At 36.8% G+C, this 40,500-nt stretch carries 33 protein-coding genes, 4 pseudogenes, 2 riboswitches and 1 other annotated feature; of the genes and pseudogenes, 3 read left to right on the top strand and 34 right to left on the bottom strand.

Annotated features, from left to right (window positions below; genetic code table 11):
* Positions 1-85: 85 nt before the first annotated feature.
* A complete protein-coding gene (locus WQ54_RS11625; RefSeq protein ID WP_231597511.1) occupies positions 86-1,456 on the bottom strand; it encodes an MFS transporter in 1,371 nt (456 codons plus the stop codon).
* Positions 1,457-1,461: 5 nt separating this feature from the next.
* Positions 1,462-3,861: a hypothetical protein gene (locus tag WQ54_RS11620; protein ID WP_046516593.1), complete on the bottom strand. Its 2,400-nt coding sequence runs from the start codon at positions 3,859-3,861 to the stop codon at positions 1,462-1,464.
* A gap of 248 nt (positions 3,862-4,109) precedes the next feature.
* Between WQ54_RS11620 and WQ54_RS11615 the strand changes: the two genes are divergently transcribed.
* Positions 4,110-4,988, top strand: coding sequence for an AraC family transcriptional regulator (locus WQ54_RS11615; protein ID WP_046516590.1), 879 nt, complete (start codon positions 4,110-4,112; stop codon positions 4,986-4,988).
* A gap of 346 nt (positions 4,989-5,334) precedes the next feature.
* Here the strand turns inward: WQ54_RS11615 and WQ54_RS11610 are convergent, their stop codons facing one another.
* The 6 genes from WQ54_RS11610 to WQ54_RS11585 all read right to left on the bottom strand — a co-directional run bounded on the left by WQ54_RS11610 (position 5,335) and on the right by WQ54_RS11585 (position 12,742).
* Positions 5,335-6,933, bottom strand: coding sequence for a xylulokinase (locus WQ54_RS11610; RefSeq protein ID WP_046516586.1), 1,599 nt, complete (start codon positions 6,931-6,933; stop codon positions 5,335-5,337).
* A gap of 666 nt (positions 6,934-7,599) precedes the next feature.
* On the bottom strand, positions 7,600-8,319 hold the full coding sequence (locus WQ54_RS11605) for a cytochrome c oxidase assembly protein (protein ID WP_231597513.1): 720 nt from the start codon (positions 8,317-8,319) through the stop codon (positions 7,600-7,602).
* Between the two features lie 88 nt (positions 8,320-8,407).
* Entirely contained in the window at positions 8,408-8,911 is a 504-nt protein-coding gene (locus WQ54_RS11600) for a DUF2243 domain-containing protein (RefSeq protein WP_046516582.1), read from the bottom strand.
* 309 nt (positions 8,912-9,220) lie between these two features.
* Positions 9,221-9,925: a hypothetical protein gene (locus tag WQ54_RS11595; protein WP_046516578.1), complete on the bottom strand. Its 705-nt coding sequence runs from the start codon at positions 9,923-9,925 to the stop codon at positions 9,221-9,223.
* Between the two features lie 342 nt (positions 9,926-10,267).
* On the bottom strand, positions 10,268-11,488 hold the full coding sequence (locus WQ54_RS11590; protein WP_046516575.1) for an amidohydrolase: 1,221 nt from the start codon (positions 11,486-11,488) through the stop codon (positions 10,268-10,270).
* A 27-nt stretch (positions 11,489-11,515) separates the two neighbouring features.
* Positions 11,516-12,742, bottom strand: coding sequence for an amidohydrolase family protein (locus WQ54_RS11585; RefSeq protein WP_231597510.1), 1,227 nt, complete (start codon positions 12,740-12,742; stop codon positions 11,516-11,518).
* A 244-nt stretch (positions 12,743-12,986) separates the two neighbouring features.
* On the opposite strand from WQ54_RS11585, the gene WQ54_RS11580 reads away from it, so the two are divergent.
* Positions 12,987-13,862: a LysR family transcriptional regulator gene (locus tag WQ54_RS11580; protein ID WP_046516569.1), complete on the top strand. Its 876-nt coding sequence runs from the start codon at positions 12,987-12,989 to the stop codon at positions 13,860-13,862.
* A gap of 323 nt (positions 13,863-14,185) precedes the next feature.
* Here the strand turns inward: WQ54_RS11580 and metG are convergent.
* The 23 genes and pseudogenes from metG to garD form a co-directional block, all read right to left on the bottom strand.
* Positions 14,186-15,750 (bottom strand): annotated as a pseudogene (gene metG / locus WQ54_RS11575) (methionine--tRNA ligase).
* 131 nt (positions 15,751-15,881) lie between these two features.
* Positions 15,882-16,156: a binding site (T-box leader), on the bottom strand.
* Positions 16,157-16,431: 275 nt separating this feature from the next.
* The gene (locus WQ54_RS11570) at positions 16,432-17,616 is read right to left on the bottom strand and encodes an endospore germination permease (RefSeq protein ID WP_156177893.1); all 1,185 of its coding nucleotides are present in this window, start codon (positions 17,614-17,616) and stop codon (positions 16,432-16,434) included.
* Positions 17,617-17,927: 311 nt separating this feature from the next.
* A complete protein-coding gene (locus WQ54_RS11565) occupies positions 17,928-18,704 on the bottom strand; it encodes a sulfite exporter TauE/SafE family protein (protein ID WP_046516563.1) in 777 nt (258 codons plus the stop codon).
* Between the two features lie 29 nt (positions 18,705-18,733).
* Positions 18,734-18,982, bottom strand: coding sequence for a sulfurtransferase TusA family protein (locus WQ54_RS11560; RefSeq protein WP_046516560.1), 249 nt, complete (start codon positions 18,980-18,982; stop codon positions 18,734-18,736).
* Between the two features lie 20 nt (positions 18,983-19,002).
* Positions 19,003-20,130, bottom strand: coding sequence for an MBL fold metallo-hydrolase (locus tag WQ54_RS11555; protein ID WP_046516557.1), 1,128 nt, complete (start codon positions 20,128-20,130; stop codon positions 19,003-19,005).
* A gap of 47 nt (positions 20,131-20,177) precedes the next feature.
* A pseudogene (locus WQ54_RS34675) lies at positions 20,178-20,406 on the bottom strand (DsrE/DsrF/DrsH-like family protein).
* A gap of 77 nt (positions 20,407-20,483) precedes the next feature.
* Entirely contained in the window at positions 20,484-21,065 is a 582-nt protein-coding gene (locus tag WQ54_RS11550; protein ID WP_046516554.1) for a sulfurtransferase TusA family protein, read from the bottom strand.
* A gap of 52 nt (positions 21,066-21,117) precedes the next feature.
* Positions 21,118-21,415, bottom strand: a pseudogene (locus WQ54_RS11545) (rhodanese-like domain-containing protein).
* Positions 21,416-21,434: 19 nt separating this feature from the next.
* The gene (locus WQ54_RS35440) at positions 21,435-21,527 is read right to left on the bottom strand and encodes a rhodanese-like domain-containing protein (RefSeq protein ID WP_331435104.1); all 93 of its coding nucleotides are present in this window, start codon (positions 21,525-21,527) and stop codon (positions 21,435-21,437) included.
* Positions 21,528-21,571: 44 nt separating this feature from the next.
* Positions 21,572-21,799 carry a rhodanese-like domain-containing protein gene (locus WQ54_RS35435; protein ID WP_331435103.1) on the bottom strand — a complete coding sequence of 76 codons (228 nt, stop codon included), beginning with the start codon at positions 21,797-21,799 and terminating at the stop codon, positions 21,572-21,574.
* Between the two features lie 35 nt (positions 21,800-21,834).
* Positions 21,835-22,314 (bottom strand): DsrE/DsrF/DrsH-like family protein, encoded by a 480-nt coding sequence (locus WQ54_RS11535; protein ID WP_046516551.1) that lies wholly within the window; start codon positions 22,312-22,314, stop codon positions 21,835-21,837.
* Between the two features lie 62 nt (positions 22,315-22,376).
* Positions 22,377-22,588 (bottom strand): annotated as a pseudogene (locus tag WQ54_RS34670) (sulfurtransferase TusA family protein).
* An 83-nt stretch (positions 22,589-22,671) separates the two neighbouring features.
* Positions 22,672-22,932, bottom strand: coding sequence for a metal-sensitive transcriptional regulator (locus WQ54_RS11530; protein ID WP_046516549.1), 261 nt, complete (start codon positions 22,930-22,932; stop codon positions 22,672-22,674).
* Positions 22,933-23,578: 646 nt separating this feature from the next.
* Entirely contained in the window at positions 23,579-24,823 is a 1,245-nt protein-coding gene (locus WQ54_RS11525; protein WP_046516544.1) for an alpha-L-fucosidase, read from the bottom strand.
* A 197-nt stretch (positions 24,824-25,020) separates the two neighbouring features.
* A complete protein-coding gene (locus tag WQ54_RS11520; protein ID WP_046516541.1) occupies positions 25,021-25,650 on the bottom strand; it encodes a class I SAM-dependent methyltransferase in 630 nt (209 codons plus the stop codon).
* 205 nt (positions 25,651-25,855) lie between these two features.
* Positions 25,856-28,069, bottom strand: coding sequence for a dihydroxy-acid dehydratase (locus WQ54_RS11515; RefSeq protein ID WP_046516538.1), 2,214 nt, complete (start codon positions 28,067-28,069; stop codon positions 25,856-25,858).
* Between the two features lie 116 nt (positions 28,070-28,185).
* On the bottom strand, positions 28,186-29,136 hold the full coding sequence (locus tag WQ54_RS11510) for a U32 family peptidase (RefSeq protein ID WP_046516535.1): 951 nt from the start codon (positions 29,134-29,136) through the stop codon (positions 28,186-28,188).
* Entirely contained in the window at positions 29,133-30,047 is a 915-nt protein-coding gene (locus tag WQ54_RS11505; RefSeq protein ID WP_231597509.1) for a dihydrodipicolinate synthase family protein, read from the bottom strand. Before WQ54_RS11505 ends, WQ54_RS11510 begins: the two co-directional genes overlap by 4 nt.
* Before the next feature lie 20 nt (positions 30,048-30,067).
* Positions 30,068-31,534: an alpha-ketoglutaric semialdehyde dehydrogenase GucD gene (gucD, locus tag WQ54_RS11500; protein ID WP_046516529.1), complete on the bottom strand. Its 1,467-nt coding sequence runs from the start codon at positions 31,532-31,534 to the stop codon at positions 30,068-30,070.
* Positions 31,535-31,605: 71 nt separating this feature from the next.
* Complete coding sequence (locus WQ54_RS11495; RefSeq protein ID WP_331435102.1) at positions 31,606-32,391, bottom strand: IclR family transcriptional regulator; 786 nt, start codon at positions 32,389-32,391, stop codon at positions 31,606-31,608.
* An 835-nt stretch (positions 32,392-33,226) separates the two neighbouring features.
* On the bottom strand, positions 33,227-33,370 hold the full coding sequence (locus WQ54_RS33550) for a hypothetical protein (RefSeq protein ID WP_156177889.1): 144 nt from the start codon (positions 33,368-33,370) through the stop codon (positions 33,227-33,229).
* 29 nt (positions 33,371-33,399) lie between these two features.
* Entirely contained in the window at positions 33,400-33,810 is a 411-nt protein-coding gene (locus WQ54_RS11485) for a hypothetical protein (RefSeq protein ID WP_046516522.1), read from the bottom strand.
* 180 nt (positions 33,811-33,990) lie between these two features.
* Positions 33,991-35,526: a galactarate dehydratase gene (garD, locus tag WQ54_RS11480; RefSeq protein ID WP_046516519.1), complete on the bottom strand. Its 1,536-nt coding sequence runs from the start codon at positions 35,524-35,526 to the stop codon at positions 33,991-33,993.
* 318 nt (positions 35,527-35,844) lie between these two features.
* On the opposite strand from garD, the gene WQ54_RS11475 reads away from it, so the two are divergent.
* Positions 35,845-37,758, top strand: a complete 1,914-nt coding sequence (locus WQ54_RS11475; protein WP_046516515.1) for a sigma-54-dependent Fis family transcriptional regulator — start codon at positions 35,845-35,847, stop codon at positions 37,756-37,758.
* 195 nt (positions 37,759-37,953) lie between these two features.
* Positions 37,954-38,032: riboswitch (ZMP/ZTP riboswitch) on the bottom strand.
* 90 nt (positions 38,033-38,122) lie between these two features.
* On the opposite strand, the gene WQ54_RS11470 is transcribed toward WQ54_RS11475, so the two are convergent.
* The 3 genes from WQ54_RS11470 to sigH all read right to left on the bottom strand — a co-directional run bounded on the left by WQ54_RS11470 (position 38,123) and on the right by sigH (position 40,183).
* A complete protein-coding gene (locus WQ54_RS11470) occupies positions 38,123-38,581 on the bottom strand; it encodes a peptide-methionine (S)-S-oxide reductase (RefSeq protein WP_046516511.1) in 459 nt (152 codons plus the stop codon).
* 8 nt (positions 38,582-38,589) lie between these two features.
* Positions 38,590-38,705, bottom strand: a riboswitch (SAM riboswitch).
* 175 nt (positions 38,706-38,880) lie between these two features.
* Entirely contained in the window at positions 38,881-39,330 is a 450-nt protein-coding gene (locus WQ54_RS11465; protein WP_046516508.1) for a S1 domain-containing RNA-binding protein, read from the bottom strand.
* Positions 39,331-39,535: 205 nt separating this feature from the next.
* The gene (gene sigH, locus WQ54_RS11460; RefSeq protein WP_046516507.1) at positions 39,536-40,183 is read right to left on the bottom strand and encodes an RNA polymerase sporulation sigma factor SigH; all 648 of its coding nucleotides are present in this window, start codon (positions 40,181-40,183) and stop codon (positions 39,536-39,538) included.
* Positions 40,184-40,500 lie beyond the last annotated feature (317 nt).

The raw sequence follows: 40,500 nt of genomic DNA, 5'->3' as shown, positions 1-40,500 counted from the left end.
ACCCTATAGATTACACCCATGCTGGGCGCACTTAAAAAGAACAGGGGAATAATCCCCTGTTCTTAAAACAACATAGAACCGTCACCTATAACAACTGATTGCGCACATATTCTTCTTTCTTTTCGTACTTGGTGTAGTTCAGCATAACAATTGCACCTACAATAAAGAAGATGGCCGGCAGCCAGGTGAAACAAAACTTAATCGCGGCTAATGATGCAGCAGATTGAGTTGCATTTGCTACGTATCCTGCCTTTTCCATAATAATAGAAGGAAAAAAACTACCCAATCCAGATCCTATTTTGATACAGAACGAGCTGCCAATGGCAGTTAAGAATCCGCTTGCACGAATACCTGTTTTCCATTCTCCATAATCAACTGTATCTGATAACATAGCAAATGGTAATGTAACAGCAATACCTGTTCCTAGTGATGCAACTATCCATCCAAAGATAATCATCGAAGCATTAGCTCCAGCAAAAGCAATGATCACTTGACCAATCGCTGCAATTGCGAATCCTATAATTTGGGTATGCGTTTTCAAAAATCTTTTAACGATAAATGGAAGGATTGTTATAGATATCATTTGGAAAACAACAAGTCCATTTAAGATGGATGCTAAGTTTTTATTATCAAGATTATATTCGGCATAATAGATCAAAGTTGAAGTTCTTGAAGTATTGCCTAACCAATAGAGAATAAAAGCAATAACCAGAGTGATCCATGGCCAATTTCCCTTCACTGCTCCAAAGCTTTGCTTGATAGGGATTGATTTTATACTTTTCGTATTGATTTCTTTCGTTCCAGAAAAAGCAAAGAGCAGTAAAGCAATGGCAATCACCGCATAGATACCTACGGTAACTTGAAACCCTAATTTATCGTTACCGTTTCCAAAAAACGAGACTAGAGGCAAAGTGAATGAAGCAGTTATTAAATAACCAATCATCCCGCCGTTACTTCTCCAAGAATTTAAACGAACACGTTCAGTAGAATTCGTAGTTAAGTTTGGCAAAATAGCAGTAATAGGTGTTGCAACACCTGTGTAAACCATCCCTGTAACAATGTAAGTGATTAAAGCATACGCTACTTTGGCACTTGGAGATAAATCTGGAGCTAGGAATGTTAAAAAGACCATTAGTCCAAAAGGAATCGATAACCAAAGCCAATACGGACGGTTTTTTCCCCATTTGGTCCGAGTGTGGTCTATGACTAACCCCCAAATAGGTGCATCCAACGCGTCAAAAATCCGGGCAATCAGCAGGATTAATCCTGCTGAAGCGATCGAAATTCCAAACACATCCGTATAAAAATACATAATGAAACTAGTAAGTGTACAATATAGTAAATTACCAGCTGTATCCGTACTAGCATAAGCTAATACTCGTTTAAAAGGCAATTTGGAGTTATCTTCTTCTTTTACATCGTATTTCAATTTTTTTATTACTTTTTCCTCCATCATCGTTCTCACTCCCTAGTAAGTAATTCTTTTTTTATTTTAAATTCCCCATCTACTAATAATACCTGTGGTATAGACTCTCCATTTTTAGAAAGAAAATGTAAATTTTTGTCATAAAAATGATATTCAGTCGGATATGGCGCATAACTAGTAATTAAAAGTCCTTCGTCTGTCTCTTCAATCGAGCCATTGACAATGCAAACTTTTCCTGATTCTTCGTATAGGAATGTTTTCTTCCCAAATCCATCTAAATAGGCAACTAGCTCTTCTCCCATATCCCAATCGGCCGTTTCTTCTTCTTTCGTGAATAAACGAGTAAAGATGCCTCCGTCTTTAAAGAAAGTCGACTGGCCAAATCTGTTTCGGGATAAGTCAGGTCGATTGATATGAGGACCAGCTATACTATAGGTTGAAGCCGCTTCCCCAGTTGCTAGTTTCGTATCAGTAGCTTTTGCATTTGTATCATAGCAGTAAAGAATGCCAATAGTTGCACGATAGGCAGCTTTTAAATATCTGCTATCACGTATTTCTTCATAAGCTTTCAGGCATGCCGCAGCTGTTACTCCTCCCCACAGGGAATGAATCATATAAGATAATGCTTCCCACCAGCGATCAGGGCTTTGAGCACGGAAATCGTTGGAAAAGCCAATATTCGCAAGTACCAGCTCCCCATATATTTTGGCTGCATCGACATGATGCGTGCTTGCTAAAGCTCCTGTTGCAGGGCCAAATCCAGCATTATCATAGAAATGCTCTGTTACAGCAGCTTTATAAGTTTGGCTATCATTAGAAACTTTGTTCGCTATCTTTAACCATAAAGAACTGATTTCCTCATATTTTTCTGTTAGTCCGCGAATTTTAAGCTCTTCCATTAATTCATCAATATATAAGAAGAATACACCTAACATCTCCGCTTCTTCTTTTCCTCGAGGGTTATCATGTAAATCAGGATTAACCCGTAAGGAAAATACTTCAGCAGCCCAAGATAAGTAAGTATCCGGATGATGGAGTTGTAAAATATCCTCATCAAACTGCGAAAGAAGGTAAAATACATGAGCTATATATTCAAAATCCATACAGCGGTAAAAATCACCATATAAATAAGTTGGTTTTGTAAAATCTCCATTTTGGAACCACTTTTGACGAATATAGTGAACGCAGCTTGCCTCTACTTTTTGAACTTCTTCGACTCTCGCTTGACCTAAGAGATTACTTTTTAACACTAAGCTTAATTTTCCTAACGACTCACCCTGATTAGAAATAGGAGAGTAACTATATGGAATTTCACTGTTTTCTCCATTAAACAAAACTTCACTAATATAATGGGAACGATTTACAATTATATTTTTGATTGGTTCCATTACATTTAGGATAACGCTGTCATAAAATTGTCCACCTAATTCAATTATGATCTTATGTTCCCCAGGTGTTGTGAATATTAGGTTTGCATAATATTTATTTTCATTCCTATTAATTTTTGCAAAGATATTTTCCCTTTTTCTATCACCAGCTGCGTCCAAATATTCGATATAGGCACCGGTCAATTGCCGATCTTTAGGTAGTTCGAAAGTGAAATCATAAGGCTGGTCTTCGATTGCAAGTGGTTCGAAATGAAAAATAGGATGGCCGTAATTTTTATTGGCAATTTGATAAAAATCATTTTGATTAGTAAATGGTTCAAATGAGTATTCCCATTCTTTAACTGTTAAACCAGGAAGTATTAACCCCTTTTTTTCATATAACCAGTCGGCATTTTCAAACTTCTCTGGATACCCTCCAGCTAAAATTAATTGATGAAATAACAGTCCATCTAAAGAAGGGGAAACGCTTTCGAAAAATAGATTATTATACGAACAATAAGTTCCTACTGATAACGTTTGTCCCTTTGTTTGATACAATCCTAAATGGGGTGCCTCATTACTTCTCCGGACACACGCCAATTTAGAATAGTGATCTGAGATTGATGGAAAAACAGCAGTTGAATGATTGGTTTGTAAATTAAGATCATTGATACGGTACATTACATAAGAAAAAGATGACCATATCGCAAAATCTGTAACCTTTACTTCGTTTGCTGTACAATTTATGAGTTTAATATTCCATACGAATCGATCCTCAGATTGTGTTAGATCATACTTCATGATGACTTTTATTTGTTCAAAAGCAAAAGTGACTGTAGCAGTCCCATCATCTTGTGAGATGGTCGGTAACATATCTTCACTATTTACTATTTTCCCATCTATTTTTAGAGAAAAATTTCCAAACAATTTATCGTTTTCTTCATATCCACTATCGATTAGATAGGTTGAATCCATGACCCAATTCATTTGATGAGTATCTTCTTTTAATATCAGATTTGTCAAATTTCCACTCGGTGAAATTTCAAATCTAAATTGTTTATTCTCCATAAAATTACCTCTTTTCAATTGTTTACTAAAAGAACACGGTTAATTAAAATGTGCATTGATTAGCACCTAAAGGGTATAATGAAGTAAACGTTAACAATTAGTTCTGCTAAAATATATCAAACTATTCAACGAATGAAAATAAAGGATTTTAGTCAATTTTTAAGATATTTCACACGGTTAAAATTTCCATAAATGCGGGAGAAGCAGTTAGAATGGACATTTTAAGATGAAAGTTAGAGGGAATACGTATGGAGATCGTTTCAATTGCTGTGCCACCTTTCCCAATCTTTATTGAAGGGAATAGAACAAAATATGAAATAGGAGAATCGCATCCGAATAGGAGTGAATTGGAGTATTTCGATCTTATTTTTGTAAAAAAAGGAAAGCTTTACTTAACAGAGGATGGGAAAGATTTTATTGTAAATAAAAACGAGATGCTGGTATTACTGCCTTTAAAGCACCATTTTTCTACACGACCAACAGATGAAGAAACTGAATTTTATTGGATACATTTCTATTCAAATAGTTTCTATTCAGAAGGAGATGAACCAAGGAAATTAATATCAAACATTCCGATCCCATCTTTACACTTTCACAATCACCGTTACACACTTCACTTGCAAAAAAAGTGTAAATTATTAGATTATGAGGAGATTTACAACAAAATAGATCAGCTGTTATTAGCTACTACAAATGAAAATAAAGAACTATCATTTTGGGACATACAAATCAGTTTTTTTTCTCTCCTAAATTTATTGGAGTACCAGGAAAATGCAAAGGATAGTGGTTATGTTATTTCAGAAAAAGTCGCTCAATTTATTAGAGAAAATTACCATAAACCAATTACGAACACGATGTTAGCAAAACATTTTAATATTCACGAAAATACTATTGCTAAGTACATGAAAAGATTCCATAATGTAACTGCATTAGAGTATTTAAATACCTATCGTTTAGAGCAAGCACGAATATTCTTGTTAAAAACAGATCATTCTATTCAATCAATCGCAGAACAGTGTGGCTTTAGTTATGGTCCCTATTTTTCGAGCGCTTTTAAAAAAATGTATGGCTTTTCACCACTCAACTATCGGAAAAAGCATACAAGGAACATAAAAGGAAAGGGTTGAGAACGTATGATCAGTTTTCAGCATAAGTTAGGTTGTGGCCCTGATCCTTGTTCCATTCCACTAGCTGTTAATTGGATTTAACGTTACTGCCCTCTACTAATTTTTCATGCTAGTAAGGAAGCCTAAGAGAATAGTGGTTAGCAAATTAGAATCATAGGCAGCAAAAAAGGAAAGAAAAAAAGCACTCGGTGCCATTTTACAACGAATGCTTCTCATGTAATCATTGCCTAGAGAGAAAGATGACTTCCTTTTGTTTTATTACAATATGATCGCCCGCTTATTGTAAAGTTTCCCTTTTATTGGACTTTCTGAGATCATTTCAACTCTTTTTATATTACTTGATTATTTATTGAAGATTGTCTATTGCTGCTCTTTCAATTGCAAGTCCCTTAATGTAACGTTGCATAAATAGCTCAAAACCTTTCACATCTTTAGGGTTAGGAAACATGGTCATAGCGTCTTTTTCAGCAAATACTTTCTGACTTAAAAATCCTTCCAGCGTTTCATCAGTCTCTTTATTCATCATAAAAGATGCAAGGAGAGCAATCCCCCATGCTCCACCTTCTCCTGCAGTTTCCATTACTGAAACAGGAACATTGAGAGCAGCTGCCATGATGCTCTGACCTACATCTTTGGTCTTAAACAGACCGCCATGACCCAGTATTTGATCTAGCTGGACACCTTCTTGTTTGAGAAGAAGATCCATACCAATTTTCAACGCGCCAAGTGCTGTGAATAAATGGACACGCATGAAATTAGAAAGGTTGAAATGGCTATTTGATGAACGAACAAATAATGGACGGCCTTCTTCAAAGTGTGTAATGTGTTCGCCGGAAAAATATCCGTAACTGAGTAAACCGCCGCAATCAGCATCTCCTTGAAGAGCTAATTTAAAAAGAGTTTCATATAACTTATCTAAGCTTGCATCCAAACCCATTGCTTTAGCAAATTCTTCAAACAATCCAATCCATGCATTTAAATCGGAAGAACAATTATTGGAATGAGCCATAGCAACAAGGCTGCCAGTAGGTGTTGTAACTATATCAATCTCGGAATAGACGTTGGACAATTCCTTTTCTAGTACGACCATTGCAAACACCGAGGTCCCAGCTGAAACATTTCCCGTACGCTTTGCTATGCTGTTGGTTGCCACCATACCGGTTCCTGCATCTCCTTCAGGCGGACAAAGTGGAATACCAGCCTTCAGTTCTCCAGTAACATCAAGAAGCTTAGCACCTTCTTCTGTCAATACACCGGCGTTTTCACCCGCTACCAATACCTTTGGGAGAATATCCTCGAGTTTTCTCGGCAGATGATGACCCGCAATCAATTCATTAAATTGATCGATCATTGTTTGATTATAGTTCTGAGTATTTAAATCGATTGGAAATACGCCGGATGCCTCGCCGACCCCCAGAACCTTCTTCCCTGTCAGTTTCCAATGGATATAACCAGCCAAAGTTGTCAGGAAGCTAATATCGCCAATATGTTCTTCCTGATTCAAGATAGCTTGATAAAGATGAGCAATACTCCATCTTTGAGGAATTTGATAGTTAAAAAGTTCTGTCAGTATTTTTGAAGCATGACTGGTAATATTGTTTCGCCAGGTGCGAAAAGGAACCAAAAGCTTTCCCTCTTCGTCAAACACCATATAGCCATGCATCATTGCACTAAAACCGATTGCTCCTACTGTTTTTAAGGTCACTCCATATTTCTGTTTTACATCGTTTGCCATCTTTTGATAGCTGTCTTGAACCCCCTTCCAGATGTCCTCTATACTGTAGGTCCAGATATTGTTCACATAACTATTTTCCCAATCATGGCTGCCAGATGCGATCGGTATATGATCTTCTCCAATGAGAACTGCTTTAATCCGGGTAGAACCAAGCTCGACACCAAGTACTGTTTTGCCATTTTCAATAGAATTTTTCACAGCAACACTCACGTATTTCTCCTCCAGTTTAATTTATATAATTTCATAAAGAGATTTAAGTAAAAGAGTAAAGTTGAAACCTTGGAAAAAACCAAGCTGAGCCAATTAAAAAATTTCCGGCTATCACAGTCAAAAGAAAAATCAGCGCTTCATTGAATTTCTTGAATTTTTACTTTTAGTAAACGTAACAATTCGTGCTGTCAGATTATTTAAAGCAAAATTTAAACGTTGTTATAATAATGGGTCTATTTTTGTCCGTAATACGCATGATCACCATGCTTTTGAAGATAATGTTTATCAAGCAAATATTGATAAATTGGCTTAATGCGGATCAAGAAAGATTATTAAAAAAGCTAGACTTATATGTTACAAACATTTTTCTCAATCAAATCTGTCTTAGTGCAACACCAAGAAATCGTTTTCATTTAGTTGACAGACTGTGATTCTGTTTAGAGAAATATTCGACTTTTAATCCAAACGTCCCTCTATTATTTTTTAATTCATCATCCATTATTTTATTTCAAGTTTACCAAAAATCACTTTCCTTCTGTGTAACAGCCTTACGTGAAGGAGCCCATTTCGCGTTCGATTCCTGATTATAACCGCAGAATGGGCAGGAGGAACTTCTAGGTTATAAGACAACCCTTGCTCTTAAATTGCAGATTCCCCTCTAATAGTTTATGTTTGCGAGCTCTCTAATTGATGTACATTTGCTCTTGGCCGGCTGTCCCGAAACCATTGCAAACAAAAAATGAATATGAGAATACTGTCAATTGCGTCCCCGCCATAATACATCAGCATACCTCCAATTTCAGCCTGTGCAGTGGGTACGCCTGCAGGTGGCTGAGCATAAATATACTTTGATAGAATACCATGTCCAGCTAAAGCAACAATTAATACGATTGCACGGTTCAAAAAAGGAACACGATGAGATATCGGGTCCATATAAATCATTGACACAGTAAATAAATAGCCAGCCAAGAATACATGGAAATGCACGATTAGATGCAAAAGGATACTCTCATGCATAAGGGAGTAAAGGTTGGTAGTGTATAATAACCAAAGACCTCCTATATTAAGTAAGGATGCAACAAGGGGATTGGTAAATATTCGCAATGGCCAACTCTTTAAAAACTTTGAAAACCTTCTCGCTAAGGGAACGCTTAGCGATCGCAGCACCAGCGTTATTGGCGCAGCCAGTGTCATGAGCAATGGCGCAAGCATTCCCAAAAACAAATGACCAATCATATGCGCTGTGAAGTCTACATGGGCACGACTTGCTAAGGGACCTGCCACTGCAATAATAGCGAAGAAAACTCCAAAAACCCAGCAAACAGTCCGGTATATCGGCCATGGCTTGTAATACCTGCTGGAAACCACTGCAGCAAGGATATACATAATCAAGGCCAACACAAACGGCAGTGCACCGAGCAGCTGCGGTATTATCTCAGCTGCATGAGTTCCATCGGTATGATGAATATGGTTATTACTGTTCATGTGAAACAGCCTTTCCCGATTGTTGTCTCCTCCTTGTACGAACAACAAGGCCGAGTCCGATAATTATCATTAAAACAGCTAAGATATTCCATACCAGATCGTAGATAAATACATTTTCTACATAGCGAATCTGGTGTATCCGCATTAATTTGTGCTGGATTGTACCATCATATAACTGGAACCCGCCTGCACCTAGCAAAACTCCTCCCCACCACCTCATGATGCCCAATGCGTTTCGCCGACGGAGATCAGCAAAAATAAACAAGCTCCCGATTGTCGCAAACCAACTAAAGGCATGAAACAGCCCGTCGGAAATAAGTCCAATATCTGTCGTTGATTTATCATAAAAATGGTGCCAGTGCAGTAGTTGATGAAAAACTGTCTCATCTATAAAGGCGGCTAGGCCAATTCCAAATAGAATTCCAGACCATAGATTGCGGGCCAAGTAGGCAGAACGGTTTGTGTGAGCTGAACTATTCATTTCAGTTGACATGGTTTATCCTCCAATTGTATCCATTCCATATCTATGAGTTCTCAATGTTTCATCTTCCATTTTATCCAAGTTTAATAAGCTATACTCAAGCTCTCATCTTCTAAAATATTTCTGTTTGATTTTATATACCCCCTTTTATTGTGAAATATCAAGCAATCAAATGGTTATTTTCTTCCATTGCCCTTTAAATAAAAAAGACGCAATCCTTGCTGAAGGAAAGCGTGCAATCGTTGAAGATTGTTATTAAATTAAAGCTGCCGTTCGTCAAATAAGCTATAGTAATATCATTTATCGTTTACTGCTTTTATACTATTTATTTTTGAAAAAATAGGAATGAACAATTAAAGCAACTATATAGTCTAGGCGCTGCTCTTGGATATCTATGATTTGTACGTTACTCAAGATATGGTTGCGTTTTAATGTTCCAAGTAACTCTTCATTCTGAGATAGTGAAATTGTAGATGTCATAGTCGATGCTGAGGATACACATTCTGTGTCGTTAAATCTAAACACAATTGCTTCTTTTAATTTTGAACTGTTTTTTAGATTGATTAGCGTATGTGCTCCACCTATTTGTTTTCCATTTTTATAAATTTTCCACTGATCCTGATTTGTTAACCATTTTTCACGATACCATCTTACATCATATGTATCTTGATCAATTTGAATTTCTAAACATAAATACCAGTTAAAACCGAGAATATCTCCAAAAGCATATTGCCATTTCTTTGGGAAATAGCGTTTTATATAACCTCTCTGGTTGTTTCCTTCAAATAGTGGTTTTTTAATGATTAATGACTTTTGAATATTGTAAAATGACCACCCAACAATATCTTTTGGTTGATAAGAAAGTTCTTTATTTGCAAATCGTTTACTAATAATAAAAATAGCAAAAGCTGCAACTGGAAAAAGAAAAATCATCGCAAAAGATAATGGCTCAAATACACCAAATACAAGGTAACGAGCAAGTGCTGTTAATAGTAACAAAACAAAAAGCAGAATTAGTTCGATCATGAAGTTCACCTCGATTACTATACGGTAATCCTATATAAAAGTTTCCTTTTTGCAATTGAAATATGCGCTGTACTTATTTATGAATAGCCCCTGATTATTGGAGATTACTATTGAATGAAAGCATGAATTTTACGGTATTTATAACCTATTTAATCAATTATCTGGCCTTAAAATGGAAAACGGGCACTTATCCTTGTTCCAGGATAGCACCCATTTTGTAAGAAGAATGTCCATGTATAAGCACAGAACCCTAGGCAAAAACATCTTTAATTTCCGCCAGTACCCGACAACGTATCAGTATTTCGTAATAATCGCAGCTTTTTTCATGCATTCATTACATGATTATAATGATCCTGAAACGAATTCTCCTTTGAACATAGTAGCTGCCCGCCGCGATCTTCTTGCAATCGCTTCAGCGGAACAAGATGCTTCAATAAACACGATGTTGGCGTCGTCCCCAACTATCGGCCATACTTGTTCCCCAGTATGATTAAGCGGTGTTTTGCCACCTGTAATAAAATATAGAGCTTGTGCTAATGATCGTTCATCTATCCATCGTGAAACTTCTGCTAAACGACCGGCACGTTCAAACACATCACCATTTCCAAAGGGTGACCAAACATCAAAAATATTATCACATCCGACGGCAACCGATACTCCTTTCCTGTGCAATAAACTAACAGGCGGAAACTTTCTATCAAGAGGCACACTCGTAATAATGGTTATTCCTACATCAGCTAATTGTTCTGCCATTTCTTCTGCTTGAGATGGAGGGATATCTCCAAGTCCAAATGCATGGCTTATCGCAACGTTGCCTTGCAGACCTGCTTCTTTTGTTAGCTGTGCTAATCTTCTCATTGTAAAGGTACCTAGATGATCCGCATCATGCAAATGCAAGTCGATTCCCGCATTTCCTTCTACAGCGAGTTCGACCATCATTTGTAAGGATGCCTCAATATCGCCATCTACAGTAGCTGGATCAACGCCCCCTACCAAGCTTGCTCCTTGACGAAGAGCTTCCCTTACTAATTCTTTTGCCTTGGTACGCAATAAACCATGTTGCGGAAAAGCGACAATTTCATAAGATAACTTTCCTTCATACGATTGCAATGCTTTTTGGACTTCAACTAAATTTTTCAATCCAACCTCAGGATAGATATCTACATGGGTTCTTAGATGTGTCACCCCGGATTTTAAATAATTGTCAATTAACTTTTCCGCACGTTCTTGCGTAGTAGTCTTCAATGAAGGAAGAACCTTTTTCTCGATTTCGAGTCGGTCAAAAATATTGTTAACAGGCGTTACAGAACGCCATCTATCGCCAAGCAACGTTTTATCTAAATGGCAATGTTTTTCTATAAACGACGGAAGAACCAAAAACCCTTTCACATCTTTTTTTGGTAAATTGTCTGCAATGGTTTCATTAGAAGATACCATCTTTTTAATCTTCCCATCCTTAATCAATAAGTGGAAACATTCCGTTTTAGTTCCTGTAATGACGCCATGATCTACTTGGAAACCACTCTCCAACCGTGCATTTGTTAGCCAAAAAGGTAAGCTCATGAGAATCTCTCCTTTCTATTTCAATCATTAAAGTACTCCAGCAGCTAAATTCCCTTTAAATAGAACAGCTACCCTTCTTGCTCTCCTTGCAATTGCTTCTGCTGAACAACTCGCATCAACCAAAACGAAATTGGCATCATCACCTACATTTGGCCAAATTTGTTTTCCATCTTGATTTAAAGGAGTTAAACCTCCCGTAATAAATCCTAAGGTTTGTCCAAGTGAACGTTCATCACTTAAGCCAAAACGCTCCGCTAACGTCCCTGCTTTTTCCAAGCTGTCTCCTTTCCCGAAAGGAGACCAATGATCTGTAATGCTGTCATCGCCGAGTGATACTTCCACTCCTTTATCATGCAAGAGAGGAATCGGGATCGTCCTTCCAATCGGAACAGACGATGTAATTGAAATACCTTGATGAGCCAGCAGCTCTGCGACTTCACTCGCTTCCTTAGCAGAGATATCAGCAAAAGCCAACGCATGGCTTATGGTTACTCTTCCTTGCCATCCAGCTTCTTCTGTTAGAGATGCCAATCGCTTAAACGTAAAAATACCAAGATGGCCCGGGTCATGTATATGAAGGTCAATGTTTACATTTGCTTCCACGGCAAGTTCCATTACCGTTTGTAATGATTTCTCAATATTTTCGTCAATTGATGCAGGGTCAACACCGCCAACTAATGAAGCCCCGCTTCGCAATGCTTCTCTTACGAGTTGAACAGATTGGCTGCGTAATAATCCGTGCTGCGGGAAAGCAACTATTTCAACTGAAGCCTTTCCTTTAAAAGCTTGCACTGCTTGTAAAGTTGCTTCTAGGTTTTTCAATCCGATTACAGGATCGACATTGCAATGTGTGCGGATGTGAGTTGAACCTGAATGCAGGAGTAAGTCTAATAATTTTTTCGCTCTTTCTTCGGCAACAGGCAATAAGCGCGGAAGCAGTTCTACCTCTTCTTCTAACCTTGTCAGAAGACCCTTAGTTGGAATCGTTGGCGCTTTCCAAGGACCTCCGTAATACGTTTTATCTATATGGATGTGCATATCTCTAAATGATGGAAGCATTAAATAATGATTCGCATCCCGTTTAGGCAAATTGGTTTCAAATGATTTATCAGCTAAAACAATTTTATTTATTTTCCCATCTTGAATTTTCATATGGAAACGTTTCGTTTCTGTTCCTGCAATTTTACCATTTTCATAGTGATAACCAGTTTCTAATCTGACATTCGTTAACCAGTATGCTTTCGTATCTGTCACTTTTTTTCGCCTCCTCATATTTAATTAAATAATCTTTTCAATTGTGTCAAAAGGGGCATTCCTAAAAAAGCCCGTCCCCCATCTTTACTGCGATAATATGAAGCTCAAGTTGAACCATTCTGATTATCACAGCTGCTTTCACCTTATATACAAACATGGTAACATGGGGATAATTATATGAAAAATATAAAAAAAATAAGATTTACTAAAGTTTTTCATATTATAAAAAGGAGTGTGCTTGCTGATGGACATAAGACAGCTGCGATATTTTATAGCGATTGTAGAGGAAAGGAAAATTTCCGCTGCTGCTGAAAAACTTCATATCTCTCAACCACCTTTAAGCCAGCAGTTAAAATCAATGGAAGAGGAACTTGGCGCAAAATTAGTAGAGAGAAGCGGAAAATATTTTGAAGTAACGGAAGCTGGAAAAACATTATATAAATACGCCTTGGAAATGACCCAATTAATGGAAGAAGCCAAAATGGAGGTAAAGGGAGTCGGAAACGGAGTAAACGGAACGTTGGCAATAGGCATCAATACGTTTTCCGTTGCTGAGTTAACTGAAATCCTTCATCAATTTAATATGCAATACCCAAAGGTGACTTATAAAATTAAACAAAATGAATCCTCTCATCTTTGTAAACTAGTGAGAGACCGAATAGTAGAACTCGCGATCATTCGTTTGCCGCTCGACCTCGACGATTTTTCAGTTCTTCATCTTTATACAGAACCTTTTTACTTTATTACATCCCAAAAACAGAAAACGTTCGACCATCAAGTCTCACTTGATCAAATTCAAGACTATCCTCTCATTTTACCGAGTACAGAGGGATTAGGTGTACACTATTTAATTTTGGAGGCCTTTTCCCGGTTTCATCTGCATCCCAACATTGTTGGTGAGTGTTCAGACATTACTCTTTTGATGGATTTAATCTCATCTGATTTTTGTTCATCGATTGTTCCGGAAACGATGCTTAAACGACATAAAGGGTATTCTATACAAGCTCACAAAATTTCCAGCACAACTGAGATTTCTTCCCCAGTCGGATTAATATGGCTGAAGAATCATAGCTTATCTAAAGCTGCTCAAAACTTTATCGATTTATTGAACGAGTGGTAAAGCCACCTTTTTTTCACACGTCTCGAGTTTGGCATCTCTTACAATTGTAGATTTAGAGATTATAGCCAAGCGTTTTTAAACTATCTTGTACAAAAAATGAACCCCTTTTCTTGAACAGTGATGCCATTCTTAATGTCAATTCGAAATACAGTGCCTTATTTTATCTATCCTCTTTTTGAAGCACCGCTCCTTTCGTTTTTTAAAAAAAGATCCGGCAGAACGGCAGCCGGATCTTTATCATTTCGCTCGTTAGGTTAAGTGAAGGCTTTAAAACACTTGGTAAAGGGTATCATTTCCGCTAAAATAAACTTAATCATTTTAGGTTATACAGTGCTAGTATTTAATCTTTGAAGCTCTTCTTCTATTCTGCTAGGGTCTATTCTTACAAACAATGGTTCCACCTTCGACAAATGCTGGGATTTGACTAAAAACGCTTCCCATCCAGTTTCAATTACGTTTATCATTTTCTTAACCTTTATGCTTGAAAAAGGTAAGAACGGGGCTAGAATTTGAGCTAAATTAGCAATAAGATAAACACAATCTGCCAAGGTTTGTTTGCAAGACTCAGCATCATCCTTGATTTGATTCCAAGGTTGTTGTTCATCAAAGTATTTATTCGAGAATCTAACAAGCTCAAATATTTTTTCCAATCCTTGTTTGAAGGAAGCCGTTTCAATGTTTTGACCTACTATATTGTATAGATGCTTTACTTGATCCTGAATATTTGAAGCTATGTTCTTTTCAGGAATAACACCATCAAATGATTTTTCAATAAATTTTAATGTCCGATTTACAAAGTTTCCATAAGCTCCTAATAACTCACTATTATGGCTATGAATAAATTCTTTCCAAGAAAAATCTGCATCTCTGTTCTCTGGAGCATTGATTGTTAGAAAATATCGTATTGAATCTGAATCGTACCTTTCTAAAATATATGGAACCCAAACAGCCCAATTTTTACTTGTTGATAATTTTTTCCTTTCTAAAGTTAAATACTCGTTTGAAATGATATGTGTTGGCAATGGTTCTTTTCCAATACCAGCAAGAATGCCAGCCCAGATAATCGAATGGAATGGTATATTATCTTTCCCGTGAACGTAATATGACTTTGCAGTAGAATTCCAAAACGTAGAATCATCATTATTTGTTTCTTTAGCCCAGAGTCTGCTAGCTGTATAGTATCCTGAGACTGCCTCAATCCAAACATAAATTTTCTTATCTTCATATCCAGCAACTGGAACACTTACACCAATAGGCAAATCTCTTGAAACTGCTCTATCTTGTAAACCTTCCTTTAAGTAACGCTTAGTAAGAGAAATAGCATTTTCCCTCCAAAGTTGTTTGTTTTCTGCCTCTTCTGTATAGTTCTCCAAAACTTTTTGAAAAGAGCTTAAAGAAAAGTAAAAGTGCTCTGTGAATCGCGTAGTGGGTTCGTGCCTACAAATTTTGCATTTTTTCTCAAGTAGTTCAAGTGGTTCTAATATAGTTGAACAATTATCACATTGATCACCACGAGAATGTTCATTACAAACAGGACAAATTCCTTCAACATAACGGTCAGGCAAAAACTGTTGACAATATTCACAATAAGTTTGTTCAATTTCTTTTTTGTAAATTAGCCCTTTTTCAAGCAAATATAGAAATATCTCTTGAACAATATTATGATGATGTTCTGAATCCGTTCTTGTATAGATATCGTATGAGAATCCCAGTCTTGAAAAACAATCTTCAAATTCTTTGTGATAACGATCTGAAATAACTTTTGGAGGAACACCTTCCTGTTTCGCTCTCACTGTAATAGGTGTTCCATACAATCGCTTCCCGATACATATAAAACCTTTTCTCCCTTTAAACGATAATATCTCGCAAGAATATCCCCAGGTAACAAACTCGAAAGATGACCTAAATGTAAAGAGCCGTTCGCATAAGCCCAAGCCCCGCCAATAAAAATACTCAAAATAAAGACCTCCTAATTTATATGAAATGTAAATACAAAAAAACCTCGCCTTAACTGTAATAGTTAAGGGCGAGGTTTGAATTTCCACACGGTACCACCTTAATTTACAAATGGCTCACACCATTTGTCTCAACAAGTACGGAGTAATACATGCTACTCTTATACTGTGACATTGATAACGAGTGCCAATACTCGTCGTGTCCTACTAATACAAAAAGTACGTTCAGTACGAAGCTCAGAGACCATTGTTCAAATGAGTGTTTTTGCTTCTTTTCAGCTTCCGAAGCTCTCTGGTGAAAAACAAAATCATTTTACTTTTTCTCTTCATAGCCTTTATTTCATAATTAATGACAGTGTATTCAAAAATTTTCCTAGAGTCAATAATTTCTCCTAATGATTTTTCAATACACATTAATTCTTCTAAAACGATTCTCCCTTAATAAAGAAAGGGTTGTCGAATCAAAACATTGACCTTCAACTCTTACAATCTATAGTTTAAAGTTATTACGAACCAACCTAGCTCGTTACTTGCAACACCGTAGTTAATTTAGTTAGACTGTTTACGGAAAAAAACAAACCAAATCAGAGCTACATTACCGAAGGAGCTAGCTATTATATAGAAGAGTTCTCAAGTTTTAGCTTTTTACGTATAAATGCAATGCATAGTAATAATATTGGAAAAGCAATTTGCAATGGTATATGTATGTATTTAGTAACAATTTCTAACCCAATTTCATTATATTTAATTTGATTTGATGCAGCTAACAATGATAATGGCGTAATAATTGTCCCTAGTCCAAGGAATACAGATGCTGTTTGTCTTAGTTTAAATAAATGTGCAATCCCAACAGTTGCCCCGAATAACCAGCCACCGATCTTAAAAAACACACCTGCAACCATCATTAAAATAATCAATGCATCAAATCGTTCAAGAAAATTTGCAATAGTAACCAGTCTAGTTGCAGAGAGTAGAGGAAAAAATTCCTTATTATAAATTTCAGGTCCTAAAACAGATAAAATCAAGATCAAATTTAATGTAATCAAACTACCTGTAATAAGAATAACTATCATACCTACTTTTTTAACATTCTCTTTATTATTTAAAAATGGGAGAAACATCGTGATAATGATAGACTCCCCAAAAGGGAAGGTTAATACAGTTGGAAAAACTTCTTTTAATACAGGCTGGAGACCATTTCCTAATATAGGCATAATTTTAGTTACGTTAAAATCTTTTACAGTTAAAAGCAAAATCCAAATTACAATCATTGCCATAATATAAACTGGAAAAACAGCTTCTCCCATTCTGCCAAATGTTTCAATCCCACCGCGAAAACAATAAATCATTAACATCACAAAACTTCCAATAACAACAACCAAAGGGGTATCATCTAAGAGCGTTGCAGCAATAATTTCAGCAAAATCCCTACAAGCTTTAGCAGCTAAATATGTAAAATAACAAATATAGATCAAAATAATTGGATAAGCCAAGAATTTACCGATAATTTTAGGGATCATTTGAAGCAAAGTATCCTCTGGATAAAAGGAAGATAGCTTTGTATAAACAAACATTAAGATAAAACCGCCTAACATGGCAAGTATAATAACTAACCAGGCATCTTGCTTTGCTCCTCCACCTAATCCATAAACCAATGTATTTCCTATTTGAAATCCAACTATCACATAAATGAGCTGGACTGCACTAATTTTTTTGGGTTTCATAATAAACTCCCTATAATGAAACTTTGGAATTATTTCAAATAAAAAAGCAATATTATTTCTGTTTATTATTACCAAGTGCAAACACGTTATGCTAATTGAGCAGATTATCAAGTTTTCACATAAATACTGTATACAAAAACTAGTTTACATAATAGCAACTATCAGAGTAAGCAAAAAGCGCCAAGCCCATTATTATTCAGGCGGTAGGCGCTTTTACATTTTTAGCATTATGCAGCATTACACATCCGTGTTTTTTTAACGTTTTCGGATTATAAAGAAACCTGACGAATCATAAAAGCAATCTCTTTTTATACTAAGCCCTCATTACTTTAAGTGAATAATTTCACAAAATTACTATTATAGCTATTATTTGAACTTCATAAAATTTATAAAATTGCTATCCAAGCCTTCACTGCTGTCGCTAAAATTAAAATCATCATTATACCTTGCAAAACTTTTGTGTTCACTCTTTTCCCCATCTTGGCTCCTATAGGTGAAGCAATTAAACTCGCAACAACCATTAAAAGTGAAGGCAGAATCGGTACTTGACCTGTTGCGATTTTTCCAGAAACAGTCCCAATTGACGAAATAAGTGTAATTGCTAATGAAGAGGCAAGTGTCATTCTTGTCGGTATTTTTAAAACCACAAGCAAGATAGGAACTAACAGGAATGCTCCTCCCGCACCTACAATACCAACACCAATGCCCACTCCGAAAGCAAATAATGCTGCAAGCCATTTGTTAAACTGGACTTGTTCCAATAGGATATCATCAATACCTTTTTTTGGTACAAACATCATGACAACAGCAATAAGAGCTAAAATTCCATAAACGATATTAATTCCACTTTCCGGCATGTGAGTAGAGCCAAATCCTCCAATAAAACTTCCAATCAAAATGCTAATTCCCGTGTAAGTAATTAGCGTCTTATTTAAATAACCACCTTTACGGTAAGCCAAAACACCACCAACTGTCGCAAAGAACACTTGGATGGCTGTAATGCCAGAAACCTCATGTGCTGTAAAATGTCCAGCCCCTAACATGACTGGAATATATAATAACATGGGGTAGTTAATGATGGCTCCACCTATTCCTAACATCCCAGAAATAAAGGAACCTACAAATCCAATTATGAAAATTGTCATACTAAGATTAATATCCATGTTGTTCCCCTCTTTAGAAAAAGGGAACCTTATTTGGTTCCCTTTATTTTCCAACCTTTTTTAATCCAAAATTTTAACACTCCGTTTTCGTCTTCGTATTTTAATAATTCATGTCCTCCTGATTTAGCCCAGGCTGTTAAATCATTGATTGCCCCTTTATCGGTTGTATGAACTTCTATTACTTGACCTGGTTCAAGCTCTCCAATAGCTTTTTTTGTCTTTATAATCGGCATTGGGCAAGCCAGTCCTTTTGCGTCTAATAACTTAGTTGATTCCATTTCAATAATTCCTCCTATTTTTAACGAACCGCACAACGGTTTGGTCCGATTTCCATTTCGCGCTTTTGATCTACGTCAGGATTGATTTTCCCCATATTCGTTTCACGTATTTCCTGGTATGCATTAGGCTGTACTGGTAAATTTTCAGTTACTAATTTTCTAAATTCATTTTCATCTTCGATATTGAGCCCGTGATTTTTAGCAAATAGTGTACCTAATTTTTCCGACACACTTCCATCATCATTTAACTCGTCAATGATCATAAAATGTGCTGGTAGGACAGTGATTTCATCTGACAATTCTCTGTAGCGTTTATATAAAGATTCTCTTAAATCACCAACCCAATCTTCTGCCTTGCCGGCAAGGTCAGGTCTTCCAATTGAATCAATGAACAAAATATCACCTGACATCAGGAACGTTTTATCAACTACAAAAGAGGTTGAACCAATGGTATGACCTGGTGAATATAACGCTGCGATATTAATAGTTGTGTTGCCGATTGTTACATTGTTGCCGTCTTCTAATGGCTGGTAATCAAATGTTACTTCTGTTGCATCCTTTGGCGGTAGCCAGTAAGTTGCGCCAGTTTTCTGAGCGATTTCACGTCCGCCAGAAATATGGTCCGCATGAAGGTGTGTATCAAATACATGAGTGATTTTAGTATTAATACTATTGGCAAACTCCAGATAGATGTCTGTCATACGTGTGGCATCTATAAGCGCTGCTTCACCATTTGAAACCACCATATAAGATAAACAGCCTTTACCGATTCGAACAAATTGATAAATTTCTCCTCCTTCATTTAGGTCTCCCACTTTAACCATTTCTAAATGTTCACTCCAAGCTTTCATCCCACCCTGAAGGTATGACACACTTAGTCCTTCGTCAGAAAGCATTTCTGCCACCATTACCGATGAACCTTCCTTAGCACAAACAACCAATACTTCTTTATCAGCAGGAATTTTTTCAATGATTTCTTCTACACCATCTAGCAATTCAAAATATGGAACATTTAAATACTCAAAGTTTTCTCCTTCGATTTTCCAATCTTTAAAATCACTTTCATTACGAACATCAAGAATAAACAACTCTTCTTTATTAAAAACTTTCTTCGTCACTTCTTTTGATGTCATTACATTAACTGCCATCCTATATACCCCCTACGGTATAATTTTAATTAAAAAAATATAATGTTTTAAAAAGTTAAAGTTACATCTGCATCCTTTGCAGAATCTAAAAATGTAACTGCGCCACCAAATTAAATTCCGTCACAAAGTCTTCTATTTCTAATCCCATTATATCCAGTGTCATTTGACAACGATAAATTTCACATCAACTTCTTGTGCCATTGTAACTAATTCCGGAATAGAAGAAAGTGAAGAAAAAGCCACTTCTTAATCAGTTGCTGTTGTTGCCTTTGCCATATTAAATACCTTGTATGCATCAAATAATTCACCATTACTTACAATTATCGCTACTTTTTATTCATTGTTTAGTCCTGCTAGTTTTTATCATTTATTCTTGTTGTTTTGCCATTCCATTGACTCATGCCAGGTACAACATTAATGATATTAGCAAATCCATTTTCAGTTAATTTCTGTGCGGCAAGATCGCTACGGTTACCTGTTCGACAAACTACATAGATTTCATCTTGTTTGTTTAATTCATTTAATCTGTTTTCCAATTCGCCTAATGGTATGGAGATAGCATTAGGAATATGATTAAAAACATATTCTGCTGATTCTCTTACATCGATAACCACGATGGTTTCATTTGTTTCTAGCTTTTTCTCTAGAACTTCGTTACTTATAACATTTAGGTGTTTCTTTTCAGTGGCTTCGTCATTTGAAGATTTGCGAAGATAATGTTTCATCACTGCTCCTTCTTCGATTGTTCCTAAATATTGATGTCCTGAACTTCCAGCCCATGCTTCCATGTCTGTTTTGGACCCTTTATCTGTCGCTTGAACTTCTAATACTTGCCCTGCCTCCATGTTATTCATTGCTTTCTTTGTTTTAACAATCGGCATTGGACATGCTAAACCTTTTGCATCTAAAATCGTGTTTACTTTGAAGCTTTCCATTTTTAAACCTCCTGTTTTTATACCCATACGGGTATTGATTTTACTAAAAAATTTATACAACTTTACCTTCCCAAGCAACCATTCCACCAGCCATGTTGATTACTTTAAATCCATAGCTTTCAAGGAGTTGCGTGGCACGACCACTTCTTCCTCCAGAACGGCAAACCATTATATACTCTTTTGTTTTATCTAAATCATGTATACGGAACTCAACTGATTCTAATGGAATATTAACTGCACCAAAAATTTTGCCAGCTGCTACTTCATCCACTTCGCGTACATCAATAATATTTAATGTTTTTTCCTTCGTTTAATAAAGTTTCTACTACTTTTGCAGTCATTTGTTTCATTTTATAGTCCTCCCAAATTTTAAGTTGACCAGGCACTCATGCCACCTTTGACATTTGTTACTTTAGAAAATCCTAGTTTTTTTAGGACCTTACTAGCCTGTTGGCTTCTCATTCCACTTTGACAAATCACAATTACTTCTTTGTCCTTTGAAAGTTCTATCTCTGCTTTTTTTCGAAATTTTGTAATGGGATATTTTTAAATCCTTTAATATGGTTCCTTCTAAACTCTCCAGGTGTACGGACATCAACAAATTGTTTATTTTTGTCATTTAATTCTGCTTTTAAATCTGTAGTGGAAATATTGTTAACACCTTTGGTTGGTAAGATCCGTTTGAACATTAAGAAAAGAAACAATACAATGAAAAGATAATTTACATAATCCATTTGCAACTCCCCCTTGGTAGTAAAGCCCTAACCTTTTAGATAAACAAATTAACATTACCTTCCTCTGCATCTGCTAAATAAGCGGCAACTCCGGCATATTCAATGTTGTCTAATAGCTCTTCTTCCTTAAGACCTAACAGATCCATGGTCATGGTGCATGCTACTAGTTTTACGTCTTGATCTTGTGCCATTTCAATTAATTGTGGTAAAGTCATAGCGTTATGCTTTTTCATAGTTTCTTTTATCATTTTGGGACCAAATCCAGCAAAGTTCATTTTTGAAAGTCCCATTTTATCAGCACCTCTAGGCATCATTTTGCCAAACATTCTTTCCATAAACCCTTTTTTCACCGGAACATTTTCATTTTTGCGTAAAGCATTTAATCCCCAAAACGTGTGAAAAATGGTTACTTCATGATCATAAGCAGCTGCACCATTTGCGATAATATAAGCAGCCATTGCTTTATCATAATCGCCACTAAATAAGACAATTGTTGTTTTCTTCTTTTCTGTCATGTTGTGCCTCCTAGAAGTTAATTTACAATATACCTGTATGGGTATTTAAAAATAAAAAAAAATTATCCTTTTTTAATCCAAAAATTTAATACATCGTTTTCCTCTTCATGTTTCAAAAGTACATGTCCGACTGATTTCATTCTTATCACCTAAATCGGTTGTATGAATTTCTGAAACTTGATCAGATTCAAGTTCATTCATCGCCTTCTTTGATTTAACAATGGGCATTCGACAAGCTTAAACCATTTGCATCTAACACTTTATTTATTTTCATTGTTTTTTTCCTCATCATCACATATACCATTACCCCTATGGGTATTATATTAATCAAAAATAAAAGAGGGTGTCAACCCTTTTTTATCGACTTCTCACCAGTAGGTTTACTGCTTCCTTTACTAATTCTTCTGTCTTTTCACCATTTTTTTCAGCCTCCCGAACACACTCGACTAAATTCGAGCTAACAATTAATCCAATTGTTCGGTCAATGGCAGTTCTTGATGCTGATAATTGAGTAATAACTTCTTTGCAGTCCTTATTTTCTTCCATCATTTTTAAAATTCCTCTTAACTGTCCTTCAATTCGTTTTACTCTATTTTTCATTTGATCATTATAATCCACTGTTTTTCCTCCTTTAACAATTAATTTTATGTTTAACAAATGCCTTTTAAATATAAATTGTGACTATGAATGTTTGTTTATCCTATAACTCGAAAACCGTGTTTTCTCAAATAACTTGTCCAAAAATTTTTCTCAAGGTACTTGTAACAATTAGATGTAAAACTTTATTTAGAATAGCTTTTAAATTTCTTTTTAAATAGGAAATAGGACACCAATAATAGGTTCCTTGTAAGAGTCGTTATAGTCTCTTACATCAATCACAGTTATCCTATCAGATTCAAGGTCTTTCAACTGATCAATTAAACCTCCTTCAATGAAAAAATGTCATCGATCAGCTCTATAATATACCCCTAAGGGTATAAAGTCAACAATAAAATCTGATTGTCCTTTCGTTTAATGTTCATTCTTCAAAAACGATAAACTAGAAAATAATTAGAAGCTTTTTTGGTTATTACCACCAAGCCAGCAATACTATATTGTTTCTGTTCCTTTAGCTTTAAAACACCCACCAATAAGATAATAAGAAATAAAAAGGCCATGATTAATAAAAATCATAGCCTGAAATCTTGGTATTCGTTTACTCTTAAAATAAGACATTGTTTAGGTGTTACAAAAAAAATTGAGCTCAATTCAATGACGTATACAATCATCTATTTTTTGTTGTACAAATACCAGCAAATCTACGGATCCGTGGATTTGCTGCAGCCTCATGTACCTTTAACCTTAGTTGATCTGTTACAATCGGTTCAAATTGATCAATTTTTTTATGACCTATCGCACTGCCTTTTACTACCTTAACCCATTTGTCTCCTTGCTTAGCTTCGAGAACATATTCCCTTACCCGTTCACCAAAGGAAATATCCTCCATTAAGATGACATGATCAATCAACGATTCTACAGAAAGAGACAACAAAAACTCATTTCCTTCACCTGACGTTTCTGCAATAGAATTTGCAAACCGGCTTTTAATTTCCTTTCCAAATTCTTGCACTCTTTGGACATCAACTTCTGGAATAAGCCCTCGATTATCAGGTGCTACATTCAACAATAAATTCGTTCCATGGCCTACCGAATGATAATAAATATCCATTAATTCATCTAAGGAAAGGAGGCTCTGTTCATCGTTTGGATGCCAAAACCAGTGCCTTTTTCGGATCGGCACATCACATTCTGCTGGTACCCAGGCAGGTGTTCCAGGCATCCATGTCAACATGTCACTTGTGTACATGCTTACTTTTGCTGTTTCTGCCGTATTCCAGCATGGATAAGGGGCAACACCGTCTTCATTGCCAACCCAGCGTATTGTCGGTTCTCCCATATTAAAAATCATCGCATCAGGCTGGTGTTTTTTAACTAAGCCGATAATCCTCTTCCAATCATATTCCCTGCCTTCTGATCCAGCCCCGTCAAACCATACTTCTACCAAAGGACCATAATTCGTTAAAAGTTCAATTAATTGTCGACAATAAAAGTCATCATATGCTTCTTTATCCGAATAGCATGGCTCGTGGCGGTCCCATGGGGAAAGGTACAAACCAAACAACATTCCTTGTTCTTGGCAAGCTTCCGCTACTTCTCGAACAACGTCCCCCTTGCCGTTTTTCCAAGGGCTAGACTTTACAGAATACTCGGTTGTTGCGGTTGGCCATAGACAAAACCCATCATGATGTTTAGCCGTTAAAATAAAATACTTAAACCCAGCTTCTTTGGCGAGCTTCACCCACTGTCTTACATTTAATGAAGATGGGTTGAATGTTTCCGGTGAATCAGTACCCTCTCCCCATTCCTGATCGTGAAAGGTGTTCATTCCAAAGTGACAGAACATGCCCAGTTCAAGATCTTGCCATCTCATTTGCTGCTCAGTAGGTTTTGCTAAATTGGTTGCTTCCATCCTCTCACTCCCTATCATTCCACAAACATTTCGATCTGAATAATGGTATCCCATTGCTCTGGAGGTTGAGTTTAGCTTATATGAATAATCTCCTCGATCGAAATATCCGAATATATGTATTGCTGCAAATCAATTAGAAGCAGGAACCCTTTAATTAATGAAAGGGCTCTATTTTATTTATCGGTTTTGGCAGCCTGTTAATGCTCTGCCACTACGCAATAATATTCAATCGACTTGTCCCTAAAATATTGGATGCTACTATTCGAAAAACCTGCTTCATTTAGTAAATTTTCAACTTCCTCTGCATCGGGTGTATATAGAGAGAAATCATATTCAGAGGATGTTCTTTGCAACATGATGTCTTTGGAACGAAAGGTAATGGCTAATCTCCCCCCAGGCTTGAGCACTCGTTTTATTTCCTGTAGACCGTGAATTGGGTCCGACCAAAAATAAATGGTGTTTACGGTGAATATTTTATTAAACATCTTATCTTCAAAAGGAATTTTTTTAATATCTCCCTGTTCGATATGTACTCTCCCTTGCTCTATGGAATCCTTGTTCAGTTTGGTTGCAGTCTTTACCATCGCATCGGAAAAGTCCAGCCCGAACACATGAGTCCCCTTTACCTTTTCAATAATTTCTGCAATATACTTTCCATTTCCAAAGCCGATTTCCAAGACAAAATCACCTTCATCAATTCCAAGTAATTGGATCGTTTTTTCGTTCATTTGCGCATTCATTTTGTTCATCAATTTCCCCATTAACTTTCCGATAGCACCCTTTGGTCTTCGAGATTGACTAGCCAGATACTTTTTAAGGAATCTCATATTCATTTCCTCCAACTTGTTTATTCCAGCCCCCAATTTTGACCTTTCATACTAATTTTTATTATAAGTAATAAATGATTTTGCATTAAAGAACAAAAAACCCCTTAATTTTAAAAATTAAAGGGTTTTGGCAAATTAAAATCAACAGCAAACTAATAAACTAGAATTTTTATTTCATTTAATCTAGTAAAAATAGCCACGCCAACTATGATTCTATTTGTTCCTTTTGCTTCGCTTTTTCATAGGATAATACGTCATTTTTATAGTCCAGCACCGCCTCTTCGGCAACAACAATAGGAACAACTCCATTTGCAGCATCGGTATGGCCGATCAAACGGTTACTTGCTGCAACATAACGCTGGCGTTGACGTAAAGCTGCTAATCTTTCTTTCGCTAAATCTTCTCTTTCTTCGATAATATGGTTAAATTTAAATTCCAGCTTCCCAGCTTTAAAAGCATCCTCATCGATAAATTGAATTTCACGTCCGCGTAAATTTAAATACACTATATCACCGGTTTGGAGATATAAAATTCCCCCTCCATTTTTTGCTTCTGGTGTCATATGGCCAATGGCTGCACCGTAGGATACACCTGAATATCTGCCGTCACTAATTAGTGCAGCCAGCCTTTGCAATTTTCTGTTTGCATTAATATGCTGCATCGGGGTAAACATTTCAGGCATTCCAAATGCTTCTGGCCCTTGACCTGAAACAATTACAGCGATTTTCAATATCCCTTTTTCCACCATCTTATCGAATAGAGTCTCGTAGTCATATCCTTTCAGTTCATTATACTGGTCTATTGCATTTACTTTTAGAAGCCCTAACATATTCTCATGACAGAAGGCTCTGCTCTCCCTTAATTTTGGCAATAATTGAACGTCTAACAATCCTTGATTAGCCTCATCTTCATTTTGATAATAAAGGACAAATGCCGCTTTTTTATCGAATTGGTCCAATTGCGGTGTTGCCATTCCGCTTATTTTAACGATAGCGCTTTCAAAGAAATTGCCTGTTAAAACATCTACCCCGCTGAAAGGCCTTCTTGGTTTTGATAAGATGACTGGATTCTCTTTCACATTGGATGCTGATAGATTATCCGTATAAACTAAACGTTCACGCCAGCTTGTTCCTGTTACAGTCGGAGCATCTACATCCATCGGCACGCCATTTTCCATTAATTCATAGAATAGCGTTTCCATTCCTCTGCTATCCCCGCTGCAGCATTGAGTGGCCAATGAGAAGATATCTCTTCCTTCTGTTAAACTATAATTAAATAAATCAGGAATCGGGTGTAAATGATGGATTTCATCTAAATCCCACAAACTAAATTTAAAGCAGCCATACAGCATAGCCCCAACAATATGCATCATCAGATTAGTAGATCCGCCGGAAGCGCTGTGGATTCGAATGGCATTACGAATATTGGACGCCATGATATTAGAAGCACTAAAGACAGGATCGTTAATCATCGTCGCTAAACTATCAATTGCTTCATTTACTTGCAATTGGTTCGGAGCACTAGTTAATAGCTCTAGGATAGGATGAACTAACCCAAAACCTGCAACGATGTGTCTTGAGCTGTTTCCTGTACCGTTAAAGGCGCAAACCCCGCCGCTTCCATCACATGTTGCAACAGCCAAACGCCTTTCATACTCTTTATGGATTCCTTCTGTAATAAAGCCGCGCTCTTGCGCTCTTTTTAAAACACCTTGAAACGCTGTATTTGATGAACATTGTAATATGTACTCCATAGCATCTCTTAAATCATCTGCGATATCAGTGTCACCCTGTTGTTCAGCTTTAACCGCTAACTGGCTTAATTCTGTATAAAGGTCTTCAGGAATCGTCCCACCCTGCAATACATGTGCTGGTGCAAAGGTTGCAAAAACAGGTGCCTCTCCTCGCTCCTGACGAAGTCGATCCAAATGAACCATCGCACTTACAACACCAAGCGGCTGCTTATCACAGCCTTGAATAATAAAGGCGCCATGATAACTATGAGCTTCCATCTGATTCACAATCATTTGAGCTACAGCATTTCTGCTTTGCAAAGAATAGCTCATCCCCATGTTATTTTGGGCTGTTCCATCACATAAGACCGGTGTAGAAAAATAGAATGGCACCCCGCCATTTTGCCAGATTCGAATTGCCGCATGAGCCGATGTATTAAAATCCATAATATGGGCCGGGTGGTCTGGAGAACCGCCAATAATCGCAATACGCGGCGCATTTTCTTCTAAACGATTATAGATTTCTTCCAATGTCCAATCCGGTGTTGAGCCTATATAGTCTAAACCAAGAATTTGCTTGGAACGGTCCAATAATCCAGCTACTGTAATTGGTTCGTTCGCTTTCCCTTGTACATTGTCTTTATAAGAATTAATTGCGTTTTCAATTTTCGGAAATTGAATAGACATTTTTATCCCCTTTCAAGCGGTAGTGAAGATTAAAACTTGACAAAAAAGCACCTGTAACTCAAGTTGAATAAAATTTGATATGCAGCTAAATAAATGACATTTTAGGAGTATTTATGCTATTTTGCTAGAGTTGAGCTGCTAATTCTCGGAACTCCCAGTCCCTCAGCACCCAATTTTGATGTTTTAGCATCAGGATAATAACGTTCAATCATTTGAACACCTAAGGAGGCACGGTGCACACGCTCTTTTACAAGTGAGATATTTGTCGCTTCCCACTGTTTTCCAGATGGATAAACATCCGGGTGGTTACGTAATCCGAATTTAATATAAACCGGTGCTAATACTCGAATCATTTCAGGAATTTCATAGTATCGCAGGAAGCCTCCAAAATTATCCGGAACCTCTACATATAAATCAATCGGTATATCAATCGCCTGACGAATCGCTGCTAGCTTTGGCAAAGTAAGTGCTGTCGGCACATTGTATGTATCAGCACCTAAGTCCTGCATTAGCTTAATTGAAACAGGATTAGCTGAACCCATCTGCACAGAGACTTTTACAACAAAGTCTTCTGGAAGCTGACCTTTCTTTTTCATTTCTTTCGTCAACATTAAAAGTCCCTCATCAGCTACTAAAGCTCCCCTTAATCCCAATCTCGCCCCTCTTTTTAAATCTTCCATTGCATAGACAAGCTGATCAGCTCCTTCATGGCGCAAACCTTGAGTTTTACCGGCACTTGTCAAAGGGCCGGCACTAATATCCCAAGTCCCCCGCGGACCGACAAATAAGCTTAGTTCCATACCACGCTCTGCAGTCAATTCACACATCTCTTTAATCTCTTCATCTGTTAGAAGCATTATCCCGCTTCCTTGAGAAATCCGATGGATGGTTAATCCGTATCGATCAATTTCCTTTAAGGTTTCTCTTAAGGCAGCCGGGCCCTCCGTACTAGGAAGTTCAATACGATATTGAGCACCATCTGGAAACGTTTTTGTTGATGTAGGAAGCTCTGTTAAATCTGTTGATGGATAACCTAGTTTTTCTAATAATTCACGTGATTCTTTCATAATCTAAATCCCTCTTCCTTTTTAATTATTTTTAGAAGTGATGAGACTCTCCCTGCAAGATCTGCCGGATAGATATCACATGGTGCTCGGTGCCCTGCCTTTTCTGTTAACCACCTTTGATGGACCGCTTCTTTCATTGGCGTGAAAAATGTCGGACAAATCGTGTAAATCTCCATTAACTTTGAGAGAATTTTATGATTCTTTTCAGCTTCTACTAGATTGCCATTTTTATATTCTTCATATAAAGCAACAGAAATTTCCGGAGCAAAAACAGAGCTGCCGTTTATACTTCCTGCTGATCCAATCATTAATGCCGGTAATAAATGTTCGTCAAAGGCTGAGAAGACCAGAAAGTCTTCACGGACTTTGCTTAACTCTGTCATCATTTCTCGAATGTGGCCAAAATCATGAATCGTTTCTTTTATGCCGCAAATATTCGTGTGATTTGATGCCAGCCTCTTCACTAAATCAACTGAAAGCGACTGTCCGGTTAACGATGGAATGTTATACAACAAAACCGGCAGCTCTGTATTTTCAGCAACAATAGAGAAAAATTGATAAAGTTGTTCGTCAGAAAGCTTCCAATAATATGGATTGACGACAAGTAGACCATCGGCTCCCTGCTCTCTGGCATGGCTGCTTAACTCGAGTACCTCATTTAATGAAGTATGCCCAATTCCTACTAAAACCGGAACGCGCTTGTTAATGAACTTGATCATTTCCTCAACATACAGTTTTCGCTCTTTGCTTGTTAATGAAGAAAATTCCCCTGAACTGCCCATCAGCAATATTCCATGGACATAGTGATTGAGCAGTTCATTTAAATATTTACGGTTAATATCTAAATCAAGATTTCCAGATTCATCAAATAAGGTAACGACAGGAGGAATGATTCCGTGAAATTTCATCATCTTCTCTTCCTTTCTATCTACTATCCTTTTATAAACACTGTTTTGATTGAAGTATAAAATTCTTGTGCAGCTTCCCCTTGTTCTCTTGAACCAGTGCTTGAACTTTTCATTCCTCCGAAAGGAGCCTGAAGTTCTACCCCGGCACTTTCAGCGTTGATACGAACAAGACCTGCCTCAATTTCATCAATAAATTCAAGCAAGGACCCAATATTTGTTGTAAAGATGGATGCACTTAGTCCGAATTTAGTATTGTTGGCGATTTCAATTGCTTCCTCTAAATCATTTGCTTTCATTAATCCAATAACAGGTCCAAAAATCTCTTCTTGAGCAATTGTCATATCTGGTGTAACCTTGTCAAAAATAGCTGGTGTAAGATAAAAGCCTTTATCAAATTCTTCGCCTGTTAAGACCTTTCCTCCGCTTACAAGCACAGCGCCTTCTTCCCTCCCAATTTCAATATACTTCTTTACCGTATTGAACTGGCTTTCACTTGCGCAAGGACCCATCCAAATTCCTTCTTTTAATCCATTGCCTACCTTAATTTTTTCCGTTTCTTGAATGAGCTTTTCTTTAAACGCTTCATAAACCTCCTGTTCAACAATGACACGGCTTGAAGCGGTACATTTTTGTCCAGCCGAACGGAAACCGCCGCTGATAACAGCCTCTGCTGCAGCATCTAAATCCGCATCCTTTGTTACGATGACAGGATTCTTCCCCCCCATTTCTAACTGATATTTAATGCCGCGTGCTGAGGCAGATTTTGCAACACCCTGACCTACCGTTTCAGATCCAGTAAACGTAATACCATTTAATAACGGATGATCAATTAAACCTTGACCGATAACAAAACCAGAACCCGTAATAAAATTCAGTACGCCTTCTGGTAAACCAGCCTGGGCAAAGCATTCGATAACTTTTGCGGCTGTGACTGCAGCTTCAGTAGCTGGTTTAAAAACAACGGTATTTCCGTAAACTAGAGCCGGTGCTATCTTCCATATAGGAATCGCTACAGGGAAATTCCAAGGAGTAATGACCCCTACTGCGCCAAGAGGTGTCCGCTTCGTAAACATAAGCGCATCTTTATCTGAGGATGGTATCACATCTCCATTTTTTCTCATGCCTTCCCCCGCATAATAACGAAGAATGGCAACACCGCGTGCGGTTTCACCCTTTGCTTCTGGTAACGTTTTACCCATTTCTTTTGTCATCGTTTTTGCAATATCTTCGAGATTTTCCTCAAGAATATTTGCTGCTTTATATAAATATTGACCTCTTTGTGCCTGGCCTAGCTTTCTCCATGCTTTTTTAGCTTGATGTGCAGCACGAACTGCTTTTTCTAAATCGTCCTTCGTTGAATTTTGTATGTATCCTACGATTTCTTCCTTATTCATTGGACTGATACTTTTCACTGTTTCCTGAGATGATGAGTCGATCCATTCATTATTAATGAAATTTTTAAACGTCATTTCTTTTGATAATGTTTGCATGACTGATAAACTCCTCCTCTATGAATGCGCTTTATTTTTTGTATAGAATAAACGCAGCTAATTGCTGCATGTTATTCCATATTTTGTTTTAATTCTCCAGTAAAGCCGGCAAGTTGAGACAATCGATCTGCAAGTTTTATTATTTCATCCCTTGCTGCCTCTTTTTTGAACTCCCAGCTGCTAGTCGTCATTGAAAAACTTACACCAGCGATAACTTTATATTCAAAATTATAAACAGGTGCGGCTACACAATGAAAACCTAATGCTGCTTCTTGATTTTCAATGGCATATCCACTCTGTTTTGCCGTTTGAACTTTTTCATATAATTCATCAATGTTTGAAGTCGTGTACGGGGTTTTCCTCTCCCAATCTCCTTCTGAAAAAATATCTCTTAGCTCCTGTTTGGTATATTGAATTAATTGAATCTTACCAATAGAAGAAGCATATGCCGGAAATTGCATACCAGGATCAGTAATAAGCCGTACACCCGAATCCCCTTCCACCTTTCCTAAATAGACCACGTTTGTTTTTTGAAGAACACCTAATTGAATATGTTCATTTACCTTTGAAACAGATAAAGCAGCCTCTTTATAAAAGGACTGTAAAAGATTAAACTGACTTAGATATGATGAACTAAACGCGCCTATTGAAGGACCTAAAGAATACACATCTCCCCCATCCTTAACAATCCACCCTAAATATTCTAACGTTTTTAATAATGAAAACAGGGAACTTTTGTTGATATTCAATCTTTTAGATAAATCTATTAATCTGAGTTGATGTGGGTATTTACTAATTTCTTTTAGTACCATATCTGCTCTTTCTATAGCTGGGACCCAATATTTTTCCTTCATCATTTCAGCACCTCTGATGTTAGTTAAATCAGTTTTTGGTTTTCTATAATAAACCAGGTTTTATATCCAAAACTGATAATTTTATTTTATCTAAATAGTGAGAAATTTCCAATATATATTTTTAAATTTTTTTATATATTTAATTTTTTATAAAATCCATATCAAATGATAATAAAAAATGTGGAGTTTATCATCACTCCACAAATTGTCAGATTTATATATTTACCATGACTTTTAATAGGTTCATAGACTTAAATTTGTCTGTTTTTAAAAGAACCTTTTACATGTAATATTGTTTTTACGATATGAAGGTGCAATAGAATCCATCAAACCAGCAGAAAAATGACAATAACATTCCTAATATATAAACATTTTCATATTTAATAGTTGGTCACCTATCCAACCGCCAAAGATTGAAACAGCAATAATATGTTTCTTCAACTCCCTAAATCAGATTTTAGCCATAATTGTTCTGCTTCTTCACTCTCGGTAATAGCATGTTGTACGCTTTTTCAAAAAAGATTCCCGTATTTGTTAAAGTACATATATTCCGGTTCACTTACTATTTCAATATTTTGGTTTCCCTCCGCTTCCTCAAGCAGGCATTCTGAAATGTACAGATGTTCAAGCTCCAGTGTGTTTTTAATCCTTATAATCTTCATATGGTTATAATCTACGTCAAAACAAGTTTTTATGGCAGCTCTTATAGAAAAACTATCGTTTTCCATAACCATAGGAATTTTTACACTCTGTGCCAACCTGTTCGTCAAGGGATTCGGATAGGTGGATTCAAATTGTATCTTATTAAAAAATCTCCTTGAACAGATGTCGGCATTAGTCATTCCATTTGCATTGCATGCGACTCTCTTGTAAGGTCCAGAACAGCTATTCTTTGTGCCAATGGATTGTGCTTGATGGAACCTGAGTAATTCCTTCTAATGATATTAGGATCCATCCCGCTCCCCGAGATATTCTTACCCATTGATAGCATCCGCTTCTGTATGTGATTTTTTATCTATAGACAGGAAGTCCATTCTTAGAAACCCCTATCTGAACAACCTCCATACTAGAAACAATAGGTGCACCTGTAGATTCTTCGGTTATACCAAGTTCGGCGAGCACTTCAGCCTGTCCTTTTGCTGTTGCTCCACCATGACTCCCCATGGTTGGTATGATAAAAGGGTGAGTTCCTCTTTCTTTGACAGCGATGACGATTTCTCTGACGATTCGCGGCATATTGGCAATCCCTCTGCTTCCAACAGCTATCGCAACCCTGTCATCATTCTTGATTCTTCCTATCATTCCCTCTTTGCTAAGTTCTTCCCTGGTCGCCTTAGCTATATCAGCAATCGTTACTCGTGGGAAATGCTGTCTGATTTTAACCATTCTTGGAATGGTTATACCGGTGAACATTTTCTCCATATTCATTCTCCTTTACGATTAGCTTATCTAGGAGCTCTATTTTCCTTGAAAAATTGATTATCCCGCTTGGCATGATGAAAATTAAAATAAATTTGGATGACATAACCGGTGAAATACCGGGACATGTCATCCAAATTTACTGTATAATGCGGGAGCAAATGATGTTTTTATTACATACGATCAAGTGATTGGAGCAGGATTAAATAAGCATAAATCGTTGTGTAATCCCCAATGTTCAGCCCATGTTTGCTTACGTCCGCTGGCGGTATCTAAGATGAAATGGAAGATTTCCCAGCCAACTTCTTCTATGGTTGCCTCACCTGTAGCAATTCGTCCTGCATTTACATCGATTAAGTCCTGCCATTGCTCAGTCAGTGAATTTCGTGTTGAGACTTTAATGACCGGAGCCATGGCCAGTCCATATGGAGTTCCTCTGCCCGTGGTAAAAACATGAACATTCATTCCGGAAGACAACTGCAACGTTCCACAGACAAAGTCACTAGCCGGTGTTGCTGCATAGATTAATCCTTTTTGTGTCGCTTTTTCGCCAGGAGATAACACCCCTGCAATTGGACTGGTTCCAGATTTTGCAATAGAACCGAGCGATTTTTCTACTACATTTGCAAGTCCGCCTTTTTTATTGCCAGGTGAAGGGTTAGCACTTCGATCAGCTTCACCAAGCTGCAAATAATGGTCATACCATTTCATCTCCCGAATTAACGCTTGACCGACCTCTTCATTAACTGCCCTTGGCGTTAATAAATGAACAGCATCTCGCACCTCGGTTACTTCTGAAAATAAAACTGTTGCCCCGGCTCTTACCAATAAATCTGCCGCATATCCCACTGCAGGATTAGCCGTTACACCAGAGAAAGCGTCACTGCCCCCACATTGTAAGCCCACTACTAAGCTGGATGCAGGACAAGTGACTCTTTGTCGGCGATTTAGCTTTATGAGTCGTTCCTCGGCCATTTCCAAAATAGATTGAATCATTTTACTGAATCCTTGCTGATCTTGTAAGAAGACAACGCTTTCAGTATTCCCGTCGGGAAGCAATTTCTCTGGAAGCAATTTCTCACAGCCTAAACCTACCACCATAATTTCTCCTCCGAAATTCGGGTGGATTGCGAGGTTTTGTACAGTACGAATGGGAATAACGGCTTCTGGAGCATTGATTGCAACTCCGCATCCGTAATGATGATTCAATGCTACTACATCATCCACATTGGGGTATTTAGGAAGCAATTCTTCTTTAATCCGTTTCACGGCGTATTCCAGAACACCTCTAACGCATTGAACACTTGTCGTAACCCCAAGAATATTTTTTGTTCCGACGCTTCCATCTTCATTACGGTATCCTTCAAACGTAAATCCTTCAAGTGATGGGAGTGGTTCTGGCACTTTCGTTGCAATTGGTAATTCGTCTAGCTTTGGAGGTGTCGGCAGCTTGACTAGTGATTCATCGATCCAACTCCCTTGTTGGATTGGACGAATGGCATACCCAATGACTTCTCCATAGCGAACAATGGCTTCATCTTGGTTAAAATCTCTTAAGGCCACTTTGTGACCTTGCGGAACGTATTCATGTAGCTCTAGTCCACATGGAAAGATGGTCCCTTTAGGCAATCCCCCAGAATTGACAATAATTGCCACATTATCGATTGTGTTTACTTTAATATAAAGCGGTGTTTCTGTTTGATTTACTCTCAAAGACATAGACCATTTCTCCTTTTTGTAAATAGGTATTTATAAATCCATTAGGACAGTATCATACTTCACAGTACACCTAAATTCATAGCAAGAATTGTGCCAACTTACAAGCATTGAAATCAATGGTTTATAGTAATTAAACCGCTCGAATAGACAACAACTGCTTCATCAAATCACTACAATCGTTGCAACAATACGCCACAATTGTGGCATTCCATTCATACTGGACATCAGATAAAATAGAGTTAGTTCTTAATTGATTACTAGATAGTATGCTTTAACAATTGGTTGAAATGAATCTACAATAAGGAGGAGCAATTAACTTTGTCTAAAATAGCTTTTATTGCCCCAGACAAGCAATTATTTTTACAAGGTAAGAAGATTATCCATGAACTCGGCTTAGAAGATAAAGTTGATGTCTATTTAGCAAGATTGAAAAGAGCCATTAAGCTGGCGAAAAGATTGGAAAAGGAAGATGTAGACGTTATTGTTTGCAGAGGGGGCACAGCCAGATTAATTATGGAATCTGACATTAGAGTCCCTGTTGTTGAAATCGCTATCACAGGGCAGGATATAGCTCAAGTATTTCACGAAAGTAAAAAACGAACAGGGTTGAACAACCCGAGAGTATCTATTCTAGCTTTTAAAAATATGGCCTATGATATCGAAGTACTTTCTACTATTTTAGATGTTAAACTTGCTATTCATCCTCTCGATCGAATAGAGGATATTCCTTCAAAAATAGAGCAATTAACAAAAACTGATGTCGATATTGTGGTGGGCGGGATAAAAACGGTGATCCTGGCAGCCAAAAAAGGATTTAGGACTCTTCGGATATCTTCCGGGGACTTTTCAATTCGGGCAGCATTCCTTGAAGCGCAACAAATATTATTAGGCCGAAAAATTGAAAAAGAACGCGCTCAAGAATTTAAAGCATTAGTCGACTACTCTATACAAGGAATTATTAGCATTAATCATGAACAGTTCATCAAAGTATTTAATCCTGCTGCTGAACGATTGTTAAATGTCTCAGCTAAGGAGATGGTTGGGCAAAAGATCAGTTCTGTACTCAGCTTTATTAGTATCGAAGAATGTTTAATTGAGGGAAAGGAATCCATTGGACAGATTGCAAAATTAGCTAACAAATGGATGATGTTTAATCATGCTCCCATCATCGTAGATAAAAAAATTATCGGTGCTATCATAACCTTCCAGGATGTTACACGTATTCAAGAGATGGAAGCTAAGATCCGTAATGAGGTACTATTAAAGAAATTCCATGCAAAATATCAATTCTCCGACATAGCGGGAATCTCCAGTGAGATGATGGAAACGAAAAGAATGGCTAAACAAATTGCTTTAGTTGATACGACTGTTCTGATTTCAGGTGAAAGCGGGACCGGAAAAGAATTATTTGCTCAGAGTATTCATAACAGTAGCCAAAGAAAGAATGGACCATTTGTAGCGATTAATTGTGCAGCATTGCCTCCCAACTTGCTTGAAAGTGAATTATTTGGCTATGTAGAAGGCGCCTTTACCGGTGCAACAAAGAAAGGGAAGCCAGGTTTATTTGAAATGGCTCATAAGGGTACGATTTTTCTTGATGAAATTTCAGAAATGGATCAGTACGGCCAAAGCCGCCTCCTTAGAGTGCTGCAAGAGAAACAGGTCATGCGTCTCGGAGATGACAAATATTTACCCGTTGATGTAAGAATTGTTGCTGCGACCAATAAAAACTTATTCGAACAAATTCAAAAAGGTCATTTCAGGCAAGATTTGTTTTACAGATTGAAAGTATTAACAGTGAATTTACCTCCATTGCGTAAGAGAAATGGGGATATCATATATCTCGCACAACACTTCTTAGAACATTATAGAAAACTCTATTTAAAACAGATTGATATTACTCAAAAGGCATATGAGAAACTTCATCAGTATAATTGGCCGGGGAATATACGAGAATTAATGTATTTTATTGAAAGATTAGTAGTAATAGCGAAAGAAAACTTAATTACAGAGCATGAAATAGGAAAATACTTTGATGAAGTGGAGTTTGGCCTTGGAGAATATGATTTAACAGAAAACACTCCTTCCCCGTCAGAAGAAGACATAATTATTTCCGCGTTAGCTCAATGCAATTCAAATATAACACGTACAGCGAAATTATTGGGGATCGACCGAAGTACACTCTATCGGAAGCTGCGCAACTATAAAATTGAGGTAAAGAAATCATATTAAGTTATTACTTCAGGAGGTAATAAAGAAGTTTGGTGCAAATGCGTTTGAAGTAATATACAGATTTCTAATCGAATATGTTTATTACTTCAAACCAGCACAATCTAAGTTTTTTTGTATAGCTTAAACAGATACTGTATTGCTAGTCATCTTATCAACCCTCGATAATAAAAAAAGCATATAGGAATAAAATCCCAAATGCTTTGCCCAGGCGTACGGCTATATAAGTATGTACTCCATCATTGTTAACCACGTTACGCCAGTTAAACATACCGATCTCCAATAATAAAACTTTATTACACAATTAACAGAATAGTGAGACTGCTCATTTTAGAAAATATCATTATAATCCTAATGTTAAGTTTTTTTATAATATTAATTTTATCTCTTCTAAGCTACTAAAATGTTCCCATACAGGAGTAATTTCTGTAATAATTTCATGTTTAAATATTAGTTTTAGTTCATTTTTCTTTTGTTTTGCAACCTTTAATTGATTAACATTAGAAAAGAAAATGAATGAATGATTTTTAAATTGCTGACCTTCTCTAAAAGTTGGGTCATGTAGGTCAAAAAACAATTCTACTAAATCCTTATAAGATATTTTCCAGGGATTAAACCATATTTCTACTATATTTACATTCGCCCCTTTTAGATGACCAATTTGAACATATTCAATACCGCGAAGACATGTGATAAAAGCTTTTTGACTAAAAAATTCGCTTGCACCAAAAACTGCTCTCTCCATTTCATTTTGCTCCTTTGAGCGATAAGCCTTCTTTCCGTAAAAAAACCTCTCTTTGATTAAAAGAGAGGTTGGTATTATCAAATACATTCCTCTCATCTTTCAAAGGTAAACACCTTTGCAGGAATTAGCACCGTTCAAGTCAATATTTTGACTAGATGGTTGCCGGGTTTCATCGGGCCTGTCCCTCTACCACTCTGGATAAGAAGTTTATCGCTATTTATTTTTTTGTTTAACTTTTATTGTTACTAACAATATCACCCATTTATCTAAAATTCAAGTAGTATCTTTTAAAAATATATTAACCTTATTGTAAAGGTAATTGCCAATTTAACAGGCATCTCATAACTAAAAATCATCTGTTCCAGCAAAAAAGGAGAAAGTTACCCGCGTCTCCCACCTCTACCGCCCCTTTTAGTTTCAGTGCTTCGTTTCAAAGAAGTTAAATTCTCTTCGCTAGTCTTTAAAAAGCGAGCCATTTTATCTTCAAAGTTTTCCTTTGGTTTGAAATTGCCTTTTGGACGAAAACCCTTGGAATGCATATCATCTCTCGCCTGACGAGGTAGGCGTTTGGAATAAGAAGAGGTTTGCCCTTCAGGTCTATCTACAGCCTTTTTGATGGATAGGGCAGTTTTCCCATCTTTCTCACTAATCACTTTTACTTCCACCTGGTCGCCTACTTTGAGATGGTCATTAACATCTTTTACATAGCTATCCGCAACCTCGCTAATATGTACAAGACCTGTTGACCCCCCTGGTAATTCTACGAATGCTCCAAAATTAGTGATACCTGTTACTTTACCTTGTACCTTGCTGCCTACTTCAATTGACATAAAATATTGTTCCCCCTCAATAATTAAAAACACTTTATTATAACATAATAAGATTTCAATTAGATTTATTTTCCTACCACCTGTTATAATAAGTCATTCTAAACAACAACACATTTCTTAATAAGCATTCGTTTCCATCCAATAATTCTTCCCTGCGCCCATATAAAAAACCGTCAATCGACAGTCCTGTTCAGTTATATTCCGATTAGATAGCCTTTCTTATCTCCAGATGTCGTTCCATTTTTCTTTTTACTCGTTGAAGAGCATTGTCAATTGACTTTACATGTGTGTTTAGTTCTTCGGAAATTTCCAGATATGATTTTCCATCTACATATAAGGTCAACACTTTTTTTTCCAAATCGCTAAGCAATTCTGATATTTTAAGTTCTATATCAGTAGCATTTTCTTGGTTAATAATCAATGCTTCGGGATTCGTTATATTTTCTCCAGATATCATATCCATAAGAGTATAGTTTGACTCCTCATTACAAAAAGGCTTGTCCAGTGAAACATACATATTTAGAGGTCCGTGCTTTTGACGAGTAGCAGTTTTGATTGCTGTTATTATCTGTCTAGTAATACATAGTTCAGCGAAAGCGTAAAAAGAGGCCTTCTTGTCCTCTTTAAAGTCACGAATAGCTTTATATAAACCAATCATTCCCTCTTGAACAAGATCTTCTTTATCTGCACCAATTAAAAAGTATGGACTCGCCTTCATACGAACAAAATTTTGATATTTATTAATTAAAAATGCCAATGACTCGCCATCTCCACTATGAGCCAACTCTACCAAAACTTTATCTTCTAATTTAGCATAATTTTCAATTAATTGAACTCCGATGTTTACACCCACTCAAAACCCCTCCTCTAAACTCATTTGAGTTTTTGATGTTTAATAAACTGACTGACTGTTCTTTTCCTTATGGCACCTAAACAAATATAGAAGAAATGATGTCTTATTATTAAGCATCAACTACAGGTTATATGGAAGGTAAAAAGCGCACAGTGTTAAAAACTGGCGCTTGATTAATTCACTTAACCTCTTAATCATTTTGCTATCCAATTAACAGTATAAATGACACTAAATAAAAACGTTGTCGAAATATAACAGTGTTAACAAAAAATCTGCCTTTCCATGATTAAAATATTACCGAGTAACTACTTTTCGTT

The organism is Bacillus sp. SA1-12, assembly GCF_000981385.1.
GTDB lineage: Bacteria > Bacillota > Bacilli > Bacillales > Bacillaceae > Metabacillus.
The sequence above is the reverse complement of the archived record's forward strand: the minus strand, read 5'-3'. Positions and strand labels throughout refer to the sequence as shown.

Coding starts and splice junctions, on each gene's coding strand:
- WQ54_RS11625 (WP_231597511.1), bottom strand. CDS start 1,456: ATGATGGAGGAAAAAGTAATAAAAAAATTGAAATACGATGTAAAAGAA.
- WQ54_RS11620 (WP_046516593.1), bottom strand. CDS start 3,861: ATGGAGAATAAACAATTTAGATTTGAAATTTCACCGAGTGGAAATTTG.
- WQ54_RS11615 (WP_046516590.1), top strand. CDS start 4,110: ATGGAGATCGTTTCAATTGCTGTGCCACCTTTCCCAATCTTTATTGAA.
- WQ54_RS11605 (WP_231597513.1), bottom strand. CDS start 8,319: ATGTATATCCTTGCTGCAGTGGTTTCCAGCAGGTATTACAAGCCATGG.
- WQ54_RS11600 (WP_046516582.1), bottom strand. CDS start 8,911: ATGTCAACTGAAATGAATAGTTCAGCTCACACAAACCGTTCTGCCTAC.
- WQ54_RS11595 (WP_046516578.1), bottom strand. CDS start 9,925: ATGATCGAACTAATTCTGCTTTTTGTTTTGTTACTATTAACAGCACTT.
- WQ54_RS11590 (WP_046516575.1), bottom strand. CDS start 11,488: ATGAGCTTACCTTTTTGGCTAACAAATGCACGGTTGGAGAGTGGTTTC.
- WQ54_RS11580 (WP_046516569.1), top strand. CDS start 12,987: ATGGACATAAGACAGCTGCGATATTTTATAGCGATTGTAGAGGAAAGG.
- WQ54_RS11565 (WP_046516563.1), bottom strand. CDS start 18,704: ATGGATATTAATCTTAGTATGACAATTTTCATAATTGGATTTGTAGGT.
- WQ54_RS11560 (WP_046516560.1), bottom strand. CDS start 18,982: ATGGAATCAACTAAGTTATTAGACGCAAAAGGACTGGCTTGCCCAATG.
- WQ54_RS11555 (WP_046516557.1), bottom strand. CDS start 20,130: ATGGCAGTTAATGTAATGACATCAAAAGAAGTGACGAAGAAAGTTTTT.
- WQ54_RS11550 (WP_046516554.1), bottom strand. CDS start 21,065: ATGGAAAGCTTCAAAGTAAACACGATTTTAGATGCAAAAGGTTTAGCA.
- WQ54_RS35440 (WP_331435104.1), bottom strand. CDS start 21,527: ATGAGAAGCCAACAGGCTAGTAAGGTCCTAAAAAAACTAGGATTTTCT.
- WQ54_RS35435 (WP_331435103.1), bottom strand. CDS start 21,799: ATGGATTATGTAAATTATCTTTTCATTGTATTGTTTCTTTTCTTAATG.
- WQ54_RS11535 (WP_046516551.1), bottom strand. CDS start 22,314: ATGACAGAAAAGAAGAAAACAACAATTGTCTTATTTAGTGGCGATTAT.
- WQ54_RS11525 (WP_046516544.1), bottom strand. CDS start 24,823: ATGGAAGCAACCAATTTAGCAAAACCTACTGAGCAGCAAATGAGATGG.
- WQ54_RS11520 (WP_046516541.1), bottom strand. CDS start 25,650: ATGAGATTCCTTAAAAAGTATCTGGCTAGTCAATCTCGAAGACCAAAG.
- WQ54_RS11515 (WP_046516538.1), bottom strand. CDS start 28,069: ATGTCTATTCAATTTCCGAAAATTGAAAACGCAATTAATTCTTATAAA.
- WQ54_RS11510 (WP_046516535.1), bottom strand. CDS start 29,136: ATGAAAGAATCACGTGAATTATTAGAAAAACTAGGTTATCCATCAACA.
- WQ54_RS11505 (WP_231597509.1), bottom strand. CDS start 30,047: ATGATGAAATTTCACGGAATCATTCCTCCTGTCGTTACCTTATTTGAT.
- gucD (WP_046516529.1), bottom strand. CDS start 31,534: ATGCAAACATTATCAAAAGAAATGACGTTTAAAAATTTCATTAATAAT.
- WQ54_RS11495 (WP_331435102.1), bottom strand. CDS start 32,391: ATGATGAAGGAAAAATATTGGGTCCCAGCTATAGAAAGAGCAGATATG.
- WQ54_RS33550 (WP_156177889.1), bottom strand. CDS start 33,370: ATGGGTAAGAATATCTCGGGGAGCGGGATGGATCCTAATATCATTAGA.
- WQ54_RS11485 (WP_046516522.1), bottom strand. CDS start 33,810: ATGGAGAAAATGTTCACCGGTATAACCATTCCAAGAATGGTTAAAATC.
- garD (WP_046516519.1), bottom strand. CDS start 35,526: ATGTCTTTGAGAGTAAATCAAACAGAAACACCGCTTTATATTAAAGTA.
- WQ54_RS11465 (WP_046516508.1), bottom strand. CDS start 39,330: ATGTCAATTGAAGTAGGCAGCAAGGTACAAGGTAAAGTAACAGGTATC.